Consider the following 54,299-nt stretch of genomic DNA (forward strand, 5'->3'; position numbering starts at 1 on the left):
CATGGGGAAGCCGCTTCCGATAAAGGCCAAAGCCGCCCTGGGCCGGAAGCCCTGGGAAAGGAGGAGGTGGGCCACGAAGGCCCCTAAGCTTCCCCCCGCCAGGTACAGGGGGAGGCCGAAACGCCTTTCCGCCTCCTCCGCCACCCTTAGGGCCTCTTCCTTGAACCCCAGGGCCGCCTGGTACACCTCCTCCACGTAGCGGGGGCTTTTGGCGGAAGGGGGCGGCCCCTCCCGTTCCCCGTGCCTGGGGGCGTCAAAGGCGAGAAGGGCGAAGCCCCTTTCCGCGTAGCCCGGAAGGAGACCCAGGATATGCTCCTTAGACCCCTGGAGGCCGTGGAGGACGAGGAGGAGGCCCTTGGGGTTTTCCGGCCGCTTGAGGAGGGCGGGAAGCCCTGCGAGGCGGAGGCGTTCTTCCCTCATGTGAAGAGGCTGGAGACCGACTCTCCCCGGTGGATGCGCCAGATGGCCTCGGCGAAGAGGGGGGCCACGGTGAGGGTCTTGAGCTTGGGGCCCTCCTTGGGGAGGCAGGTGTCGGTGGCCGCCACCTCCTTCACGGGGCTCTTGGCGATGCGCTCCAGGGCCGGACCCACGTAGACCCCGTGGGTGGCGGCGGCGTAGACCTCCTTGGCCCCCGCCTGGAGGAGGGCCTCCACCGCCTCCACCAGGCTGCCTGCGGTGGAGATCTCGTCGTCCACGATCAAGGCGGTTTTCCCCCTCACCTCCCCCACCAGCATCCGCACCCGCACCTCGGTGTCGGATACCCGCTCCTTGTCGATGAAGGCCAGGGGAAGGCGGAGGCGCCGGGCCAGGGAGCTGGCCCTTTTCAGGTCGCCGGCATCCGGAGCCACCACCACGGCATTTTCCAGGTCCACCCGGGTGGCGAAGTGGTTGGCGATGACGGGCTCGGCGGAGAGGTGGTCCACGGGCACCTTGAAGAAGCCGTGGACCTGGGGGGAGTGTAGGGTCATGGTGAGGACCCGGTCGGCCCCGGCGGTCTGGAGGAGGTCGGCGATGAGCCGGGCGGCGATGGAGATGCGGGGGGCGTCCTTCTTGTCGCTACGGGCGTAGGAGAAGTAGGGGATGACCGCCGTGACCCTGGCGGCGCTGGCCCCCTTGGCCGCGTCCACCATCATGAGGAGCTCCATGAGGTGGTCCTGCACCGGGGGGGTGAGGGACTGGACGATGAAGACGTCGCCTTCCCTCAGGCTTTCCTCAAAGCGCACGAAGAGGTTGTCGTTGGCGAAACGCTGGGTGGTGCTTTTGCCCAAGGGCAGGCCTAGGGCCTCGGCGATGGCTTGGGCCAGGGGTTTGTTGGACTGGCCGGAGAAGATCAGGAGGGGGCGGTCCATGCCGTTCCCCAAGATACCACGGGAGAGGGGTATGCCCAAGTTGGCCCCGAAGGGGGCTACCTAGGTCAGCCCCGAAGGGGCTACTTAAAGGAGGGTAAGGGCTTCCTGCAAGGGAGTGGTGACCTCCGGACCCGTGGGGTGCAGGTAGACGTTCACCTCGGTGCGCACCCCGAAGCCAGGCAGGTAAAGCCCGGGCTCCACGGTGAAGGCGAGCCCCGGCACCAAGGGGCGGAAGTCGTGGGTTTCCAGGTCATCCAGGTGAGGACCTGAGCCGTGGACCTCCTCCCCCAGGTTGTGCCCCGTGCGGTGGCGGAGGTAGGCCCCATACCCCGCCTCCTCCAGGACCTTGCGGCTCACCCGGTCCACCTCAAACCCCCTGGGGTACCGGCCCTCCCTATAGGCCTCCGCCACGAAGCGGATGGCCTCATCCCGGGCCCGCGCCACCGCGGCGAAGGCCTGGTGGGCGGCCTCGCCCACCCTAAGCCCCGCCATCCAGGTGAGGTCCGCGTAGACCCCCCCGGGCTCCTTGGCCCAAAGGTCCAGAAGGACCACCTCGCCCTCTTCTAGCCGCGCCTCCCCCGGCTCGTGGTGGGGGTTGGCGGCGTTCTTCCCGAAGGCCACCATGGGGGGGTGGTCAAAGACGAGCCCCAGGGCGAGGAGGGTTTCGGCCATGGCCCCCTGGACCTCCTTTTCCGTGGCCTTGGGGTTCTCCTTGAGGAGGCCTAGGGCCCGGTCCCGCGCCCTTAGGAGCCCTTCCACCGCCCGGCGGTGGCTCTTTAGGGCCTCCTCCCCCCAGGTCTGGAAGAGGAGGAGGAGGGGCCAGGAGGAGACCGCCTCCACCCCAAGGGCCCGCAGGAGGTCCAGGGTGCCCCCGTCCACCCGGGAGAGGTAGGGGATGGCCCCCCCGGGCACGTACTCCAGGGCCACCCGCCTTTTCCCCTCCAAAAGCCGGGAGAGCTCTTCCCATAAGCCCCTCCAGGTGTGGTAGGTCCTCCGCGCTCCGGGAAGGGGGGGGAAGAGGCTTTCCTCTATGGCGTGGCAGAGAAGGGTGGGCGCCCCTTCCCGGGGGATGAGGTAGGCGAAGCGGCGGGTGAGGTGGAGGTGGGCTAGACCCAGGGCCTCGAGGGCCAAGGGGTTCCCCCGGCCGAAGCTATAGAGGAGCCACCCGTCCAGGCGCTCTTCCTTCAAGACCTCCTGCACCTTGGCGATGTCCACGCCCCCATCCTAATCCCTTTCCGTGAGCCACTTCACCCTTGCTTACCCTTCCCCTGATAATGTGGGGGGTAGGGAGGCGGGTATGGTCCAAGAGACGGTGCTGAGCATCACCCCCCAGGCGGCACAAAAGGCCAAGGAGATCCTGGCCCGCTACGGCAAGGAGCACGCGGCCATCCGCGTCTACATCAAGTCCGGGGGGTGCTCGGGCTTCCAGTACGGCATGGCGGTGGACGAAAGGGAACTGGAGGGGGACACCTTCGTGGAGATGCACGGGGTGCGCCTGGTGGTGGACCCCATGTCCTTGCCCTACCTGGTGGGCTCAGAGATTGACTGGGTGGAGAGCCTCATGGGGGGCGGCTTCACCGTGCACAACCCCAACGCCGCCAGCACCTGCGGGTGCGGCCACTCCTTCCGCACCAAGGACCAGGAGGGGGAGGCCCGCACCTGCGGCCACTGAAGATTTTTTGGGTGCCTGGGGGGCCTGGGTCAAGGCCCCCTTAACCTTCTTCCCATCCCCCTTAGCGTTTTCCCATTGACCTATCGGGAAGGGGCCTTATAATACCCTTGGCCACTAAGGTAGTGCCGCAACCACGAAAGGAGGCCGTATGAGAAAAGTAGGCAAGCTGGCTGTACTCGGTTTAACCGCCCTGGGCCTGGCCCTGGCGGGGCCTCAGGACAACAGCCTGGTGATCGGGGCTTCCCAGGAGCCCAGGGTGCTGGCAGGGGACTTCCTCAACATCATCTCCAACCAGTCCATCAAGAGCGAGATTGAGCAGTACCTCTTCGCTCCCCTGATCGGCTTCAACGCCAACAGCCAGAACTTCCCCGTTCTGGCCACCGAGGTGCCCACCCAGCAGAACGGGCGCCTGCGGGTCCGGGACATCGGCGGCGGCAAGAAGCGCCTGGAGATGGACCTCACCATCCGCCCAGACGCCCGCTGGTCCGACGGCCGCCCTATCACCACCGAGGACGTGGCCTTCTACTACGAGGTGGGCAAGGCCAAGGGCATGCCCGTCCTTAACCCCGACTACTGGGAGCGCGTGCAGCTCCAGGTGAAGGACGCCCGCAACTTCACCGTGATCTTTGAACCCGCCTACTACTACGACACCTACGGCTCCCCCATCGGCTACGCCCCCAAGCACATCATGGGGCCCGAGTGGGAGAAGGTGAAGGCGGCGGCCCGAAGCCTGGATCCTGATAAGGATGCCCAGCGCCTCAACGAGCTCTACCGCAACTTCTTCCTGAAGTTTTCCACCCCGGCGCAGCTCAATAAGGGCGCCATGGTCTACTCCGGTGCCTTCAAGCTGAAGCGCTGGGTGCCGGGGAACTCCATTGAGATGGAGCGGAACCCCAACTTCCCCATCAAGCCCGAGGGCGGGGAGAGCAAGTACGTGCAGAAGGTGGTCTACCGCTTCATCCAGAACACCAACTCCCTCCTGGTGGCGGTGATCGGCGGGTCCATTGACGCCACCTCCAGCGTGGCCCTCACCTTTGACCAGGGCCGCAGCCGCCAGCTCACCTCCCGTGCCCCCGGCCGCTTTGACATCTGGTTCGTCCCCGGGGCCATCTGGGAGCACATCGACATCAACAAGTTTGAGAGCTGCCAGACCGTGCGGGACCTGGGCCTGAACGACAAGCGCACCCGTCAGGCCCTCCTGCACGCCATGAACCGCGAGGGCTTGGTCAAGGCCTTCTTCGATGGCCTCCAGCCCGTGGCCCACACCTGGATCGCCCCCGTCAACCCCCTCTTCAACCCCAACGTGAAGAAGTACGAGTTTGACCTGAAGAAGGCCGAGGCCCTCTTGGCGGAGATGGGCTGGAGGAAGGGCCCGGATGGGATCCTCCAGCGCACCGTGGGCGGGCGCACCGTGCGCTTTGAGATCGAGTTCGTGACCACCGCCGGCAACGCCATCCGCGAGCGCACCCAGCAGTTCTTCGCCGAGGACCTGAAGAAGATCGGCATCGCGGTCAAGATCAACAACGCCCCCTCCGCCGTGGTCTTCGCCGACGAGTTCATCCAGCGGGCCAGCGAGTGCAAGTGGACGGGGATGCTTGAGTTCGCCTGGGTCTCCAACCTGCAGGAGGACGGTGGCCTCTTCCAGTACAAGAACCTGAACACCGGGGCCATCCTGGTGCCCACCAAGGAGAACAACTACCAGGGCCAGAACATCGGCGGCTGGCGCAACGACGAGTTTGACCGCCTGACCAGCCAGGGCGTCCTGGAGTTTGACGAGAACCGCAGGAAGCAGCTCTTCGCCCGGGCCCAGGAGATCTGGGCCGAGGAGCTCCCCGCCCTGCCCCTCTACTTCCGCGCCAACCCCTACGTGGTGCGCCAGGGCCTCGTGAACTACGTGGCCAGCGCCTACTCCGGCGGCTACGGCTACCCCGGCTGGAACGCCTGGGAGATCGGCTGGGCCAGCCGCGGCGCCGTGAAGAAGTGGGACCAGGCGAAGTACGCCCTTTCCACCAAGTAGCCTGGGTGGTATAGTGGGGCCCGCTGGGGTTTTCCCAGCGGGCTTTTTCACGCCCAAGAAGGGCTTTGAGGTCCAAAACCAGGAGGTAAAACGGTGTTTGCCTACACGGTGCGAAGGCTTTTACAGATGATTCCCCTGCTGTTTGCGGCCAGCGTGGTCATCTACGCCCTCCTCGCCCTGCAGCCGGGGGACCCTTTGGAGGAGCTCAAGCGGCAGAACCCGCGCATGACCGCGGAGCAGTTTGAGGCCCTGAAGCGGGCCTACGGCCTGGACCAGCCCCTGCACATCCGCTACTTCAAGTGGCTCTCCCGGGCGGTGCGGGGCGATTTGGGCTACAGCCGCACCTACGGGATCCCCGCCGCGGAGTACATCTTCGTCCAGCGCCTGCCCAAGACCCTGGTCCTTTCGGGGCTCGCCCTCACCCTGGCCCTTTTGGTGGCCATTCCCGTGGGGGTCTTTTCCGCGGTGCGCCAGTACTCCCTGGCGGACTACGCCATCACCTTCCTCTCCTTTGTGGGCTTTTCCATGCCCGTGTTTTTCCTGGGGATCCTCCTCCTCTACCTTTTCGCCATCGTCCTGCCGGAGCGCATTCCCGGCTTCCCCCAGTTCCCCACCGGGGGCGTGCCCCCCATCCTTTGGGAGGACGTGCGCTCCGGGGCGGTGAGCTTTGGGGCCTTCCTGGGCCAGTGGGCCTGGCACCTGATCCTGCCCGTCCTCACCCTTTCCGCCCTGCAGATGGCCGAGTGGACCCGGTTCATGCGGGCCTCCCTTTTGGAGGTGCTTTCCCAGGACTACATCCGCACCGCCCGGGCCAAGGGGCTTTCCGAACGGGTGGTGCTCTACAAGCATGCCCTCCGGAACGCCCTCATCCCCATCGTGACCCTGGTGGGCCTGGCCATCCCCGGGGTCTTGGGCGGGGCCACCATCACCGAGACCATCTTCAGCTACCCCGGGATGGGCCGGGCCATCTTTGACGCCTTGGTGGAGAAGGACTACAACGTGGCCATGGCGGCCCTGGCCTTCCTGGCCTTGATGACCGCGCTTTTTAACCTGTTGGCGGACCTGGCCTATGCGGTGGTGGACCCCCGCATCCGCTACAGCTAGAGGTGGAGCATGGCGACACAAGCGCACCCAACTAAAGCCAAGCCCCGCACCTTTTTCAGCCTCTTCTGGCGCCGCTTAAGGCGGCACAAGATGGCCATGGCGGGGTTGGTGGTTATCATTTTCCTGATTCTGATGGCCATTTTTGCCCCTTGGATTGCCCCTTACGATCCCACGGCCCAGCCTACGGGGGAGGACGTAGGCCAGTACTATTTCAACCCTCCTTCCCGGGAGCACCTTCTGGGCACCGATGACCTGGGGCGCGATGTGCTTTCCCGCATCATCTATGGCTCCCGCATCTCCCTCTTGGTGGGCTTTGCCGTGGCCTTTTCCAGCGTGATCCTGGGTACCATCATGGGTACCCTGGCGGGGTACTTCTCGGGCCGGCCCTTGCGATTCTACCTGGGGCCTTTAAGGCGGGAGCGGGAAGGGTTTTATCCCTGGAGCTTTGCCCTGTGGCGGGTGTTTTCCTGGTTCCTCTATTACGGCGCTTTGTACATGGCGCTTTCCATCGCCTGGGCCTTGGCCAAGGACGGCTTGCAGGCGGGAAGCCTGGTGAGCTACCTGGGCTTCGGTTTGACCTTGGCCCTGGTGCTCTGGGCGGCATGGTATGGGCTTAAGGGGGAGATCCGCCTGGATTTGGACGTGGCCATAAGCCGTCTTATCGACTTCATGCTCACCATCCCCACCCTTCCCCTTCTTCTTGTGCTTTCCGCCTTGTTGCGCGACCCCGGGGTGAAGGTGGGGCAGTGGGCCCAGGGAGTCTTCGGCGATGCGGCCAGCGTTTTCATCATCATCGCCATCCTGGTGCTCTTCGGCTGGTTGGGCACGGCCCGGCTGGTGCGGGGGAATATCCTTTCCTTAAGGGAGCAGGATTACGCCACGGCCGCCCAGGCCTTGGGGGCCAGGGACGCCCGCATCATGTTCCGCCACCTGGTGCCCAACACCCTGGCCCCCCTGATCGTCCAGGCCACCTTGCAGATCGGCGGGGCCATCCTGGTGGAGGCGGCCCTTTCCTTCCTGGGCTTTGGCATCCAGCCCCCCGTGGCCACCTGGGGTAACATGCTCACCAACGCCCAGGAGTACATCTTCACCGCCCCCTGGCTGGCCCTGCCTCCGGGGTTCATGATCTTCATCACCGTCCTGGCCTTTAACTACCTGGGGGATGGGCTTAGGGACGCCTTGGACCCCAGGAGCCGGCTCTGAGTCCAAAGCTTCGGTGGGTCTCCTTCACTTTCCGCCGCAGGGGGTTCTATCGGGGTTATAGCTCGTAAGTGGCCTCCACGAAGTAAAGCCCTTGGGGAGGGGCGCTTGGCCCGGCCAGGCGCCTCTCGCCCGTTTCCAGGATGGCCTTTAGGCTCTCCTTGGGCCTCTTTCCCCGGCCGACCTCCACCAGGGTCCCCACCATGCCCCTGACCTGGCCCCTTAGGAAGCTATTCCCCCGGAAGTAGAGGCGCACCTCGAGGCCGACCTCCCCCTCCAGGGCCTCGAGGCGGGCCTCGTAGAGCTCCCTTTCCCCCTGGCGCACCTCCTCCTTGGCGAAGCCCAGGAAGTTGTGCCGGCCGAGGAGGAGGGGAAGGGCTTCCTCCATGGCCCTTAGGTCCAAGGGCCCCTTAAGCCACCAGGCCCGCTGGCGCAGGAGGGGGGAGGGGTGGGGCCTGAGGAGGAGGCGGTAGAGGTAGGTGCGGCTTTTGGCGTCCCGCCGGGCGTGGAAGGTGGGGGGCACCTCCCGGGCGGAAAGGGCCTTTAGGTCCTCGGGGAGGAGGCGGTTTAGGGCCTCGGGGATCTTTTCCGTGGGGATGCGCCCTGGGAGGTCAAAGTGGAAGGGCATGGCCAGGGCGTGGACCCCTGCGTCCGTCCGCCCCGCGGCCACCGCCTTGGGGAGGGCCCCGATGGCGGAAAGGGCCTTCTCCAGCTCCCCTTGCACCGTGCGCAGGCCCGCCCGCTGCCTTTGAAGCCCCGCAAAGCCGCTTCCGTCGTACTCCAGAAGGAGGAGGATCCGCCGCACGCCCTCCAATCTACGCCTTTTGCGTGCGCACCGCCTTGGGGGCCTCCCCTTCCAGGACCACCCCGAAGCCCTCCACCCTGACCCCCACCGCTTCCCCTTCCCGGTAGGGGCAGCCCGGGGCTTCCTGCACCAGGACCTCCCGGTCGGGGAGGCGCACCCGGTAGGTGAGGTCGTGGCCCTTGAAGGCTCGGGCCACCACCACCCCCCCCACCCCCTCCCCGGGAGGGCTGAGGCGCAGGGCCTCAGGGCGCAAGGAGAGGAGGACGGGCCCGTGGGCGGGCTCCAGGAGGGGCACCTTCCCCAGGCAGGTTTCCGCGTACCGCCCCCGGGCCTCCCCCGGAAGAAGGTTGGTCCGCCCCAGGAACTGGGCCACGAAGGGGGTCTTTGGGCGCAGGTAGACCTCCTCCGGGGTGCCCACCTGCTCCAGCCTCCCCCCCCGCATCACCCCGATCCGGTCGGCGAAGGAAAGGGCCTCCTCCTGGTCGTGGGTGACGAGGAGGGCGGCGGTGCCCGTTTCTTTGAGGATCCGGCGCACCTCCTCCCGGGTGCTCTCCCTCAGCCCCGCGTCCAGGCTGGAGAAGGGCTCGTCCAGGAGGACCAGCTTAGGGCCAGGGGCCAGGGCCCGGGCCAGGGCCACCCGCTGCTGCTGGCCGCCGGAGAGTTCGTGGGGCCTCCGGTCCTTGAAAAGGGTCATCCCCACCCGGTCCAGGGCCTTTAAGGCCTTTTCCAGGCGGTCTTTCCCCTTAAGGCCGAAGGCCACGTTGCCGAGGGCGGTGAGGTGGGGGAAGAGGGCGTAGTCCTGGAAGACGAAGCCGATGCCCCTTTTCTCCGGGGGGAGGTGGGTGATGTCCTTCCTCTCCAGGAGGACCCGTCCCCCCTCGGGGACCTCGAGGCCCGCCACCACCCGGAGAAGGGTGGTCTTCCCGCACCCCGAGGGCCCCAGGAGGGCCAGGATCTCCCCCGGGTAGAGGGCCAGGTTCACCCCCTTCAGGACCTCTAGCCCCCCGAAGCGCTTTTGAATGCCCTCCAGTTCTAGTAGCGGCGCTCGCTCCAAAGCAACACCCCCACGAAGGCCGCGGAGAGGAGGAGGATGAAGAGGGCGAAGGGCGCGGCCTCGGCGAACATGGCTTCCTGAGTGTAGCTGAAAACCCGGGTGGAAAGGGTGCTGTAGCCCATGGGGGCCAGGAGAAGGGTGATGGGGAGCTCCTTCACCGCCCCGATGAAGGCCAGGGCCCCCGCGGCCACCGCCCCCCGCCAGAGGAGGGGGAAGGTGACCCGGAAGAAGGCCCCCGTGGGGGTTTCCCCTAGGGTCCTGGCGGCCTCCTCCAGCCTCCTTGGCACCTGGTAAAGCGCCCCCCGCACGGGGCCTAAGGCCTCTGCCAGGAAGTGGAAGGCCAGGACGAGGACGAGAAGGGGCAGGGTGCCGTAGAGGAAGGGGACCCCGCGCAGGCTGAAGAAGATCCAGGCCAGGGCGAAGGCCAGGGGGGGGATGGTGTACCCCAGGTAGGCCAGGCGCTCCAGGGTCTGGGAGGCCGGGGAGGGCTGGCGCACCCTCAGGTAGGCGATGGGGAGGGCCATCCCCACCGCCAGGAGGGCGGCGGGCAGGGCCACCAGGGCGGAGTGCCAGAAGGCCTCCTGCAGGCCCACCAGGCCCCCAGCGGGGAAGCGGCTCGCCAGGTGGAAAAGGGCGAAGAGGGGGAAAAGAAGGGCCAGGAGGAGGGGCAGGAGGAGGAGGGCGTAGGCCAGGGGCCGGAAGGCCCCTAAGGAGAGGGGCCTTCCCTTGCTCCCCAGGCCCTTCCCCGAGCGGGCCAGGTGGAGCCGCCTCAAAAGAAGCCCCTCCAGGAGGAGGAGCCCTCCCGTGAGGAGGAGGAGGAAGAGGGCCAGCCAGGCGGCGTAGGTCCGGTCAAAGGCCGCGTTGTACTGGAGGTAGATGGCGTAGGAGAAGGTCTCGTAGCGGAGGAGGCTCACCGTGCCGAAGTCCCCCACCACGTGCAGGGCCACCACCAGGGCCCCGGAGAGGAAGGCGGGAAAGAGCTGGGGCAGGGTCACCTGGAAGAAGGCCCGCAACGGGGTTTTGCCCAGGGTTCTCGCCGCCTCCTCCAGGCCCGGGTCCAGGCCCAAAAAGGCCGCCCTGAGGGCCAGGAAGAGGTAGGGGTAGGTGGTGAAGCCCAGGACCAGGACCGCCCCCCAGTACCCCTCGAGGCGGGGCAGGGGGAGCACCCCCCCGGGCCCCGTGGCCGCCAGGAGGACGTAGGCCCCCACGTACCCCGGCACCGCCAGGGGCAGGGCCAGGAGGGTGGCCCAGAGGCGCTTCCCCCTAAGGTCCGTGCGGGTGGTGAGGAAGGCCAGGGGCAGGGCCAGGAGGGTGGCGAGGAGGAGGACCCCCAGGAGGAGGGCCAGGGTGTTGAGGAGGAGCTCCAGGTTCTTGGGCCGAAGGAGGATCTCAAAAAAGGCCTTGGGCTCGGCCTCCAGGGCCCTTAAGAGGAGGTAGAGGAGGGGGAGCACCACCCCGCCCCCCGTGAGGAGGGCGGGGAGGAGGAAGGGGAGGAGCCCCGGGAGCTGATGGCGGACGCGAACCAGGGTCATCCCGGGGCCACCTCCCTTAGAGAACCCCGAGCTCCCGGAGGAGCCTCAGGGCCCGGTCCAGGTCCAGCTTCTCAAAGTCCAGCCTGGGCGTCTTCCTGAGGGCCTCCTCCAGGGAAAGGAGCCTGGGGTCCGGCACCACCCCCTTCACCAGGGGGTACTCCCCCACGTTGCCCACGAAGTACTGCTGGGCCTTGGGGGAGAGGAGGTAGGTGAGGAAGCGGGTGGCCGCGGAAAGGTTTTTGCCCGTCTTCAGGATCCCCGCCCCCGTCACCAGGGCCAGGTTGCCCGCGTCCCCATCCTTGAAGTGGTGGACCCCAAAGGTGTAGCCCGCCCGCTGGAAGCGGAGGACGTAGTAGTGGTTGGTGGAGCCGAGGTCCACCTCCCCCGCGCGGATGGCGTCCAGCATGGCGGGGTTGGAGGCGTAGCTCTTGGGGGAGAGGGCCTTCATCTCCTGGAGCCACCGGCGGGTGGCCTCTTCCCCATGGAGCAGGATCATCCCTGCCACCATGTCCTGGAAGCTGGAGTAGGTGGGGGTCCAGCCCACCTTGAGCCCCTTCTCCCGGGCGAAGCGGGGGAGGTCCAGGATGCTTTGGGGCAGCTCCTCCGCCTTGACCTTGGCGGGGTTATAGGCCAGGACCCGCAGGCGCAGGGTGACGGGCACCCAGGTCTTGGAAGCCGGCACAAAGCCCACGGGCACCTTCAGGAGGCTTTCCCCCAAAGGCCTTAGGAGGCCCCGCTCCGCCGCCTGGCCTAAGGCGCCCGAGGTGTTGGCCCAGAAGATGTCCGCGGGGGAGCGGCTCCCCTCCTCCTGGAGGGTGGCCAGGATCTGGGCGTCGGTGCCGTAGCGCACCTGGACTCGGATGCCCGTGTCCTGCTCAAACTGCTTCACCAGGGGCTCCACCAGGCTCTGCCCCCGCCCGCTGTAGACCGTAAGGGTTTGCTGGGCCATCCCGAGGCCCAGGGCCATTAGACCGATAAGGGGTAGGACTCGCTTCACCGGTTCACCTCCAGAAGGAGGGCGCCCTCCGCCCCCAAGTCTAGGGGGGTGGGGGGATAATGTCAAGTATTCCGCTCGGATTTCTTGTATTTAGAAGTGATAATCGTTTGCAACCAGGGGAGGAAGCCGGTGAGGTCCCGGGGTGGGGGCGGGGCGGGCGCGGTGGAGACCAGGGGCACGGGGTTCAGGGTGTGGTGGGGGTGCCAGGGCTCCTCGGCGTTGCCGTGGTCGGATACGAGGAGGAGTTCCCCGCCTGCTTCCAGAAAGCTTTCCATAAAAAGCCCCAGTTCTTGGAAGCACCGGGGCAGGGTTTCCGGGGCCCGGTGGGCGGCCAGGTCCAGGGCCCAGTACTCCAGCACCACCAGGGGGAAGTCCCGGGCCAGGCGGGCCGCTTTCTTCCCCCAGGCCCCGGGGTCTTCCAGAAGGGGGGAGAGGGCCAGGGGGTGGCCCAGGGGGAGGAGGGGGAGGCCCGCCAGGTGGGCGGAGAGGGCGAAGGCGGAAAGGCGGAGCCGCTTGGGGTCTAGGGCCCGTTTTAGGTACTCCTCCCGGTAGCCGTTGGCGTGGAGGACGGGAAGACCCTCTTCTTTGGCCCAGGCGTAGAGGCTCCGCTTTAGGAGGGGCCTGAGGCTCGGGGCGGGGTAGGGCCCCTGGTGGCGCCCGAGGAGGCGGGGGGCGTTCACGCCCGTAAGGAGGGCCGTCTGCCCCGTGCCCGACTGGGGCAGGCCCTCCACCCCCAAGGTGGCGTCCAGAGGCTGGGGCTTGAGGGCGAGGAGGAGGGGGAAAAGCTCTTCCAAGGCCCCGCCCAGCCCCAGGCCGTCCACGAAGAGGAGGAGCACCCCTCCATCCTAAGGCTAGACTGGGGGTGTGCGCGGGTACGGCTTCCTGGTGGCCCTTCCCCTCTTCCTCCTGTGGGGGGTGGCCCTTTGGCTCTACCCCAGGCTTCCCGAGCCCCTGCCCGTCCACTGGAACCTCTGGGGGGAGCCCGACCGCTTCGGAAGCCGCCTCGAGGCCCTCTTCCTCTTCCCCTTGGCCATGACGGCCCTTCTTCCCCCCTTGGCCCTCCTTCCCCGGCTGGACCCTAAGGGCAAGGGGCTGGAGGGGCTTATGGTGGGCCTGGCCTGGTTTTTCTTCTTCCTCTACCTGGCCTTCGTGGGGGTTTATGCGGGCTGGTGGGCGGAGCCCCCCCTTTTCCGCGTGGCGGGGCTTTTCTTCCTCTTCCTGGCCCTTTACCTCCCCCGGATTCCCCAGAACCCCTTCGCCGGGGTGCGCACCCCCTGGACCCTGGGAGACCCCAGGGTGTGGCGGCGGGTCCACCGGGCCGCGGCCTGGGGGCTTGGGGCCTTGGGGGGGTGGCCCTTTTCCTGCCCCCGAGGGGCCTGGGGCTTTTGGCCTTCCTGGGGCTTCTCCTTTTGGTTTCCCTCTCCCTGGTCCTCTACTCCTACGCCCTTGGGAAACGTAAGGCGGGGCAGGATTAGAGCGGAAGGCCCTTTTAAAGTGGGAGCCGGAGGTCCTTATGCCGGTACGAAAGGCCAGCGCGGTATGGGAAGGCGGGTTGCGCACGGGCAAGGGCTCCATGCGGCTAGAGAGCCAGGCTTTTGAGGGGCCCTACTCCTTCCCCTCCCGGTTTGAAGAGGGGGCGGGCACCAACCCCGAGGAGCTCATCGCCGCGGCCCACGCGGGCTGCTTCTCCATGGCCCTCTCCGGCGCTTTGGAGCGGGCGGGCTACCCCCCCAAGCGGGTTGCCACCCAGGCCCACGTGCACCTGGAGATGGTGGAGGGCCGGCCCACCATTACCCGCATAGACCTGGTCACGGAGGCCGAGGTGCCGGGGATCGCCCCGGAAGAGTTCTTGCGCATCGCCGAGGAGGCCAAGGCGGGCTGTCCCGTCTCCCGGGCCCTGGCCGGGGTGGGGGAGATCCGCCTTACGGCCCGGCTTGTCTAATCCCCCTTAAGGAGCAGGCGGCCGCAGGTGGGGCAGCGCACCACCTGCCCCTGCACCACCTTCTGGGCCACGTGGGTGGGCAGGACCACGTTGCACCCCTCGCAGCGGAAGGCGTTCCCCTGCCTTTGCATGCGCACGATGCCCATGCCCTTCCGGGCCCGGCGGATGGCCTCGTACTCCTTGAGGAGGGCCTGGGGGATGCCCTGGGCCATGGCCTGCCGCTCCTCCTCCTTGAGGGCGATGACCCCCTTAAGCCCCTCCACCCGTCGGGCGTTCTCCTCCAGGAGGGCTTCCAGGCGGGGCCGGATCTGGGAAAGGGCTTCCTCCACCTGGGCGATCTCCGCCTCGAGGCTCTCCATGGCCTCCATGAGGGGGGTGGAGAGCTCCAAAAGCTCGCGGATGCGGTCCCGGATCTGCTGGATGCGGTTCTCGTACTGGGTCTGCTCCTTGGCGCTTTGGGCCTGGCGCTGCTCGGCCTCGGCCTGCTTCTCCTTGGCGGTGAGGTCCTCCAGGTCCAGGCTGTGGCGGTTGTACTCCTTCTGCAGCTCCGCCTGCCTCTCCAAAAGCTCCGCCAACCGTTCCTCCAGGGCCTCCACCTGGGTTCGCACGGAAAGGAGCTCCTGGGGCAGGGCCTCCGCCTCCTCCTTTAGCCGGTCCAGCTCCAGGTCCTTTTCCTGAAGGCCGTAAAGGGCCTTGAGCGCTTCCAGCTGTCCCTTTTGGGGAGCGTCCGCCCCGTTCACGCTTCCCATTCTAACCCCATCAGGAAGGGGTTCGTCTGGGCCTCGAGGCCCAGGGTGGTCTCCGGCCCGTGCCCCGGCAGGATGCGCGTTTCGGGGGGAAGGGTCAAAAGCCGCTTTAGGGAGCGGAAAAGGGCCTTGGGGTCCGCCCCCGGCAGGTCGTAGCGGCCGATGCTCCCCCGGAAGAGGAGGTCCCCCGAGAGGGCCAGAGGGGGGTCCGGGTGCAGGAAGGCCACGTGCCCCGGGCTATGCCCGGGCAGGTGCCAGACGGTGAACCCGAAAAGCCGCATCCCCTCCTCCAGGGGCTTTACGGGAAGGGGGGGCTTGGGGATGGAAAACCCCCAAAGGGCCGCGGCCTCCTCCGCCCGTTCGTAAAGGGGCAGGTCCAGGGGGTGGAGGTAGACGGGAAGGTCCAGGGCCTCCACCAAAGGGGCCACCGCCCCCAGGTGGTCAAAGTGGGCGTGGGTGAGGAGGATGGCCTTGGGGGTGAGCCCAACCTCCTGGGCGAGGTCCAGGATCCTTTGCGCCTCGTCCCCGGGGTCTATCAGCGCCGCCCCTTCCGGGGTTTCCACCAGGTAGGCGTTTTCCCCCAAGGGGCCCACGGTGAGGCGGTAGACCCTCATGGCTCGGTGGGAAGGCCCTCCTGGAGCCACTCGTGCATGGAGCCCAGGTAGTTTCGCGCCCGCACCCCCAGGCTCCTCAGGATGAAGAAGGCCACCGCGCTCCGGGCCCCGGAGTGGCAGTAGACCCCCACCTCCTCCCCCGGCTTCAGGCCCAGCTTCTCCAGGAGCCCGTCTGGGCTAAGGAAAAGCTCTAAGGGGGCGCTCCGGCTCCCCGGGATCCGCCCCCCCCGGGGGCAGCAGGGGGGGTGGACCAGGCCCCTATGCTCCTCGGGACTCCGCACGTCCAGAAGAAGGGGGTGCCGGGCCGCCTCGTCCGCGGTGAGGAGCCAGTCCCGCCGTAGGCGGGCGGTGGTGTCCGTGCGCTTGGGGCGCACCTCCCCCGTTTCCATGGCCAGGGGCTCCCAGCCCTCCGTCCAAAGCTCCACCTCCAGCCCCCCAAGCCCCAGGAAGAAGGCCGTGCGGCAGAGGCGGCTGGTGAGCCCTTCGTCGTAGAGGACCACGGGGCTTTTGAGCCCCAGACCCTGGAAGAGCTCCGTGAGGCCCTCTTCTAGGGCCTGGAGTTCCGCCTCCTCCCTAAGGCGCAACCGGGGGGCGGAGAGGTCCAGGTGCCGGGCCCCGGGCAGGTGGCCTTGGAGGTAGGCCTCCTTGGGCCGGGTGTCCACCAGCACCCTGTCTTCGGGCAGCTCCATGCCTTGATTATAGGGGGCGCATGGGTAAGCGCATGGGCAGGAGGGTACTTGACAATACTAGGCGCATATGATATAAGCAGGATGGAGGTGATGAGCATGACCCTGGTACGTCGGGACGGCCGCGAACTCACGCCCTTCCGGACCTGGGGTCCTTTCTCCCTTCTCGAGGAGGTGAACCGGCTCTTTGAGGAGACCTTGGGCGACCTGGCCCGGCCCGCGGTGGCCTACGTGGCCCCGGCGGACCTCTACGAGACGGACGAGGCCCTGATCCTGGAGATGGCCGTGCCCGGCCTCTCCCCTGAGGACCTGGAGGTGAGCCTCGAGGGCAACAAGCTCACCGTGCGCGGCCAGGTGCGGCCCAGCACGGACGAGAAGGCCCGGCGCTACTACCTCCAGGAGATGGCCCACGGCTCCTTCGTCCGCACCTTCGCCCTGCCCGTGGAGGTGGACGCCAGCGGGGCCAAGGCCGAGTTCCGCCACGGCATCCTCCGCCTCACCATGCCCAAGGTGGCGGAGGCCCGGGCCAAGCGGATCCCCGTGGAGGTGGTCCAGTAAGGGCCTAGGAAAACCCCCCGCCCGGAGGCGGGGGGTTTAAGCGCTTTTAGCCCTGGTCTAGGGCCTGTTGCAGGCGCCCTAGGGCCTCCTCCAGCACCTCGGGGTAGGTGGCGAAGTTGAGGCGCACGTACGCCCCGTACCCCTCCCCAAAGTTCTCCCCCGGGTTCAGGGCCACCTTGGCCCTTTCCAGGAAGAAGGCCGCGGCCTTGGGGATGGGGGTCTTGAGCCAGGCCAGGTAGGTCCCCTCCGGGGGAAAGTGGCCGAGGCCCACGGCTTTGGCCCAGGCGGCCACCCGGTCGCGGTTGGCCCGGAGTTGCCGCAGGGTTTCCGCAAGCCAGACCCCCCCCTCCAGGAGGGCGGCCTTCCAGGCGGCCATGGCCAGGACGTTGGGGAAGGTGTGGGGTAGGTGGCGTTTTAGGGCTTCCACCAAGGGTTTGGGTCCGATGGCCGCCCCCATGGGCAGGCCCGCCAGGTTGTAGGCCTTGCCCGGGCCCACCAGGGTGAGGGTCCGTTCGGGGAGGAAGCGGGCCAGGGGGGTGTGGGGCCTCTCGTAGGTGAGGGGGGCGTGGAGCTCGTCGGAGACCACGATGAGGTCGTGCTTGCGGGCGATGTGGGCGATGGCCTCCAGCTCCTCCTCGGTGAAGACCCGGCCCGTGGGGTTTTGCGGGTGGCAGAAGAGGAGGAGCCTCGAGGCGTAGGCCAGCCTTTCCAGGCCCTGGAGGTCCAGCCGCCACCCCGCCTCCGTTTCCCTTAGGGGGTTGGCGAGAAGGGTGCGCTTCTGCTCCCGGATGGCGGCGAGGAAGGGGGGGTAGATGGGCACCTGGGTGAGGACCCCCTGCCCGGGGGCGGTGAAGGCGGCCACCGCGGCGTAGAGCCCCACCACCACCCCAGGCATGAAGACGAGCTCCCCTTCCAGCCCCGCCCTTTCCAGGATGAGCCCCCTAAGCTCCCCATCCCCCTCCCTGGGGGGGTAGCCCAAAAACCCCTCCGCCCGCTCCTTCAAGGCCTTCTGGATGGGCTCGGCCACGGGGAAGTCCATGTCCGCCACCCAGAGGGGCAGGACCCCCTCGGGGTAGGCGCTCCACTTCAAGGAGTCCCGGCGCGGGGGAAGCCTCATGGGGTCATCTTACTAGGTGTGGTCCTGGACCACCCTAAGGCCCAAGGCCTTTAGGCGCTCCACCAGGCCCCGCACCGCCCCCTTCACCCCCTCGGTGATGAGGGGGTGGCCGAAGCGGCTCACCCCGGCGTAGACCCCGTGGGCGCTCCTCCTTACCTCCAGAAGGAGGTCCTGGGTGAGGTCCTCCTCCTCCACGTGGGCCAGCACGTAAAACCCCTCCTCGTCCTTAAGGGCCTTTAGGAGCACCGCCACCCCCCCTTCCAGGGGGAGGACGGTCTTGGAAAGGGGCAGGTGTTCCGGTAAGGGGCCTTCCAGAAGGGCGTGGGCCATGGGGTACCTCCTTAGGGGGGGCCAGGGGGCGTGGTCCTCGGCCTCTTTGGTGAAGACCGCGTGGAAGAAGGGGCGGCCTTCTCCCTTCCACTTCTCCGCGTACTTGGTCGTGAGGTGGAGGGGCGGGGGCGGGGGGGTTTCCACCCGGTAAAGCCCCGTGGACAGGGCCTCCTCCAGGGCGAAGCGGAAGTATTCCTCGTGGTCCGTGGTGAGAAGGAGCCTCCCCCCTTCCACCAGCCTGGTGGAAAGCTTACGGAAAAACCCCCTCTGGAGGAGGCGATTTTCCTGGTGGCGCTTCTTGGGCCAGGGGTCCGGGAAGTTGACGATGACCTCTAAGACGCTCCTCGGGGGCACCAGGTTTCTCAGGGCGAAGGCCCCTTCCCCGTGGTAGATGCGGACGTTTTCCACCCCTTCCCGCCGGAAGCGCCTTAGGGCCCTAACCACGCTCCCCGAAGAGACCTCCGCCCCCAGGACGAGCCTTTCCGGGTGAAGCTTGGCGTAGAGGGCGGTGAAGCGCCCGTCCCCAAACCCCACCTCCACCACCAAAGGCCCTGCCCGGCCGAAAAGGCCTTCGGGGGGTGGGGGAAGGTCTTTGAGGAGGGCGGGGCGCACCAACACGAAAGGCCATTCTAGCAAACTTTCAAGGGTTTTTCACAGGACGTGTCTATCCTACATGGTAGGAGGCGGGTTTTATGGCTTTGGTTGGCAACCTCAAGGATTTGCCCTTGGATGAACTCCTGCAGGCCTTGGGCCACAAGGAGGGGGCGCTGGAGATTTGGAACGTGAAGGGGGTACCCGCCACCACCCTTTACCTCAAGCCGGGCTACCTCCGCTCCCTAGACCAGAAGGGGAAACCCCTTCCCCCCTTGGCCGCCAAGGCGGTGCTCCAGGCCCTCCTTAGGGCCCGGGAGGGGAGCTTTGAGTTCATCCCCCAGGCCAGGCCACCTCACAAGCACCGCCTGAACTGGCCTTTGGACCGGGCCCTCCTCAGCCTGGTGACCCTCACGGACGAGCTGGAGCGCGCCCGGGATACGCTTCCCCCCAAAGAGGCCCGCTTCAAGCTTAGCCCGGATGGGCTGACCAAGCTTAGCCCTGACGGGGTGGGCCCCCTTCCCGCCCAGGTCCCCTGCCGGGACCTCCTGAAGGCCGCGGGGGACCTCCTGGCCCGGGGGGCCTCGGTGGGGGAGATCGCCGAAAGGCTCGGCCTTCCCTGGGACTACGTGGCCTTCTGCCTGCACCGCCTGGCCTCCGCGGGGGCGGTGCGCCCCACGGTGGGGAGGTAAGGGATGCGGGTTCTGGTGGTGGACGACGAGCCCACGCAGCGCCTTCTCCTCATGCGGGCCCTGGCCCCCTTGGGGGTGGAGGTGGCGGAGGCCAGGAACGGGAAGGAAGCCCTGGACCTTTTACGGGAAAAGTTCTTCCACCTGGTCCTCACCGACCTCCACATGCCCGTGATGGACGGCCTCGAGCTCATCCGGGCGGTGAAGGCCCAGGACCCCTTCCTGCCCGTCATTCTCCTCACCGCGGATGGGGAGCGGGAGACCCGCCTGAAGGGCCTCGAGGCGGGGGCGGACGACTTCCTAAACCGCCCCCTGGACCTGGCCGAGCTCCGCCTAAGGGTGAAGGGCCAGCTGGAAAGGCGGCGGCTGCAGGAGGAGGTGGAGGAGCTGGAAAAGACCCTTCTCGTCCTCATGCGGGCGGTGGAGGCCAAGGACGCCTACACCGCGGGCCACGGGGAGCGGGTGGCCCGGTATGCCCTCTGGACCGGGGAGGAGCTTGGGGCTTCCCCAGAGGAGCTTAAGGACCTCAAGATGGGGGCCCTGCTTCACGACATCGGCAAGATCGCCATCCCCGACCACATCCTGCGGGGGGACTACCCCCTTACGGAGGCGGAGTGGGCCTTCATCCGCCGGCACCCCGAGGTGGGGGACGAGATCCTAAAGCCCCTCCGGGCCCACCCCCGCCTACGGCCCTACGTGCGCTGGCACCACGAGAAGCCGGACGGCTCCGGCTACCCCGACGGCCTCACCGAGGTGCCCCTTTTGGTGCAGGCCCTCTCCGCGGCGGACATCTACGATGCCCTCACCAGCGTGCGCGCGTACCGGGAGCCCCTACCCCCGGAGGAGGCCTTGGAGGCCTTGGCCAAGGAGGCCGCCCAGGGCCGCCTGGACAAGGAGGTGGTCCGGGCCTTTAGGAGCGCCCTCCTCCGGAACCGCGCTGGGGTGCTTAGGGGTTGACAAAAGGCCCTCTTTCCCCCTAAATGGGGGCGATGCCGGCTAAACGGGGCCAGTCCAGGCGCAGTGAACCCCAGGGGGGCGGGGGGGTTTTGGTGGTGGTGGAGTCCCCCGCCAAGGCGAGGAGCATCGGCAAGATGCTGGGCCCTGGGTACGAGGTTAGGGCCAGCAAGGGCCACGTGGTGGACCTCCCCGAAAGGACCCTGGGGGTGGACGTGGCGAACAACTTCGCCCCCACCTACGAGGTGAAGAAGGAGAAGAAGGGGGTGGTGGAGGAGCTGAAAAAGGCCGCAAAGGGCAGGCGCCTCCTCATCGCCACCGACCCCGACCGGGAGGGGGAGGCCATCGGCTGGCACATCGCCCGCCTCCTGGGCCGGAATCCGGAAGAGCCCATCCGGGTGGAGTTCCACGAGATCACCCCCAAGGTGGTGCGCCAGGCGGTGGAGGCCCCCAGGCCCATAGACCAGAACCTGGTGGACGCCCAGCAGGCCCGTAGGGTCTTAGACCGGCTCCTGGGCTACAACCTCTCCCCCCTCCTCTCCCAGGCCTTCCGCAAGCGGGCCCTCTCCGCAGGCCGCGTCCAGAGCGTGGCCTTGAGGCTCGTGGTGGAGCGGGAGGAGGAGATCGAGGCCTTCAAGAAGGAGGTCTACTGGCTCCTCCACGGCCGCTTCCAGGCGGAGGGGCAGGACCTTTGGGCTTCCCTTTACGAGGTGGAGGGGAAGCGGCTTTGGACGGGGCAGGGGGAGAAGGAGGGGAGGCTCCACCTGAAGGGGGAGGGGGAGGCCAGGCGGCTTGCGCAGGAAGCCCTGCGCTTCCCCTACCGGGTGGAGCGGGTGGAGGTCAAGGAGCGGCGCAAGGCCCCCCCACCCCCCTTCACCACCTCCACCCTGCAGCAGGCGGCCTCCTCGAGGCTCGGCTACACCGCAAGCCGCACCATGCGCATCGCCCAGCGCCTCTACGAGGGGGTGGACCTGCCCGAGGGCACCGTGGGCCTCATCACCTACATGCGCACGGACTCCGTGCGGGTCTCCCCCGAGGCCCTGGCCCTGGCCCGGGGGGTGATCGGGGAGGTCTTCGGACCGGAGTACCTGCCCGAAAGCCCCAGGGTGTACAGAAACCGCAAGGAGGGGGTGCAGGACGCCCACGAGGCCATCCGCCCCACGGACCCTAGGCGCACCCCCGAGTCCGTCCGGCCCCACCTTTCGGAGGAGGAGTACCGCCTCTACGACCTCATCTGGCGCCGCTTCCTGGCGAGCCAGATGCGGGACGCCCTCTACGAGAGCACGGTGGTCTTCCTGAAGGGGGGGCCTTTCCTCTTCCGGGCCTCGGGTTCGGTGCTAAAGTTTGAGGGCTACCTCAAGGTCTGGGGGCGGGAGGAGGACGAGGAGGAGCCCCCGGTGCCCGCCCTGCCCCAAGGGGCCGAGGCCCGGCTTTTGGAAGTGAAGCCGGAGGAGAAGACCACCGAGCCCCCGCCCCGCTACACCGACGCCACCTTGGTGAAGACCCTGGAGGAGCTTGGCATCGGCCGGCCCTCCACCTACGCCCCCACCCTCGAGACCCTGGAGAAGCGGGGGTATGTGGAAAGGAAGGGCCGCACCCTCCTCCCCACCCCCTTAGGCCGGGAGGTCACGGACTACCTGAGGCGCCACTTCCCCCAGGTGGTGGCCTACGAGTTCACCGCCCGTATGGAGGACCGCCTGGACCAGGTGGAGGAGGGGAAGGCCCCCTGGCCCAAGGTGGTCCTGGAGTTCTACGAGCCCTTCCTTCAGGAGCTCGCCCAGGTGCCCAAGAAGACCTGCCCCAAGTGCGGCCGCCCCCTGGAGCTCAAGGTGAGCCGCTACGGGCAGTTCCTAGGCTGCACGGGCTACCCCGAGTGCACCTACACCGAGCCCTTGGAGGTGGACGAGCCCCTGGAGGAGGCCTGCCCCAAGTGCGGCCGCCCCCTGGTGCGCAAGCGGGGCCGCTACGGGCTTTTCATCGCCTGCACGGGCTACCCGGAGTGCGACTACACCCGGGACGACGCCAAGGTGACCTCCTGGACCTGCCCCAAGTGCGGGGGAAGGGTCTTGGAGAAGCGGAGCCAGCGGGGGAAGGCCTACTACCGCTGCGAGAACAAGGCCTGCGACTTCCTCTCCTTCTACCCCCTTCTCCCCACCCCCTGCCCCGGGTGCGGCTGGCCTTTGGTGAAGAAGGGGGAGGGGGCTTGCATCAACCCCGCCTGCTCCCTCCACGACCCCGCCCTTCTCCCCAAGGAAGCCCCCAAAGGCCAAGGGGGGGCCTCGAGGAAAAAGGGGCTTCCCAAGGGTAAGCCCCAGGACTGGGAGGAGCTTCGGCCCTTCCTTTCCGAGCTTTCCCCGGAGGAACGGGGGGCCTTAGAGGCCCTGGCCCAGGGGAAGGCGTTGGGCGAGGCCGAGGCCAGGTTGGCAAAGAAGGCCCTCTTCAAGCTCCGCATGCGAAAGGGCCGGGCCAAGAAGGAAGCCGTGGCGGGCGCCTGATGGAAAGCTTCAAGCTCCACCTCCTGCGCCTCGCCCGCCAGGGTCCTTTGGAGGTCCCCGGGCTTCCCCTAAGGGCCTACCCCCTGGAGGCCCCCGAGGCGCGCCCCGGCCTCCCCAGGCTTTACTTCCTCCTGGAAGGGGAGCTGGTGATTGACCTCCCTGAGGGGCGCTACCTGCACCTGAAACGGGGGGAGGCCGCCCGGGTCACGGAGCCCCACCGCCTCCTGCCGGTGGAGCGGGCGGTGCTCCTGGAGCTCGTGGGCTAGGCCCCACCAGGTACACCGCCCCCCAGGGGCGGTAGCGGCTTAAGAAGCGTTCCTCCACCCCCCGCCCGTCCCCGTAGCGCACGTAGCGCCTTACCTCCACCACCGCCCCTTCTGCGGCGAAGTCCACCTGCTTCCTCGCCCCGGGGGGGAGGGTGGGGTCCGGGATTTCCTTGGGGGGAAGGGGCGGGGTCCTTTCCAGGAAGATGGGCCCTTTCCAGGCCACGGTCCGGTCCTTGGTGCCGAAGAGGTGAAACCGCAGGGTGTACCCCTGGATGGAGGCCTGCACCCAAAGGGCCCCTGGGGTGTCGTTCATCACCTTAAGGTCCTTGTGGGGCTGGAAGACCGCGGCGTCCAGGCCCGTGGGCCGGTAGTAGGCCACCTGGTAGCTGTGGGCGTGGCGCTCGCGGATGGGAAGGCCCGCAAAGAAGAAGGCCCGGAAGAGGGTGGTGGACACCTGGCACACCCCGCCCCCAAGGCCCTGTTCCGTGCGGTCCCCCACGATGACGAAGGCCTCCTTGAAGCCCCTTTCCTCCGTGATGGGGCCTAGGGCCTGGTTAAAGGAGAAAAGCCCCTTGGGGATCAGGATCCCGTCCAAAAGCGAGGTGGCGGTCCGGATGTTGTGGACCCTTTCCGGGCTGGACCCCCTAAAACCCGTCTCCCCCGTGGCCAGGTGCTCCCGTACCCCCTGGGCGTAGAGGTCTCTTAGGCTCGGGCTTGGGAGGGTGTAGCGCACGGGGAGGCGGAAGCTCTTCCTCCCCGCCCTAAGGGCCTCCCGGTAAGCGGCCAGGGCCTCCTCCTCCACGAAGCTCAGGCCCCGCTTCTCCACCCCTTTCCAGCGGTCCTCCTCCAGGATAAAGCGGGGGGGCTTGGGGGGGCGGGCGAGCCGCTTGAGGAGGGTCCTAAGCTCCGCCTCGCTTCCCACGGGGTAGGCCTGGCTCCCCACGTAGGTGCGCAAAGCCCCCTCTTCCAGCACGGTTTCCTCCAGGACCAGGATGGCCGTGAGCGCCCTTTGGGCCCCAGGAGGGTTTTCCTGGGCCAGGGCCAGGGAGAAGAGAAGGAGGAGAAGGTGCATTGCCCTAGCTTAAAGGGGGGCCGGGGTTTGGGGTGTGAGGGATTCCCCAAAGGGGGTTGCGGAGGGAGCGGGGGGGTTTGTTAAGATGGCGCCGCCCTGGGGCTTTCACAGGTTTTTCACACCCTCTTTTTAGCCTCAGGGTGAGGGCGGATGAGCGCCCTGGAAGGAGGCAGAGATGAGGAACAGCAAGGGCTTCACGTTGATAGAGTTGGCCATCGTTATCGTCATCATCGGCATCCTGGTGGCCATCGCGGTGCCGCGGTTTGTGGATATGACCACGGAGGCGCGCAGGTCCCAGCGCCAGGCAACTCTAAGTTCTATCCGCTCGGCCTACGCGATTTACATCGCAAAGAATAGTGGTAACTATCCAAACTGGACTCAACTCCAAGGAGCTCTTCAGGATGCTCCAACGGAGTTGAAGCTTGCTTCCACCGGGGGCGTTGTTTACATGGACTACGACGGTGATGGCACGGCTGACACTGGTGAGGGAGTGGCTACCCTTTACTCCAATGATGCCTGTTCTACTGCTGTAGCTGACGCCACTACTGCCATTCGGTGCATCAAGGGCAACATTGACTAAATAAGGAGATCCATGGAGACAGTGCAAACCCCCGGGCATGGCCCGGGGGTTTGCCCTTATAAGGGGCAGCGAGTGGTGGCTAGAGGGCTGACCCTGGTTGAGTTACCTGTGATCTTACTCATTTTGGGCCTCCTAACCGTGGTGGTCCTTCCCCATTACCTGGACCTCCAGGCGGAGGCCCGGAAAACCCAGAGGCAAGAAACCCTGCGGAACCTCCGCTCGGCCTACGCCATCCATGTGGCCAGCCACCGCACCGCCCCCACCTGGAACCAGCTCAAAGCCCTTATGGGTAGCCCCACCGACCTGCGCCTTTCCTCCTCCTGCCCTTCCGAAAGGAACGCTACCCTGGCCTACTGGGACCATAACGGGAACGCCCGGTGCAACCCGGGGGAGCGCCTAGCCTACCTCTTCGCCGACGAGGCCTGCGCTGTTCCTCTCATCGCCGTGAACTCCAGCACGGTAACTGTGCCCATCCGCTGCCTTAGGGGGCACCCCGACACCGTAAACTGAGGGAGGCACATGCAAAGGGGTAGCGCCCTTCTCTACATCCTGGTGGCGGTGCTGGTCCTCGCCGCCCTAGCCCTTCCGGTTTCCCTGCTCCACTACATGGACGTCCAGCGCTACCGCCACGAGGTGGCCCGGCTCCAGGCCCGCTACCTGGCGGAAAGCGCGGTGTTCCGTGCCGTGGCTGAGGGGGCTACTACCCCCAACACCTGGTTCTCTGTGAGCGTGGACGGCCAGAGCCTGGGGCGCTACCGGTACCTTCCCCCAGAGAGCGTAGCCGGGGGTACCCGGTACGTGGGGGAAGGGGAGACCGCGGGCGGCCCCCTAACCTATGGCCTCACGGTGCGCTGGAGGGTGGCGGCCACGGTGAGCGGGGGGAGCATCGTGGCCTGGGAGGAGAACCCATGAGGCTCTTAGGTGGGCCGAAGCCTGCCGGGTCAGGGAAGACAAGGGGTCTTACCCTGCTGGAAATCGCCTTTGCGCTCCTCGCCCTTTCCATCCTCGCGCTTTTTGTCCTGGAGCCCTTTACCCGGGTTCTCCTGGCCTCTCAGGAGATGGCGGCCCTCGAGGAGGCCCTGACCCAAGCCCAGGCAGTCCTGGAGGGCTACCGGGCCGATCCCACCCCTCCTCTGGAAGGCTGCGATCTGCCGGAAGACCTGAGCGGAGGGTTTTCCTACCAGGTCTGCTCCTTTAGCGAGGGAACCCTAACCCGGTATGAGGTGCGGATCCTCAAAGGGAACCAGCTGGTGACCGCTCTGGTCACCCATCAGAGGTTCTGACCATGAAGCGTGGCCTGACCTTAGTCGAACTGGCGGTGGCCTTGGCCCTCCTGGGGGTTCTCGCCCTGGGGTTGGCTCTCCTTTTGGGGCGGATGGGGGAGGGAAGCCGGCGGGCCCAGGCGGAGGCCCAGCTCCAGGCGGACCTGCAGGAGGTCCGGGCCCGCCTCACGGAGGACGTTCTCCTGAGTGCCGCCCTGACCTGCACCCCCACAGAAGCCAACCTCAGCCTACCTTCTGGTCCTGTGACCTACGCCCTTTCTGAGGGGCAGGTTTTGCGGAACGGGGTCCCCCTTACCCTGCAGGGGGGGTATGGGGGCGGGTTTAGCTGCGATGGGCGCAGCCTTACCTTAGACCTGACCTGGGGGGGGGAACCGGTGGCCACGATAACGGCTACCCGGCGAGTGGGGCTTGCCCTTGGAGGCCAACCGCTACCTGGTTCAGATGACTTTCCGATTGATCTTTCCAGAGCACACTTAGCGCAGGGCGTGGGTAATCGGGAAGTCAGGGATGTTAGGTGGGTTAATCAGAGTGGGCGACCTCTCTATTTGCAGCAAATAGAGGTTCTTAGGCCTTCAGGGTATCGGGTATGGATTGTGGAGCTGGGGTGGGGGAGCTACAACCAGTTCCTTTCGTGTTATTACTACCAAAACTTCTCACCCCCAACTCAAGTCCCGGTTTCCTTTCAGATACCTTCCTGTGAAGTTTCTACATCAGGGCAGAAGCAAACACTAGTGTTGCGACGGCTAAGATTCAACAATCCTGTTTCCAATACACCGATACACCTTGCATTGATTTTCTGCATGACCAACGCTTCTCCTTGTCCTTCCGGGCAAAGGATTCGCTTGGAGTATGGCTTTTCTTGTAGGCCCAACGGACCGTGTAGAGCCCTGTAGGCTATAGCTATGTCCCTCTTCTTTCCTCTCCGCGACCGCGTTCTCCGCCTGAAGGGTGGGGAGGTGGGGGCCTTTTCCGTGGAGGGACTCCTGGACGGGGAAGGCCGCCCTCGGTACGAAAGGCTCCTCCGGGCCCTTAGGGAGGCGGGGGCGGGCCGGGGGTACGTCGGGCTTGGCCCCGAGTTCGCCCTTTTGCGTTTCCAGGCCTTTCCCAGCCTCGAGGGCTTCCCCCTGGAGGAGGCGGTCCTGGCCGAGGCCGAGCGGAGCCCCCTCTTTTCGGGGGAGGAGCTCCTTGCCGACTACTTCCTGGTGGGGCCGGAGGACGAAAGGCGGGTGCGGGTCCTCTACGCCGCCCTGCCCCGGAAGGGGGCGGCCCTCCTTTCCCGGCTTCGGCCCTTCCGGGTGGAGCCCCTGCCCCTGGCCCTTTGGCGCTACGCCCTGGCCAAAGGGGAGGGGCATAGCCTCTTGGTGGTGGAGAACCTGGCCCACAGCGTGGCCCTCTTTGAAGGGGGGGTCCTGAAGGGCTTCCGCTACCTTACCCTCCCCGCGGACGAGGGCACCCCGGAGCTTGCGGAGGAGATCCGCCGCTCCCTGGCCCTTTTCGGGCGGCCGGACCCGGTGGACGAGGCCTGGCTTTTGGGCCTACCCGAACCCCCCCGCCTCCCAGCGGAGCTTCCGGCTCGGCGGGTGGAGCAAAAGGTACCTCTGGACCTGGAGGACTTCATTACCGCTTCCGGGCCCCTTTTGGACCTCCGCTACCGCCGGAGGGCCCTGGGGGAGGGCCTTCCCCGGGAGGCGCAGCTTGCGGCCTTCTTGGCCGCCCTTTTCTTTGTCTTTGGGCTTCTTGGGCAGAGCTTTCTGGGCCAGAGGGCGGAAAGGGAACGGGCCCAGGCCGAGGCTCTAAGGCGCCAGGTGGCCCTTCTCCGGGAGCAGGCTTTTCAGCCCGCAAGGCCCCAGGGGTTGGGCCTCGAGGCCATCCTGAAGGTGGCGGGGGAGCGGCCGGGGACCCTCTGGCTCACCCGCCTGGAGGCCCGGGAGGACCGCCTGCACCTAAAGGGCCTGGCCCTGGACCCCTACGCCCCCCTGACCCTGGCCATGAGGCTTGGGGGGCGGGTGGGCCCCTTGCAGCAGAGCGCCCTCGGGGCGAGGACCGTCTACGCCTGGGAGGTGGAGGTTGCTCCGGCCCAAGCTCGGTGAGTTTCTCCTAAGGCTCGGCTACCTGAGAGAGGACCAGCTCCAGGCCGCTTTGGAGGAGCAGGCCCGCACGGGGGAGCTTCTGGGCCAGATCCTCCTCAAGCGGGGGTACGTGAAGGAGGAGGACCTCCTCCGGGCCCTGGCCGACCAGCAACGGGCCCCCCTGGTCCACCTGGCGGAGGTCCAGGCGGACCCCCAGGCCCTGCGCCTCCTGGACCCCCGCCTGGCCCGGGAAAAGCGGGTCTTCCCCTTCAAGGTGGAGGGGAACCGCCTGCACGCGGCCATGGCCCACCCTTCGGACCTCGCCCTTCTGGACGAGCTTCGTTTCCTCACGGGCAAGGAGATCGTGCCCTACCTGGCCGCGGACCGGGAGATCCTGGAGGCCTTGGACCGCCTCCTAGCGGAGGAGGCCCGCCCCAAGGGCGAACCGGTTCGGAGGGGCCAGGAGGGGGCCGCCCAGGTGGACCTCACCCTCGAGGCCATGCCCGCGGTGCGCCTGGCCCAGGCCCTCCTGGAGCGGGCCATCGCCCTTTCCGCCAGCGACCTCCACCTGGACCCCGAGGAGACCCACCTCCGGGTGCGGGCCCGGGTGGACGGGGTGATGCAGGAACTGGAGCGCCTGCCCAAGGACCTGGAGGGGCCCCTGGCTGCCCGCTACAAGGTCCTGGCGGGCATGGACATCGCCGAGAAGCGCCGTCCCCAGGACGGGCACTTCACCTTTACCTTTGAGGGGGGGCGCTACGAGGTGCGGGTGGCCTCCGTGGGCACCCTCCACGGGGAGAAGCTCACCCTGCGCATCATCTACCCCACCGGGGTCCGCCTGGGGCTTTCGGAACTCGGTATGCTCCCAGAGGAGCTCGCCCTCTTCCAGCGCCTCTTGAAGCGCCCTTACGGCATCCTTTTCGTTACCGGGCCCACGGGAAGCGGCAAGACCACCACCCTTTACGCCGCCCTGGAACAGCTCTACACCCGGGAGAAGACCTTCATCACCATAGAAGACCCAGTGGAGTTCCCCCTGGAAGGGGTGGTGCAGATTCCCATCCAGCCCAAGGTGGGCCTGACCTTCGCCGAGGCCTTGAGGAGCGTGCTCCGGCTGGACCCGGACGTGATCCTGGTGGGGGAGGTGCGGGACGCCGACACCCTAGACACCGCCTTGAGGGCCGCCCTCACCGGCCACCTGGTCCTGGCCACCCTGCACGCCAACGACGCCCTCGCCGCCGTGACCCGGCTTTTGGAGATGGGGGCGGAGCGCCACCTCCTGGCCTCCACCCTCATCGGCACCGTGGCCCAGCGCCTGGTGCGCCGGGTCTGCCCCCAGTGCGCCAGGCCCGCGCCCCTTTCCGAGGAGGCCCGCCTCTTCTTCGGGGAGGAGGCCCCAGAAGGGGAGATGCGGGGGGAGGGGTGCCCGTTCTGCCGGGGCACGGGGTACCGTGGGCGGGTTGGGCTTTACGAGGTGTACGCCCCCGACCGGGAGGACCTTTACCTCCTGGGCCAAGGGGCAGGGGAGGGGGAGCTCAGGGCCCGGGCCCGGGCCAAAGGGCACCGGGGTCTTCCCCAGGTGGGGCTCTTCCAGGTGCGGGCCGGGGTGACCACGGGAAGCGAGCTCCTCCGGGTGCTCGGGCTTTGGGAGTAAGGCATGCGCTTCCTCTACGAGGCCACGGACGAACGGGGCGAGCGGGTCTTCCGGGGGGTGGTGGAGGCGGAAAGCCCCCAAGGGGCCAGGCGGCGCCTAAGGGAGATGGGCCTTTACCCCCTGCGCTTGGAGCGGGTCCGGCGCCCCCCTCGAGGCGGGGTGCCTTTGCCGGAGCTGGTCCTCTTCATGGAGGAGTTCGCCACCCTGGTGGGGGCGGGGGTGCCCGTGGCCCAGGCCCTGCACACCCTCTCCCTGGAAAGCCGCCACCCCCTCCTAAAGGAGGCCGCCCGGGGGGTGCGGGAGCGGGTGGAGGGCGGGGAGGGGCTGGCCCAGGCCATGGAGAGCTATCCCGCCGTCTTTCCCCCTTTGGTGCGGGCCCTGGTGGGGGCGGCGGAGGTGGGGGGGGCCTTGGAGGTGGTCCTCCGGCGCATCGCGGAGTACCTGGACCGGAGCCACGACCTCAGGGAAAAGGTGAGAACCGCCCTGCTTTACCCCACCTTCGTGGTGGCGGTGATGGGGCTTGCGGTGGCGGTGCTCCTCCTCTTCGTCATCCCCGTCTTCGCCCGGCTTTACGGGGCGGCGGGGGCGGAGCTCCCCCTGCCCACGCGCCTCCTCATCGGGGCTTCCCTGTTCGCCCGCGCTAACCTGCCCTGGATCCTCCTGGCCCTGGTGGCGGGGCTCTACCTCCTCCGGGCCTACCGCCGCACCCCCGTGGGGGCCAGGGTCCTGGACGGGCTCCTCCTGCGGCTTCCCTTGGTGGGGCCGGTGCTCCACAAGGCGGCCATCGCCCGCTTCGCCCGCACCCTGGCCACCCTCTACGAGGGGGGGGTCCTCATCACCCAGGCCCTCGAGGCCACCCGGGACACCCTGGGGAACGCCGCCTTGGCGGAGGCCTTGGACCGGGTCCTGGAGCGGGTGGTGCGGGGGGAGTCCTTAAGCGTGGCCCTGGCCCGGGAACCCCTCTTCCCCCCCATCCTGGTGCGCCTTACCTTGGTGGGGGAGGAGGCGGGCAGCCTGGAAAGGATGCTCTACCAGGCGGCCTTCCACCTGGAAAGGGAGGTGGACCACGGGGTGAAGCGCCTCTCCTCCAGCATAGAACCTGCCCTTACGGTCTTTTTAGGAGGTATAATGCTCCTCGTCGCCTTGGCCCTGTATCTGCCCCTCTTTGACCTCTCCCGCATACTTCGCCGATGAAGCTACCCGCCTGGCTATGGTTCCTCCTGCCCCTCTTGGTGCTCCTCTGGAGCGCCCGGGGAGTGGTGTCCGCCTACGCGTGGTACGAGGAGGCGCGGCGGGAGGTTAGGGCCTTGGAGCGGGAGGCGGAGGCCCTGGCCCAGAGGCTCCCCCAGGCCCTGGCCGAGGCCCCGGTGGGGCCGGGGGAGCTCCCTTCCGTCTACGAAACCCTTCTCCGGCTGGCGGAGGAGGAGGGCTTGGAGCTTCTGGCCCTGCGTCCGGGGGAAGCGGAGGCCGTGGGGGAGGTGCGGGCCTGGCGCCTGGCCCTGGAGTTTCGGGGACCCTACGCCGGGGTCCTGGGCTACCTCGAGGCCCTCTCCGCCCTCAAGGCCCCCCTTTGGGTGGAAAGCTACGCCCTGGAGCCGGCGGAAGCCGGGGGGGAGCCCTTGGAGCTGAGCCTCAGCCTACGGGTGCTCGCCCCCTAGCCCCACCGCCCGGTAGAGCGCCCTTTCCTCTTCCCCTTCCAAGACCCGGGCCGCCCCCAAGGGGAGGTTCCCCAGCTCCAGGGGCCCGAAGGCGAGCCGCTTGAGGTAGAGGACCCGGTTGCCCCGTTGGGCGAACATGCGCTTCACCTGGTGGTAGCGCCCCTCCCTTAGGACGAGCTCCACCCGGGTGGGGTCCTCCCCTATGAGGAGCTCCGCAGGGAGAAGCCTTTCCCCATCCAGGAAGAGCCCTTCCCGGAAGGCCCTCTGGTCTTCTGCCGTGGCGGGGCGCTCCAGGTGGACCAGGTAGCGCTTCGCCACCTTGAAGCGGGGGTGGGTGAGGCGGTGGAGGAGCTCCCCGTCGGTGGTGAAGAGGAGGAGCCCCTCCGTGTCCTTGTCCAGCCGGCCCACGGGGGAGAGGTCCCGGGTGGGGAAGCCCTGAAGGAGGGCGTAGACGGAGGGCCCTTCCGTGCGGCTCGTCACGTAGCCTTTGGGCTTGTGGAGGAGGACGTGGAGGTGGCGGAAGACCCGCACCGGCCTCCCCTCCACCTCCAAAAGGGCCCCTTCCCCCACCTTGAAGCCGGGGTCCAGGACCACCTCCCCCCCCACCCGCACCCCTCCTGCGCGGATGAGCCGGCCCACCTCCTTGCGGCTTCCTAGGCCCAGGCGGGCAAGGAGCCGGTCCAGGCGCTCCACCCCTTTAGGATAAGGGGATGAGGCTCTACCTCGAGGACAGCTACGCCACCCGCTTCCAGGCCAAAGTCCAGCGGGCCTGGAGCGACGCCGAAGGGCACCGCGCGGTCCTTTCCCAGACCCTCTTCTACCCCGAGGCGGGGGGGCAGCCCGCGGACCACGGGGTCCTAAGGGGGGAGTTCGGCGAGGTGCGGGTCCTCCACGTCTACGAGGAGGAAAAGGCCTTTGGGGACGTGGTGCACGTGCTTTCCGCCCCCATCCCTGAGGGGGCGGAGGTGGAGGGGGAGATCGACTGGAAAAGGCGCTTCCGCCACATGCAGCGCCACACCGCCCAGCACATCCTCTCCCAGGCCCTCCTCCGGGCCGGGGGGTACCGCACGGTGGCCGTGAGCCTGGACGGGCCCGTGTGCACGGTGGACCTGGGGGAGGAGGTGGAGGAGGAAAGGGTGCGGGAGGCGGAGGCCCTGGCCAACTACGCGGTGTACGCGGACTACCCGGTGAGGGCCTTCTATGTGGAGGAGTCCGAGCTTGCCCGCTACCCCCTGAGGCGCCCCCCCAAGGTGAGGGGCCAGGTCCGCCTGGTGGAGATCGGGGACTTTGACCTGGCGGCCTGCGGGGGGACCCACCTGAAGACCAGCGCCCAGGCGGGGCCCATCAAGGTCCTCAGGTGGGAGCGGTACAAGGGGGGAACGCGGGTCCACTTCATGGCGGGGTGGGAGGCCCTGGAGGACTACCACGCCAAGCACGCCCTCCTCCAGCGCCTCGCCCTTTCCTTCTCCACCCAGCCTTTAGATCTGGAAAAGCCCTTAAGGAAGCTCCAGGAGGAGCTTTACGCCCTCAAGGGGGAGAACCTGGCCCTGAAGGAGGCCCTGGTGGAGGCCCTCCTCCCCAGGGCCCTGGAGGAAAAGGCCCTCCTGGTGCCCGCTCCCGTTCTCGGGGAGCTCGCCAAAAGGCTCCTCGCCTGGGATGGGACCTTCCTCCTCCTTTCCCCCGAGGGGCGCTTCGCCCTCCTCGGGCCTGGGCGGGAAGGGGTCTTCCAGCGCCTGAAGGCCCTCGGGGCCAAGGGGGGCGGAAAGGAGATCTACCAGGGGGCGCTTCCCCGGGAGCGGGTGATGGAGGCCCTGGAGGAGGTGCGGGATGGGGCTCTTTGAGGGCAAGGGGGTTCTGGTCACGGGGGCGGCCCGGGGCATCGGCCGGGCCATCGCCCAGGCCTTCGCCCGGGAGGGGGCCTTCTTGGCCCTTTTGGACCTCCGCCCCGAGGGGCGGGAGGTGGCCGAGGCCTTGGGGGGGTTTTTCGTCCAGGGGGATCTGGCCGACGAACGGGACCGAGTGCGCTTCGTGGAGGAGGCGGAGCACGCCTTGGGGCGGATTGACGTCCTGGTGAACAACGCGGCCATCTCCGCCCCGGGCTCGGCCCTTACCGTGGGCTTGGGGGAGTGGCGGAAGGTCCTGGAGGTGAACCTCACCGCCCCCATGCACCTTTCCGCCCTGGCCGCCCGCAGGATGATGCGGGTGGGGGGTGGGGCCATCGTGAACGTGGCCAGCGTCCAGGGGCTTTTCGCCGAGCAGGAGAACGCCGCCTACAACGCCTCCAAGGGGGGTTTGGTGAACCTCACCCGCTCCCTGGCCCTGGACCTCGCCCCCCTGAACATCCGGGTGAACGCGGTGGCCCCCGGGGCCATCGCCACGGAGGCGGTCCTCGAGGCCATCGCCCTTTCCGAGGACCCCGAAAGGACCCGGAGGGACTGGGAGGACCTCCACGCCCTAAGGCGCCTGGGCCGCCCCGAGGAGGTGGCGGAGGCGGTGCTCTTTTTGGCCTCGGAGAAGGCGAGCTTCATCACCGGGGCCATCCTCCCCGTGGACGGGGGGATGACCGCGAGCTTCATGATGGCGGGAAGGCCCGTCTAGGTACCCCACCGAAGCGAAAGCTTCGGTGGGGGCCCCAGGAAAAATGCCCAGCGCGCCTTTCCTGCGAGCGCCATGAGGGTTTTTCAACCCCAGGGCGCTTAGGTCGTGTGGTCCTTGTAGGGCTCCCCCCGCAGGTCGGAGACCAGGGCCACGGCCACATAGGCCCCGTCCCCCGCGCTCACGATGGCGTGGCCGGGCACCTTCCCCCGGGCCACCCCCGCGGCGTAGACCCGGGGGTAGCGGGTGCGCCCCTTCTCGTCGGTGTGGATGAAATCCCCCTGGCGCTCGAGGCCCAAGAGGCTCGGCAGGGTGGGGTCCTTATGGGTGCAGAGGAGGAGCCTTTCCGCCTCCACCGCCCCTTCCTCCGTCTCCACCTCAAAGACCCCGCCCAGGTCGCGGATGCCCTTCACCGTGCCCGGCCTTACCTCGGCCCCGTAGCGCTCCGCGTGGGCCTTTAGCCGGTCCAAAAGCTCTTCCCCAGAGGGTTCCTCTAAGAGGCCCGGGAAGTTCGGCACCCGGCTCACCCCCTTGAGTTTGGAGCGGCCCCCATCCAGCACCAGCACCTTCAGCCCGGCCCGGGCTAGGAAAAGGGCCGCGGAAAGCCCAGCAGGTCCTCCACCCACCACCAAAACGTCCCACATACCGCCCGTAGTATAATCGCCCCCGCATGGTGATCGACGAGCGCTACCCGGTGCTGGAGACCCTGGAGGCCAGGGACGGGGTCACCCTGTACCGGGTGGAGGGGGGGGTCCTCTTCCTCTTTGACGTCCGCACCCCCGAGGACAAGGAGCGCTTCTACCGCTACCGGGCCGCCCTCCGCCGCCTGGAGGAGATGGGGCTTTTGGAGGCCACGGTGTCGGCCAAGCCCGGGCGCTACTACGCCTTTTTCCCGGAAAAACCCCTCTCCCGCAAGGCCCCACCCAAGGCGGCCCTGGAGGCCCTCGTGCCCTTGGGCTTCGGCCCCCAACACCTGGCCATGGCCGAGGGGGGGGTGGCCTACCTGGCCCCCTGGCCCCTCCTCCGCCGTCCCCCGGGGGGAAAGCCCGGGGGCTTCTGGGTGCGGGTGGCCCCGGGGCTTCTTCTGGCCCTCCTGGGCCTGCTCCTCCTCCTCCAGGGGCTTTACCGCTACTTCAACCCTCCGGAGTACGCGGTCCCCGACCTGGTGGGCCGCTCCGCCCGGGAGGCCTTCGCCCTCCTTAAGGACACGGGGCTGGAGCTTTTGGTGGAGGAGGGGAACGACCCCACCAAGCCCAAGGAGGCGGTCCTGGCCCAGGACCCCCCTCCGGGGACCCGGCTCAGGGCGGGGCGGACGGTGCGCATCACCCTGAACCAGGCCCGCCTCACCCCCCTGCCCGACCTGAAGGGCCTCCGCCGGGAGGAGGCGGAGGAGCGCCTTAGGGCCATGGGGTTTCTCCTCGGCCGGGTGGCGGAGGTGGAGGGGGAGGCCCCCCTGGGCACGGTCCTTTCCAGCTTCCCCCCCGCGGGCACCCCCCTCGCCCCAGGGGCTTCTGTGGACCTCCTGGTCTCCCGGGGGCAGGGGGTGGGGGAGGCGGTGCCCCTGCCCGACCTCCGGGGTTTGGGGCGGGAGGAGGCCCTCTTCCTCCTGAACGCCGCAGGGTTCTTGGCCCAGGTGGAGGAGGAGCCCTCGGGGAGGCCCCAGGGGGAGGTTCTGGACCAGGCCCCCGCCCCCGGCACCCCCCTTCCCCCTGGGAGCGGGGTCAGGCTTCGGGTGGCGGTCCAGGGCCGGGTGGAGGTGCCCGACCTTCCCCCCGAGCCTCCGGCTCCCCAGACCCGGACGGTGGAGCTCAGCCTGACCCTGCCCCCGGAGGCCGAGGGGCAAGGGGTGCGGGTCACCCTCCTGGACGCCCGGGGGGAGCGGGTGGTCTACGAGGGGGAGGGCCAGGCGGGCCTCCTCCTTCAGGGGAGCTACGAGGCCCTGGGCGAGGCCCGCTTCCGGCTCTACCTGGACGGGGTTCCGGTGCAGGAATGGGCGCCTTAAGGGGGCGCTGGGCGGAGGAGGTGGCCTGCCGGTACCTCCTGGAGCGGGGCTACCGCCTTTTGGGGCGGAACCGGCGCACGCCTTTTGGGGAGGTGGACCTCCTTATGGAAAAGGACGGGGTGTACGTGGTGGTGGAGGTGAAGCAGCGCGCCACCCCGGCCTTCGGGACCCCCCTCGAGGCCCTAACCCCAAAGAAGGTACGCCGCCTTCTAAAAAGCGCCCTCTTCCTCCTCGGGCGGGACGACCTCCCGGTGCGCCTCGAGGCCGTCTTGGTCCACGGCTCCCCCAAGGCCTTCCGGCTGGAGCACCGGGTGCTGGAAGTGTAGCCCCTCGGGTTTCCGGACCCCGGGGGAAAGGGTAAGCTTCTCCCTGTGTTTAGGAACCTCGGGGCCTACCTGGAGGCGCTGGAGCGGCGGGGGGAGCTTAGGCGGGTGAGGGTCCCCGTCACGAGCGAGCTGGAGATCACCGAGATCGCAGACCGCCTGGTGAAGCGGGGCGGCCCCGCCCTACTCTTTGAAAAGGTGGTGGGGAAGGACTTCCCCCTGGCCATCGGCCTTTTCGGCACCCGGGCACGCACGGCCTTTGCCCTGGGGGTGGAGGACCTGGACGAGCTCGCCCGCAAGGTGGAAACCCTCCTGGCCCTAAACCCAGGGAAGGGAGGGCTTTCCGCCCTCCTGGGCCTCCTCCCCAAGCTGCCCCTCCTCAAGGGGTTCTTCCCGAAGAGGGTGGCCCGGGCCCCGGTGCAGGAGGTGGTCCTAAGGGGCGAGGCGGTGGACCTCTTCCGCCTTCCCGTCCTCAAGTGCTGGCCCCTGGACGGGGGGCCCTTCATCACCCTGCCCCTCGTCATCACCCGGGACCCGGAGACGGGGGAGCTCAACCTCGGCATGTACCGCATGCAGGTGCTGGATCAAAGGTCCACCGCCATGCACTGGCAGCTCCACAAGGTGGGCCGCCGCCACCTGGAAAAGGCCAAGCGGCTTGGGCAAAAGCTTCCGGTGGCCGTGGCCCTGGGGGGGGACCCCGTCCTCACCTACGCGGCCACCGCCCCCCTGCCCCCCCTCCCCGGCGTGAGCGAGTTCCACCTGGCGGGCTTCCTCCGGGGGGCCCCCATGGAGCTCGCCCGGGGGGTCATGGTGGACCTCCCGGTGCCCGCGGAGGCGGAGTTCGTCCTCGAGGGCTACATTGACCCGGAAGAGCCCCTGGTGGAGGAGGGCCCCTTCGGGGACCACACCGGCTTCTACACCCCGGTGGACCTCTACCCCCGCTTCCACGTGACGGCCATCACCCACCGAAAGGGTGCGGTCTACCCCGCCACCATCGTGGGCGTGCCCCCCATGGAGGACGCCTACCTGATTGAGGCCACCGAAAGGCTCTTCCTCCCCGCCCTCCGCCTGGTCCTGCCCGAGGTGGCGGACTACCACCTGCCCCCGGAGGGGGTGGCCCACAACTGGGTGAACGTGGCCCTGAGGAAGGAGTACCCGGGGCAGGCCTACAAGGTGGCCTACGGCCTTTTGGGCCTCGGGCAGATGATGTTCGCCAAGGTCCTGGTGGTGGTGGACGAGGGCGTGCCCCTAAAGCCCGGTTTTGAGACCCTCCTCCGCGCCCTACGGCACGCCCTCCCCGGGCGGGACACCCTTTTCCTTAGGGGGCCTATGGATGTCCTGGACCACAGCGCCCGGGCCTTCGCCTATGGGGGAAAGCTGGTCATAGACGGCACGCGCAAGCTCCCCGAGGAGGGGGAGGAGGTGCCCTTCACCCCGAAGGCGCATTCCCACCTTCCCGAGGACCCGGAGGCCCTGGCCCAGCGCCAGTGGCCGGGGGTCTGGGGCGTGACCCTAAGGAAGGAGGCCCCGGGCCAGGCCTTCCGCCTGGCGGAGAGGCTCCTTAGGACCCCGGAAAGCGCGGGGATCCGCCTCCTCCTCCTGGCGGACCACGACACCGCCCTGAGCCCGGAGGAGCTCCTCTGGGCGGTGCTCAACAACATAGACCCCGAGCGGGACGCGCGGGTGATGGACGGGGTGGAGGGGCCGGTTCTGGTCCTGGACGGAACCAAGAAGCTCCCCGAGGAGGGCTTCACCCGGGTCTGGCCGGAAAGGATCCGCATGGACGAGCGGATAAAGGCCCTGGTGGACGCCCGCTGGGCGGAGTACGGGATTTAAGTACCCCACCGAAGCTCCCCAGGAAGGGGGTTCGGCGCGCTTTTACCCGGAGGTGGGGATTTTTCGCTAGAAAAGGTGCTTCGGCGCTCCGCCAAGGAGCCCCACCGAAAGCCCTCAGCGTTCGCTCCCTTCCTCCCGCCTCCCGCGGAAGACCAGGCGGAAGGGAACCTCCTTTAGGCCTAGGTCCTCCCCGATGCGGTTTTTCAGGTAGTTTTCAAAGGCCCGGGTTACGAACTCCGGATGGTTCACGAAGAAGACGAAGGTGGGGGGGGCCACCTCGGGCTGGGTGGCGTAGAGGATCTTCAGGGGCTTGCCCTTGAAGTTGGGCATCTGCACCCGGCTGGTCCAGACGCCCACCCAGCGGTTGAGCTCCGAGGTGGGGATGCGGGTGTGGTTGAGCTCGTGGAGGCGCACCGCCTCCTGGAAGATCCTCTCCAGGTTCTGCCGGGTGAGGGCGGAGGTGTAGACCCGGGGCAGATGGTCCAGGTGGGCGAGCTTCTCCTTTAGGAGGCGGCGCATCCTTTGGGCCTCCTCCTTGGGCACCAGGTCCCACTTGGTGATGACCAGCACCACCGGCTTTCCCTTCTCCAAGGCCTCGTTGGCGAGCTTCAGTTCCCGGTCCCCCACCTGGAAGGGGTCCACCACCAGGAGGACCACGTCCGCTTCCCCTATGGCCCTGAGGCTCCGCCGTATGGCCAGCTCCTCCACAAAGGTCTCGGGGCGCTTGCGGATGCCCGCGGTGTCCAGCAGGATAAAGCGCTGGCCCCCGATGTCCACGGGGACGTCAATGGTGTCCCGGGTGGTGCCGGGCTCCTCGGAGACGATGACCCGCTCCTCCCCCAGGATGGCGTTTAAGAGGCTACTTTTCCCGGCGTTGGGCCGCCCCACGATGGCCAGGCGGATGGCGGCCACCTCGGGCTCGGACTCCTCCTGGCGCACGGGAAGCCGCTGCCAGATGGCCTCAATGAGGTCCTCGAGGCCCCGCGCGTGCTCGCTGGAGGTGGGGATGGGGTCCCCGAAGCCCAGGGCGTAGAGGGGGCCCAGGTAGTGCTCGTGGGTGGGGTGGTCCACCTTGGTGGCCACCAGGAGCACGGGCTTGCCCTTCCGGCGCAGGTACTCGGCCACCTCGTGGTCCGCCGGGGTGAGGTCCGCGCGGCCGTCCACGGCGAAGAGGACCAGGTCCGCCTCCTCCAGGGCCCGGTCCACCTTCTCCTGGATCTTCTTCTCCCACCGGTCCCCGGACCAAAGCCCCCCGGTGTCCACCAGGAGGAAGCGGCCGGTGTCCGTCTCCACCACCTCCTCCTTGAGGTCCCGGGTCACCCCGGGGGTGTCGGCCACCACCGCGCTTTTCCTCCCCACGAGGCGGTTAAAAAGGCTGGATTTGCCCACGTTGGGCCGGCCTACGATGACAACCCTGTACATGCTCCCCCACGAAAAGGGGTGGGCTAACCCCACCCATCCCCTAAGTGTACCACGGGCTGGTATACTTGGCGTTATGCGGTTTTTGGCCAGGCTTCTCCTTCGCCTCCTGGGGTGGCGGCTGGTGGAACACCTACCCCCGGGGAAGCGCTACGTCCTCATCGGCGCGCCCCACACCTCCAACTGGGACTTCCTCTTCGCCCTTCTCGGCCTTTGGGCCTTGGGGATCCGGGGGCGGTGGCTGGGGAAGAAGGAGCTTTTCCGCTCCCCTCCCTTGGGCTTCCTCTTAAGGGCCTTGGGGGGGATCTCCGTGGACCGGAGCCGGAGGACGGGGCTGGTGGAGGAGGTGGCCGAGCTTTTGAAGAAGGAAGATCTGGTCATCCTCATCACCCCCGAGGGCACCCGCGCCCAGGCCCCCTACTGGCGGAGCGGCTTCTACCACATGGCGAGGGCGGCGGGGGTCCCCATCGCCTTCGGTTACCTGGACGCGAAGCGCAAGGAGCTCGGGGTGGGGGGGTACCTCCAGCCCAGCGGGAACCTCCTCCAGGACTTCGCCCAGATCCGGGCCTTCTACCAGGACAAGGTGGGCCTAAAACCCCACAAGCAAGGCCCCATCCGCCTGAGGGAGGAAGCGGAGATGGGGTAAGCTTGGGCCATGAACCCCAAGCCCTTTGAGGAAACGGAGCGCACCTGGGCGGTGGTGGCCCACCTGGCCCCTTTGGTGGGGTACTTTCTCCTCATCGGCCAGATCCTCCTTCCCCTGGCCATCCTCCTTTGGGGGCCTAAAAGCGCTTTCGTGCAGGCCCACGCCAAGGAGTCCCTAAACGGCCAGGTGAGCTACACCCTCTACGGCCTCGCCCTTTTGCTCCTGGCCCTCACGGTGGTGGGCCTGGTGGTGGCGGTGCCCCTGGGCCTTTTCCTCCTTTTCCTCATGCTCTGGAACATGGTCCAGGGGGCTTTGGCCGCGGGTCGGGGGGAGGTTTACCGCTACGCCCTCATCCTGAGGCTTCTCTGACCAGGAGGACCACCGCCAGGGCGTGGGTCCGTTCGTGGCTTAGGGTGAGGAGGGCCTTCAGGCCCTTTTCCCGCAGGGCCGCTTCCAGCTCGGGAGCGAAGCGGAGGGTGGGCTTCCGCCCCTCCATCCCCACCCAGACCGCCTTCCAGGAGAGGCTTTCCGGCCAGCACTTCTGAAAGGCCTCCTTGGCCGCCAGGCGGGCGGCGAGGCTGGGGGCGGGGTCTTGGTGCCTTAGGGCGTAAAGGCGTTCCTCCTCGTGGAAAAGCCGCCTTAGGGCCCGCTCCCCATGCCGTTCCAGGAGGGCCCGCACGCGGGCGATCTCCACCAGGTCGGCCCCCAGGGCGAGGATCATCCAGAAGAGTCTACCCTGTGCTAGGGTGCGTAGCGTGTGGCCCAAGGCCTTTCTCGCCCGCATGGCCGAGCTTTTGGGGGAGGAGTACCCCGCCTTTTGGAAGGCCCTCACCGGCCCCCGGACCTATGGCCTGCGCACCAACACCCTGAAGCTCTCCCCGGAGGACCTAAAGGCCCTCGCCCCCTGGCCCTTAAGGCCCATCCCCTGGTGCCCCGAGGGGTTTTACTACCCGGAGGAGGCCCGGCCCGGCCCCCACCCCTTCTTCTACGCCGGGCTCTACTACATCCAGGAGCCCAGCGCCCAGGCCGTGGGGGTGCTCCTGGACCCCAAGCCTGGGGAAAGGGTCTTGGACCTGGCCGCGGCCCCCGGGGGGAAGACCACCCACCTCCTCGCCCGCATGGAGGGGAAGGGCCTCCTCCTCGCCAACGAGGTGGACGGGAAGCGGGTGCGGGGGCTTTTGGAGAACGTGGAGCGCTGGGGGGCTTCTCCCCTCGTGACCCAGGTGCCCCCGAAGGCCCTTCTGGAGCGCTTTGCCGGGTACTTCCACCGGGTGCTCCTGGACGCCCCCTGCTCGGGGGAGGGGATGTTCCGCAAGGACGAGGAGGCGAGGCGGCGCTGGGGCCCCTCCGCCCCCAGGCGCATGGCGGAGCTCCAGGCGGGGCTCCTTTCCCTTTCCGTCCGCCTCCTCGCCCCCGGGGGGGTTCTGGTCTACTCCACCTGCACCTTCGCCCCGGAGGAGAACGAGGGGGTGGTGGCCCGGGTGCTGAAGGCCCACCCCGAGCTCCACCTGGAGGAGGCCCGCTTCCACCCCCTCTTCGCCCCCGGGGTGCCGGAGTGGGGGGATGGGAACCCAGAGCTTGCCAAGACCGCCCGGCTCTGGCCCCACCGCCTCGAGGGCGAGGGGCACTTCCTGGCCCGTTTCCGGAAAGGGGAGGGCCCCGCGGGCACCCCCCCAAAGGAGCGCCTCGGCCCCCTCCCCAAGGAGCTGGAGCGCCCTTTTAGGGCCTTTTTGGAGGCCCTGGGCCTGGAGCTAGAAGGCCCCTTCCTTCCCCGGGAGGGGCACCTCTACCTCCCCCCGGAGGAGCTCCCCCTCCTTGCGGGCCTCCGGGTGCCCGCCCCGGGGCTTTACCTGGGCAAGGTCCAAAAGGGGCGCTTCCTCCCGGCCAAGGCTCTGGCCCTAGCCTTCGGGGCGAGCCTTCCCTGGCCTCATCTGCCCCTCTTCTCCCTCGCCCCGGAAGACCCCCGGGCCCTGAGGCTCGCCCTGGGGGAGGGGGTGGGGTGGGAGGGGAAGGACGAGCCTTTGGGCCTCATCGTCCTGGAAACGGAAAGAGGGCGCTTCCCCCTGGACTTCGGCAAGGCCAAAGGGGGGGTGCTCCGCCCCACCGGCCTTGGGCTATAGCCGGGCCCGCCAGAGGGCGTAGGCCTCCTTCAGGAGCCCCTCGGGTAGGGGGCGGACCACCAGGTGGCCTGGGGCCAGGGGGACCACCCAGAGGAGGCTTTCCGAGACCTTCTTCTTGTCCCGGAGGAGGTAGGGGAGGAGGTCCTCCCAGGGGGGGGTGGGCGGGGGNGGGGGGGAGAGCCAATGGAGGAGCCCCTCCACCCGCCCCACCAGGTCCTCCCCCCCCAGGGCCCGGCCCAAAAGGGCGGCGAAGAGGAGGCCGTAGGCCACCGCCGCCCCGTGGGGGAGGGCGTGGCGGCTATGGGCCTCCAGGGCGTGGCCCAGGGTGTGGCCGAGGTTTAAGAGCCTCCGCTTGCCTTTTTCCAGCGGGTCTTCCTCCGTCACGGCCACCTTCACCGCCACCGCCCGGGCCAGGTAGGCCTCGAGGCGGGGGCTTTCCGGCGTGAGGTCCTCCACCTGCATAAGGGCCTCGTCCCCCGCGATGAGGCCGTGCTTGAAGGCCTCCACCAGCCCCTCCTTGAAGGTGAAGGGGGGGAGGGTCTTGAGGGCCCTAAGCTCCGCGTACACCCCTATAGGGAAGTGGAAGGCCCCCACCAGGTTCTTCCCCTCGGGGAGGTTGATCCCCGTCTTCCCCCCCACGCTCGCGTCCACCACCGCCAGGGTGGTGGTGGGGAAGGAGAGGTAGGAAAGGCCCCGCAGGTAGGTGGCGGCCACGAACCCCCCGAGGTCCGTCAAGGTCCCGCCCCCCATCACCAGCAGGGTGGCGTTCCGGGGAAGGCCCTTCCCCGCCAGCCAAGAGAGCACGCGCCCGTAGGTCCCTAGGGTCTTGGCCCCCTCCCCCCCTTCCAGGCCCAGGCGGTGCTCCACCCCCCAGGCCTCCGCCAGGCTCTCGGCCAGGGGGGCCACCTTGGTGTCGTAGAGGAGGGCCAGGGGGCCTTCCGGCCTCCTCGCCTCCTGCAAAACCCCCTCCCCGATGAGGATGGGGTAGGGCCTGGGTTCACGCACCTCGAGCCTTTGCATACCGCCAAAGGGCCTCCACGATCTCCTCCACCACCTCCTCCACCCGCCGCCCCTCCGTGGTCACGTGGATGTGGGCCTCCTGGTAGATGGGGGCTCGGGCCTGGAGGAGGGCCTCGATCCGCCCCAAGGGGTCTTCCCCCTGGAGGAGGGGCCTTTCCCCGGGCTTGCGGGCCACCCGCTCCAGGATGGTCCTGGGGCTTGCCCAAAGGGCCACCACCGGCCCCCGGGCGAGGAGGCGGGCCCGGTTTTCCGGGTCCACGAAGGTGCCTCCCCCTAAGGAGAGCACCAGGTGGTCCTTCTCCGAAAGCTCCGCCACCGCCTCCTTCTCCAGGCGGCGGAAGGCCTCCTCCCCCAGGTAGCGGAAGATGTCGGGGATGGAGAGGCCGGTGCGCCGTTCAATGAAGCGGTCCAGGTCTATGAAGTGGAGCATGAGGGCCCGGGCCAGCTCCCGCCCCACGCGGCTTTTCCCCACCCCCATGAACCCCGTGAGGCTCACGAAGGTGGCGGGGCGGGGCACCTCTATGCGCCGCATCAGTAGGCCTTCACCCTTTTCCGGTACCGCTCCACCCGTTCCTGGACCTCCTCCATGGTGTCCCCACCGAACTTCTCTAGGTAGGCCTGGGCCAGGACGATGGCTGTGAGGGCGCAGAGGATGACGCTGGCCGCGGGGACGGCGGTGGTGTCGGAGCGCTCCCGGGCCGCGTCCTTGGGCTCGTGGGTCACCACGTCCACCGTGGGGAGGGGCTTCATCAGGGTGGCGATGGGCTTGAGGGCGGCCCGCAGGATGAGCTCCTCCCCCGTGGTCATCCCGCCCTCGAGGCCCCCCGCCCGGTTGGTCTTGCGGTAAAACCCCCGCTCGGGGTCCCAGTAGATGGGGTCGTGCACCTCCGAGCCCCGCTTCATGGCGTTCTCAAAGGCGGGGCCGATCTCCACCCCCTTCACCGCGGGGATGGAGAGGGCCATCTGGGCGAGACGGCCGTCCAGCTTCCGGTCCCAGTGCACGTGGCTCCCCAGGCCCGGCACCAGGCCCCGGAACCGGGCCTCGATGATCCCCCCCAGGGTGTCCCCCTCGGCCTTGGCCTGGTCCACCCGGCGGATGACCTCCTCCTCGGCGGCGGGGTCCGTCATGCGCACTGGGCTTTCCTCTATCCGGGGAAGGAGGTCCCAGCGGAAGGGCACCCCGCTCCACACCCCCGCCATCCCCACCACGTACCCCACCCCCTCCACCCCGAGGAGGCGGAGGAGCTTCAGGGCCACCGCCCCCACGGCCACCCGCATGGCCGTCTCCCGGGCGCTGGCCCGTTCCAGAACGTCCCGCAGGTCCTTGTGCCCGTACTTCATCCCCCCCGCCAGGTCCGCGTGGCCGGGCCGGGCGGCGGTGAGGGCCTTCTTCCGGGGTTCGTTCCCCGGGGCGGGGTCCATGATCTCCACCCAGTTGCGGAAGTCGGCGTTTCGGATGGCCAGGGCCACCGGGGCCCCGGTGGTGCGCCCGGCCCTGACCCCAGCGCGGAACTCCACCTGGTCCTTCTCGATGACCATCCGCCTGCCCCGGCCGTACCCCCCCTGCCGCTTTTCCAGCCAGGGGTTGATGTCCTCCTCCGTGAGGGGGAGCCCCGCGGGGAGGCCCTCGATGATGGCGAGGAGTTCGGGCCCGTGGGATTCGCCGGCGGTGAGGAACCTCATGGGCCCATTCTAGGGCCTTTTCGCGGGAAAGGAAAAACCCCCCCGCTAGGGCGGGGGGGGTCGGGAGGGAGGCTTTAGGGCCTGCTCGCCGTTTCCTTCAGCACGTCCGCGGTGATGACCACCAGGAGCTCCCGGTCGGTGGTTTCCCCCGTCCGTTGCTTGAAGAGCTCCCCGATGAGGGGGATGTCCATCAGGAAGGGCACCCCCTGGACGGTTTCGTTGTTCTCCTGGGAGGTGAGGCCCCCCAGGACCACGGTCTGGCCGTCCCGGACCCTGAGGGTGGTGGTCACCACCTGCTTGGTGAAGCGGTCCACGTCCCCGTCCACGGGGTTCCGCTGCACGTTCCCCGAGACCTCCGCCTTGATGTTGAGGAGGATCTGGCCGTCCGCGGTGATCTGGGGCGTGACCTCCACGATGATGCCGATGTCAAAGGGCACCCGCTCCACCTGGTCCCCCACCACCCGGCGGATGAGGAAGGTCTCCCCAGACTGGAGGCGGGCGGTCTGGTTGTTGAGCACCGTCTGGTTCACGTCCCTTAGGGCCCGGGAAAGCCCCTGCCGCTGCAGGGCGTCCAGGGTGGCCATGATGTTGAGGGCGGCGAGGCTCCTGGTGGAGTCAAAGATGAGGGAAAGCCCGGCGTCCACGATGCTGGCGGCCACGTTCCCCCCGGCGATGGTGTTCCACTTGAGGCCCAGGGCGCGGCTGAAGTTGCTCTGCACCTCCTGGATGCGCACCCTCAGGTTCACCTGGGGCACCGCCTGGTCCAGCCGGGGGATGAGGCCTTCCACCAGGGCCAGGTCCTCCGCGGTCCCCGTGACGATGAGGGTGTTGGTGCGCTCGTCGGCCACCACGGTGGCGGTGGGGGTGGCCGTGGCCTCCTGGCCTTGGGCCTGGGGCTGGGGGCCGGTCTTGGCCTTCAGGGCCTCCTGCAGAACGGCGGCCAGGTCCTTGGCCTTGGCGTTGGAGAGCTGGTAGGTGCGCTGGAAGAGGGCGGGGCCTTGCTCCGGGGCCCGGTCAATCTGCAAAAGGAGGGCCTCCACCTCCTTTAGGGCCGCTTCCGTGCCCCGCACGGAGAGGATCCGCTGCCCGGGCACGGTCTGGACCACCACGCCTGGCACCTCCCGGGCCAGGAAGGGGGCCACCTTCTCCGCGTCGGCGAAGCGCAGGGGGAAGAGCCTGCGCACCGTGGCCTCCTGGGGAGGGGGGGGCGGGGCCTCGGCCACGTCCACGGCTTTGAGGAGTTCGGCGAAGAGGGCCTGTTCGCTTTCGGGGGCTTCCAGGAGGAGGGCTTTGGGGTTGCCGGGGATGGCCTCCAGGCGGGCGGCCGGAAGCTCCTTGGAGAGGAGGGCCCTTAGCCTTTCCCCTACGGCCTCGAGGGTGGTGTTCTGCAGGGTGTAGACCCGGCGGACCGCCTTGGGCAGGTCGGCGGCCTGGAGGAGCCCGGCAAGCTTGGCGTGGTCGGCTTCCGTGGCCAGGACCACGGCCCGCTTGGGGTCGGTGGGGAGGGGGGTGATCTGGGCCCCCGGCACCTGGGCCTGGAGGAAGGCCAGGAGCTCGGGGAAGGTGGCGTGCTTCAGGGCGTAGCTCTTCTCCACCCGGGGCTCGGGCCGGGCCAGGGGGGGGAGGGGACGGAAGTCAATCCCCGAGCGCTGGAGGAGGTCGGCAAAGCGGGTGTGCTGCTCGGGGGTGGCCAGGACGGAGAGGATGGCCTTAAGCCGCCCGGCCTCCTCCACCACGATCCAGTTCACCCCGATCCCCGCGGCCTCCCGGGTGAGGAAGGGGAGGAGGTCGTTTTGCACCCAGGCCTTGGCCCCGTCTATGTTCACCACCGTCCGGGTCTGGCCCTGGGCGTCCACCTCCGTGCGCCGGTAGGCGATCTCGGGAACCGCCAGGATGTAGGGCCTTCGTTCCGCGGCCCCGGTCCGGCTTGGCGCATCCACCAAGGCGGTGATCACCTGGCTGGGGGCCACCACCACCACATCGGGGGGGAGGAAGAGGTAGTCCAGGTTGTACTGGGTTCCGTAGGTGGCGAAGAGGAGGTCCCACACCTCCCGGAAGGGCTTGCCCTGGAAGTCCAGCTTCACGTTGGGCAGGGCCGGGGCGGCCTTGGCGGGGTCCCCTGTGGGGTCGTAGGCCCGGTAGATGAGGGGCTGGAGGCCCGCGCTTTTGGCCAGGGCCTCGAGGACCACGTCCAGGGGCAGGGTGAGCCGGGTTTGAACTGGACTGCTTTCCACCTTCAAATTCACCGGGACCCGGAAGCGGGGCTCATCGGGGAAGCTCCCGGCCATGGCCAAAAGGCCGAAGCCCACGCCGAGGGCCAGTCCAACGGCTTTGGAAAACCTCATTCGCCACCTCCCGATAGGGTCAGGTCCATACGTTCCTCCTTCAGGGCCAGCGTAACCCGGCCTTCCTCAATACCCTTCACAATGGCTTCGCTACCCGGGATGGGGCTGCCTGCGGGCAGCACCAGGTACCCGTCCTTGCTCTCCAGGATGGCCACGCTCACCGGGCCCAGGAGGGTGCCCGAAAGCTTCAAGCCCTTTTCCTCCACCAGGGCCTCGAGGGGGGTTTTGGGGGCAGGGGTTGGGGTTGGGGGAACCCCCTCCTGTGCGGAAGGGCCCGCCTCTTGGGGTAAAGGCGCTTCCACCAGGGTGAGGGGGGCCTGGGGGGCCACCCGTTCTTGGGGTAGGGCCGGGGTTTCCACCCGGGCCGTGGGCGTCAGGACCTTAGGGGCGGGCAAGGCCCCCGCGGTCCCCGGCAAGGGGGTACGGCCGGTGGTAGCGGTGGGCAGAGGGGCCTGCGGGCGGACCTCCACCCGGGGTGGGGGGGCCACCACCACGGGCTCGCCCCTGGGGATGGGGCTTACGGGCTGGGGCTGGATGGGTGGGGCGGGGGCTTCCACCACCAGGGGCACGAAGGGGTTGGGCGGCGGGGTGGTGGCCTGAACGGCCCGTGGGGGCGCCACGGTCCTGGGGGGTTCCTCGACTTTTGGGGGTTCGGCCTGAGGGGCTTGGGTCTGGGTCTGGGGCTCCGTCTTGGCTTCCTCGCTGGGGGTGAGGGGCGGGATAGGGGGGGCCTCGATGGGGCCGGGGGNGGGGGCGGCCTGGGGGGGTTCCGCCGCCGCCGGCCCCCCCTGGGCCGGCAGGTAGAGCCCCACGTACCACAGGGCTACCCCTCCCACCAGGAGGAGGGCTACCAGGAGAATTTTCGTGGATTGGGGCAGGTTGCGCAGGCCCGAGAGGAAGCGGGCCAGGGTCGTTTGGGTGCCCCGCTCTGGTTCCTTCACTGTCCACCTCCCCCGCCCGGGGTTCCGGACGCCTGCTCCAGTTCTTCCACGTCCTTGGCCAACATGTAGAGGGTTAGGGTCAGGCTGGTGTTCAGGGTGGGGTTCAGGCTAGGTTCCCCGGCCACCGCCAGGGAAAGCCCAGAGATGGAACTGAAGCGGGAAAGCCCCTCCAGGCGCCCGAGGTAGGCGTAGGTTTCCGGGAAGGGGCCCTCCAGGGATAGGGCCAGGTTCACCGCCCGCACCTCCGGGACAGGGGCGGAGGTGGGGGAGCGGTTTAGGGCCCGCACGGTCACCCCGCTCCGGGCCGCCTCCGAGAGGAGGGCGTTCAGCACCTCCCCAAGCCGCTCCTCCCGGGGAAGGGCCCTTAGGAAGGCTTGGCGCTCCGCCTGAAGCTCGGCAATGGCCGCCCGGAGTTCCGGCAGGGCCCTTTGGGCCTGGCGCCCCCGGTCCCGCTCGGGGATGAGGGTGGCGATCTCGTTCCGCACCGCCTCCGTTTCCTGGCGGATGGGGGCGATGAGGAGGAAGTACCAGAGGAGGGCCAGGATCACGGTGAGGGCCATGACGAGAAGGGCCCACTCCCGCTGGCCCAGCCGGCTTAGGCTAAGGTTGAGCACTGCGCTCACCTCCCATGGCCCCTATGCGGGCGGAAAAGGTCCAAAGCCCCCGGTCCCGATCCAGCGTGGCCCCTTGGAACTCGATCCCGAACCGGGGGGAGGACTCGAAGGCCCGGACGAAGCCCACCAGGGCTTCCCGGTTCAGGGCCTCCCCCTGGACGGTGAACTCCACCCGCACCGTCTTGCCGTCGTAGGCCCCGTTCTGGGCGGCCTGCTTGGCTTCCTCTTCCGAGAGGGCGCGGGTGTTCACCGAGCGGAGGGCCACGGGGAACCGGCCTCCTGTGCGCGGGATCTGCCCGATGAAGGCCGCCAGGTACTCCGACCAGGGCACGAACCCCTTCCTCAGGCCCTCCCGGATGGCGAGGAGGGCCTCGAGGGTCTTCCTTTCCCGCTGGAGCCGGTTCTGCTCGGCGATGAAGGGCCTTAGGGCCTCCACCTCGGCCTTCAGGGCATCCCGCTCCGAGCGGGCCAGATTGAGCTCCGTAAGGGCGGTGTAGTGGAGGAAACCCATGGTGAGGAGGACGAAAAGGGCGAGGAGGGAGGCCGCAAGCCGCCACCAGCCGGGCTCCACCCGGCGCCTAAGGTCCTTGGGGAGGAGGTTCAGCCTAATCAAGCGGACTCACCCCCCTTAAGGCCAGGCCCACGGGCACCATAAACTCCGGGGCCAGGCCCTTGAGCTCTTCCAGGTCAAAGCGCTTGGGGTCCACGGCGATGCCCTCCCAGGGGTTGGGCACCTCAAAGCTCACCCCCAGGGTGTCCGTGAGGAGGGTGGGGAGGCCCCGGAGCTTGCTCCCGCCCCCCGTGAGGTAGCCCACCTCGGGCTGGAGGTCCCCCATCTGCACCCGGAAGAACTCCAGGCTCCGCCGGATCTCCTGGGTGAGCTCCACCAGCACGGGGCGGATGGCGTCATAGATGCGGGCCGGGCTGTACCGTTCCCTCTCCGCGTCAAAGTCCAGGAGGAGTTCCTCGTCCTCCGTGGGGATGGTGGCCAGGCCATAGGTGCGCTTGACCTCCTCCGCGCTGAGGAGGTCCAGGCCGAAGGCCTTGCCGATGGCCTCGGTGAAGTCCTTGCCGGAGAGGGTGAGGATGCGCACGTAAAGGGGCCGGTCCCCCTGGGTGAGGACCAGGCTGGTGCTCTCCGCTCCGATGTCCACGGAAAGGGTCACCGGACCTTCCGTGAGCTTTTCTTCCAGGGGGTAGAGCCCCGCGAAGGGCTTCACGTCCACCACCACCGGGATGAGCCCTGCCCCCCTCAGGGCCTCGATGAGCCCCGCCACGCTCTCCTTCCGGGCGGCCCCCACCATGACCTCCACCTGCTCCCCCTCCTCGGCCTCCTCCAGGGGGGTGAGGGGGGCGTAGTCCAGGACCACCTCGTCTATGGGGAAGGGGATGTAGCGCTCCGCCTCCCAGCGCACCGCCTCCTCCATCTCCTTGGCGGGCATCTTGGGCACCTGGACCGTGCGCAGGATGACCGAGAGGTTGGGGGCCGCGGTGACCACGTAGCGCTTCTTGGTCCTGGCCTCGGCGAGGAGCTCCCGGAGTTCTTGAGCTAAGGCGCTGGGCTCGGCGATGAGCCCGTCCACGAGGGTGCCCGGGGGGGTGGGCCGCATGGCCCAAGCCTTGAGGGCCGGGGGGTTGCCGGAAAGCTCCACCAGCTTGAGGTGCGCCGCCCCGATCTCCAGGCCCAGGGCCTCAACCCGGGGTTTGAATAGACGGCTCAGTGCGCCCTGACGAAAGAGCCTTTGAACCACGTGCCCTCCTTCCTGAACCTTAATCCTCTATTAGAAAATAGCATAGCGCAAACTCCTTAACGAAGCCCTTCCACCCCCCTGTGGGCTGCTGCCCTTGGCCCTGCCCTCCAGGTTGGCCCCTACATAGGGCTACTATACCACGAAACCCCCGGGGCGCCCCGGGGGTTTCCGGAACCCCTACGCCCTACACCCGCCCCAGGGCCCGGATCACCGCTTCCGTGAAGGCCTTGGTGGTGGCGTTTCCCCCGAGGTCGGGGGTAAGGGGGCCCTCTTCCAGGGCCAGGTCCACCGCCCGTTCCACCTTCCGGGCCATCTCCTTTTCCCCCAGGTAGTCCAGCATCATGGCCGCGGAGAGGATGGCCGCCGTGGGGTTGGCGATCCCCTGGCCGGCGATATCCGGAGCCGACCCGTGCACGGGCTCAAAGACCGCGGTGGTGTCCCCGATGTTGGCCGAAGGGGCGAGGCCCAAGCCCCCCACGAGCCCCGCGGTGAGGTCGGAGAGGATGTCCCCCAGGAGGTTGGTGGTGACGATCACGTCAAAGCGTTCGGGGCGCATGACGAGCTGCATGGCGCAGTTGTCCACGATGATGTCCTGGACGTTCACCAGGGGGAAGTCCTTGGCCGCCTCGCGCACGGTGTCCAGGAAGAGCCCCTGGGTGAGGGGGAGGACGTTGGCCTTGTGGGCGATGTGGAGGGTCTTACGGGTCCGGCCCTCGGCGATCCTTAGGGCCACGCGCCCGATGCGTTCGCTGGCCTTTTTGGAGATGACGGCGTCCGCGATGGCCACGTCCAGGTAGCGGCGTTCCTGCTCCACGTAAAGCCCTTCCGTGTTCTCCCGCACGATGATGAGGTCCACCCCCGGGCGGCTATTCGGGATGGGGCGGCTCTTGGCCGGGCGCACGTTGGCGTAGAGGTCCAGCCGCCGCCTTAAGTAGCGGATGGCCCCGAAGAACCCCGGCACCTTGCGGGTGGGGCTGGTGGCGGCCCCGAAGAGGGTGGCGTGGCAGGAGAGGATCTTCTCTACGGTTTCCTCGGGGACGGAGGTCCCTCTTCGCTCAAAGGTTTCCCAACCCGCCTCGGCCTCCACGAACTCCAGGGGAAGCCCGGTGGCCTCCAGCACGGCCCGGGCCGCCGGAACCACCTCGTGGCCGATGCCGTCGCCCTCAATCAAGCAGATGCGGTACCCCATGAACTGGCCTCCTTACGGGGTTCATACCCCTTAGCGAACTATACACTACACCAGGCCCAAGGCCCAGAGGGTGGCGAAGAGGAGGAGGCCCAGGGCGAACCCCAGGCGGAAGGGGCTGGGCTTGAGGCTCCGGGGCCTGAGGGCCCCCTCCACCACCACCCCCATAAGGCCCAGGAGGATGAAGAGGTCCCCCAGGCTCACCGCCTTACGCAGGGGAGGCAGGGCGATGGTGTCCCCCAGGAAGGGGAGGCGGGTGGAGCTGTCCAGGAGGGTGTGCACCGCGTCCTTGCGCTCCTTTAGGATCTCCTCCCACCCCTCCACCCCGGCCCGTTCCAGGGCCCCTAAGCTCACCGGCATGTGCCCCCCGTTGGCGAAGATGACCAGGGCGTTCAGAAAAAGCCCGAGGAGGACCAGGTAAAGGCTCTTCAGGTGCCGGTTTTGGTAAAGGCCGTAGCCCACGAGGAGGAGGACCAGGGCCTTGGCCAAAGGTCCTGCCCACTCTGGGGCGAAGAGGCCCCGGTAGGTGCCGTAGGCCAGCCCCCCCTCGACCAAGGCGGCCAGGAGGAAGGCCCAGGGCGCCCGGAGGTCTAGCTCTCCGAGGTCCTTGAGCCGGGCTCCGAGGACGAGGGCAAGGACGATTCCGAAGAGGGCTGCGGCAAGGTAGAGGGTGATACCGATCCCCCCTTTGCGGCCAGGTAGGCCTCGCGGTCGCGCCAGATGGGGTTCTGGTTCCAGAGAACCGTAAAGAGCCGGACCAGCTTGGGGTCAAACTGGACGCCCGAAAAGTCCTGCACCTCCTTTAGGGCTTCCTCGGGGGACTTGGCCTCCCGGTAAGGTCGGCCTGCGGTCATGGCCTCGTAGGCGTCCGCCAGGCCCACGATGCGGGCCTCCTCGGGGATGTCCTGCCCCGCAAGGCCCTCGGGGTAGCCCCGGCCGTCCCAGCGCTCGTGGTGGTAGAGGATGACGTTGTAGACCAGCTGATCAAAGGCCACCTTCCTGGCGGGGGAGAGGAGTTCGGCCCCCAGTTTGGTGTGGCTTTTGATGAGGTCAAACTCCGCTTCCGTGAGCTTTCCCGGCTTGAGGAGGACCGCTTCCGGGATGGCGATCTTGCCGATGTCGTGAAGCCTGGCCGCCCGGTAGATTTCCTGAGCTTTGGCCTCGTCGTTATAGAAGGCCTTGGCGAGGTCGCGGGCGATGTCCGCCACGCGTTCGGAGTGCATGCGGGTTTGCCTCTCCTTGGCCTCCAGGGCGTTCATGAGGACTTCCAGGGTGGTGTCAAAGGCCTGCTCCAGGCGCACCTTCTCGTCCCAGTAGTAGCGGCTGTAGTAGAGGGGCACCAGGAAGAGGAGGACCGTCCACCCCCCCCAGTTGCCGATGAGGGGGGTTTCGTAGGCGCGGGCCAGGAGGAGGGCTATTGGCGAAAGAAAAAAATAGCTTATGGCAAGCCACTTGAAATTTTTGCGCCAAATCTCGCCCCAAGGTGTATTTGAGGATAAATAAATTGCTGTGGTAACTAAAGATGTGTTGGTTGCGAAAAAAGCAAGAGCGGCTGTAGATATCCCCACACCTGTGCTTAAATTCCAGGATCCAAGATAGAGAGAGTTGTTTGTAAAAAAGTTCCATACTAAGCCGGCTATTGCTGTAGATAAAGCGTCCTGAGAACGATTGAAGACTTGTTTATACCAACTACTCCCACTGCCTTGAAGAAAAACTAGAAGAGGAACGATCCATGGAGGAAACAAGACTAGCATAGCTAAAGCGAAGAGGAACAGCTGACTCATACTGGCTTGAAAGGGAAGGCGTATTCTGACTCGAACACTCCAGTGAAGCAATAAACCCCAAAAGAAAACCCCCCAAAGGTCGTATTTAAGAGGTTCGCTCCTAAAAGCTAAGATGAGGTAGCCTTCAGCAAGCAGAAAGAACAAAAAAGTCCCTACGATGAACACAAGCACCCTAAGAGGGGGCACTTCCTGTTTTCTCAAAAAGGGTGACATTCTGCTAAAAGCATAACACAAAAGAAGGAAGAGTGCTTATGTGCGTAAAAGAAAAAAGGCCAGAAACCTGGCCTTTTTTCTTTATTCCCAGCGAGCAGAAGCCCCAGCCGCGAGCCCGAGAGCGATCAAGCTACCGAGAAGAACCAACACACGCGCGATCAGCTTCTTCATCTTCATCCCTCCTTTTCCTGCGCCCGGGGGGTCGTCCCCGTTTGCTTGTCTTTCACTGTAGAGGGGTCTGTCAATACTGTCAAGAGGGGAAGAATAAGTATCAGCACGGTGAAAACTGTCACTCCCTACGCAATTGTTTGGACTGAAGAGAATATATGCTCCCAGCCTAGCACACCCTGCGCCAGCTGGGAAGGGGGGTAAGCCGTGCTTGGTTGTGGGCGGGAATCTTAAACGGGAATAAGAAAACCCGGGGGGAAAAGGGCTTCCCCTCGAGGTCCCCAATACGCCTGGTTGAACATCCCTTGCGAATACACGGGTCCAATCTGCGCTGAAAATCTACCGCCCAAATGCGCCTTTAAATGCACCCCCAGAAGCTTCGCGCTTCCTTCCTGGCTTTCACCCCCCAAGGGGAAGTTTAGCAGAAAATCCCGGAGAAAGCCAAAGCCCCCCGAAAAGGGGGGCTTTTGGTGCCGAGGGGCGGAATCGAACCGCCGACACTGCGATTTTCAGTCGCATGCTCTACCAACTGAGCTACCTCGGCGTGGCGGCCCCGACGGGACTCGAACCCGCGATCTCCCACGTGACAGGCGGGTGTGTTAACCAACTACACCACGGGGCC

At 67.7% G+C, this 54,299-nt stretch carries 56 protein-coding genes and 2 tRNA genes (1 of these 58 cut by a window edge); 28 read left to right on the forward strand and 30 right to left on the reverse strand.

The features are described 5' to 3' along the window. The 3 genes from B043_RS0100645 to B043_RS0100655 form a co-directional block, all read right to left on the reverse strand. On the reverse strand, positions 1–420 hold the 5' portion of the coding sequence (locus B043_RS0100645) for an alpha/beta hydrolase (protein ID WP_018460559.1). It extends 291 nt beyond the left edge of the window; 420 of the gene's 711 nt are visible here — the first part of the coding sequence; it begins with the start codon at positions 418–420; its stop codon lies beyond the left edge, outside the window. Beyond that, positions 417–1,349, reverse strand: a complete 933-nt coding sequence (locus tag B043_RS0100650; RefSeq protein WP_018460560.1) for a ribose-phosphate diphosphokinase — start codon at positions 1,347–1,349, stop codon at positions 417–419. Before B043_RS0100650 ends, B043_RS0100645 begins: the two co-directional genes overlap by 4 nt. An 84-nt stretch (positions 1,350–1,433) precedes the next feature. Next, positions 1,434–2,564, reverse strand: coding sequence for a M24 family metallopeptidase (locus B043_RS0100655; RefSeq protein WP_018460561.1), 1,131 nt, complete (start codon positions 2,562–2,564; stop codon positions 1,434–1,436). An 82-nt stretch (positions 2,565–2,646) separates the two neighbouring features. Here B043_RS0100655 and erpA point away from each other — a divergent pair, with 82 nt between their 5' ends. The 4 genes from erpA (at position 2,647) to B043_RS0100675 (ending at position 7,345) form a co-directional block, all read left to right on the forward strand. Beyond that, complete coding sequence (gene erpA, locus B043_RS0100660) at positions 2,647–3,021, forward strand: iron-sulfur cluster insertion protein ErpA (RefSeq protein ID WP_016328669.1); 375 nt, start codon at positions 2,647–2,649, stop codon at positions 3,019–3,021. Between the two features lie 148 nt (positions 3,022–3,169). Next, entirely contained in the window at positions 3,170–5,038 is a 1,869-nt protein-coding gene (locus tag B043_RS0100665) for a peptide ABC transporter substrate-binding protein (RefSeq protein WP_018460562.1), read from the forward strand. A gap of 93 nt (positions 5,039–5,131) precedes the next feature. Continuing rightward, entirely contained in the window at positions 5,132–6,142 is a 1,011-nt protein-coding gene (locus B043_RS0100670; protein WP_018460563.1) for an ABC transporter permease, read from the forward strand. 9 nt (positions 6,143–6,151) lie between these two features. Beyond that, positions 6,152–7,345: an ABC transporter permease gene (locus tag B043_RS0100675; RefSeq protein ID WP_026234056.1), complete on the forward strand. Its 1,194-nt coding sequence runs from the start codon at positions 6,152–6,154 to the stop codon at positions 7,343–7,345. A gap of 55 nt (positions 7,346–7,400) precedes the next feature. Here B043_RS0100675 and truA read toward each other — a convergent pair whose 3' ends face one another. From truA to B043_RS0100700, 5 genes are all read right to left on the reverse strand, one after another. Next, a complete protein-coding gene (truA, locus tag B043_RS0100680; protein ID WP_026234057.1) occupies positions 7,401–8,147 on the reverse strand; it encodes a tRNA pseudouridine(38-40) synthase TruA in 747 nt (248 codons plus the stop codon). 10 nt (positions 8,148–8,157) lie between these two features. Then, on the reverse strand, positions 8,158–9,201 hold the full coding sequence (locus B043_RS0100685) for an ABC transporter ATP-binding protein (protein ID WP_026234058.1): 1,044 nt from the start codon (positions 9,199–9,201) through the stop codon (positions 8,158–8,160). Further along, complete coding sequence (locus tag B043_RS0100690) at positions 9,180–10,733, reverse strand: ABC transporter permease (protein WP_018460567.1); 1,554 nt, start codon at positions 10,731–10,733, stop codon at positions 9,180–9,182. Before B043_RS0100690 ends, B043_RS0100685 begins: the two co-directional genes overlap by 22 nt. Before the next feature lie 16 nt (positions 10,734–10,749). Beyond that, the gene (locus B043_RS0100695) at positions 10,750–11,700 is read right to left on the reverse strand and encodes an iron ABC transporter substrate-binding protein (RefSeq protein ID WP_018460568.1); all 951 of its coding nucleotides are present in this window, start codon (positions 11,698–11,700) and stop codon (positions 10,750–10,752) included. Positions 11,701–11,792: 92 nt separating this feature from the next. After that, positions 11,793–12,566, reverse strand: coding sequence for a hypothetical protein (locus B043_RS0100700; RefSeq protein ID WP_018460569.1), 774 nt, complete (start codon positions 12,564–12,566; stop codon positions 11,793–11,795). Positions 12,567–12,594: 28 nt separating this feature from the next. Here B043_RS0100700 and B043_RS12495 point away from each other — a divergent pair, with 28 nt between their 5' ends. Together B043_RS12495 and B043_RS0100710 are read left to right on the forward strand one after the other, a co-directional pair. Then, positions 12,595–13,329, forward strand: a complete 735-nt coding sequence (locus B043_RS12495; RefSeq protein ID WP_051073583.1) for a DUF1648 domain-containing protein — start codon at positions 12,595–12,597, stop codon at positions 13,327–13,329. Beyond that, on the forward strand, positions 13,244–13,672 hold the full coding sequence (locus tag B043_RS0100710; RefSeq protein ID WP_016328678.1) for an OsmC family protein: 429 nt from the start codon (positions 13,244–13,246) through the stop codon (positions 13,670–13,672). Before B043_RS12495 ends, B043_RS0100710 begins: the two co-directional genes overlap by 86 nt. Here B043_RS0100710 and B043_RS0100715 read toward each other — a convergent pair. Genes B043_RS0100715 through B043_RS0100725 form a run of 3 tightly spaced genes read right to left on the reverse strand, consistent with a single transcriptional unit; the run spans position 13,669 to position 15,721 of the window. Then, complete coding sequence (locus B043_RS0100715) at positions 13,669–14,421, reverse strand: zinc ribbon domain-containing protein (protein WP_016328679.1); 753 nt, start codon at positions 14,419–14,421, stop codon at positions 13,669–13,671. The genes B043_RS0100710 and B043_RS0100715 overlap by 4 nt on opposite strands. After that, on the reverse strand, positions 14,409–15,032 hold the full coding sequence (locus B043_RS0100720) for an MBL fold metallo-hydrolase (RefSeq protein WP_018460571.1): 624 nt from the start codon (positions 15,030–15,032) through the stop codon (positions 14,409–14,411). Before B043_RS0100720 ends, B043_RS0100715 begins: the two co-directional genes overlap by 13 nt. Then, positions 15,029–15,721 carry a sulfurtransferase gene (locus B043_RS0100725; RefSeq protein ID WP_018460572.1) on the reverse strand — a complete coding sequence of 231 codons (693 nt, stop codon included), beginning with the start codon at positions 15,719–15,721 and terminating at the stop codon, positions 15,029–15,031. Before B043_RS0100725 ends, B043_RS0100720 begins: the two co-directional genes overlap by 4 nt. A gap of 96 nt (positions 15,722–15,817) precedes the next feature. On the opposite strand from B043_RS0100725, the gene B043_RS0100730 reads away from it, so the two are divergent. Next, entirely contained in the window at positions 15,818–16,276 is a 459-nt protein-coding gene (locus B043_RS0100730; RefSeq protein WP_026234059.1) for an Hsp20/alpha crystallin family protein, read from the forward strand. Between the two features lie 46 nt (positions 16,277–16,322). Here the strand turns inward: B043_RS0100730 and B043_RS0100735 are convergent, their stop codons facing one another. Both B043_RS0100735 and trmB read right to left on the reverse strand, forming a co-directional pair. Further along, complete coding sequence (locus B043_RS0100735) at positions 16,323–17,393, reverse strand: cystathionine beta-lyase (RefSeq protein WP_016328683.1); 1,071 nt, start codon at positions 17,391–17,393, stop codon at positions 16,323–16,325. Between the two features lie 12 nt (positions 17,394–17,405). Then, a complete protein-coding gene (gene trmB, locus B043_RS0100740) occupies positions 17,406–18,341 on the reverse strand; it encodes a tRNA (guanosine(46)-N7)-methyltransferase TrmB (protein ID WP_018460574.1) in 936 nt (311 codons plus the stop codon). Between the two features lie 74 nt (positions 18,342–18,415). Here trmB and B043_RS0100745 point away from each other — a divergent pair, with 74 nt between their 5' ends. The 4 genes from B043_RS0100745 to B043_RS0100760 are packed head-to-tail and all read left to right on the forward strand — an operon-like array spanning position 18,416 to position 22,718. After that, positions 18,416–19,006, forward strand: coding sequence for a DUF4388 domain-containing protein (locus tag B043_RS0100745; RefSeq protein ID WP_018460575.1), 591 nt, complete (start codon positions 18,416–18,418; stop codon positions 19,004–19,006). A 3-nt stretch (positions 19,007–19,009) separates the two neighbouring features. Then, positions 19,010–19,960: an HD-GYP domain-containing protein gene (locus tag B043_RS0100750; RefSeq protein ID WP_018460576.1), complete on the forward strand. Its 951-nt coding sequence runs from the start codon at positions 19,010–19,012 to the stop codon at positions 19,958–19,960. Between the two features lie 32 nt (positions 19,961–19,992). Beyond that, positions 19,993–22,452, forward strand: coding sequence for a type I DNA topoisomerase (topA, locus tag B043_RS0100755; protein WP_026234060.1), 2,460 nt, complete (start codon positions 19,993–19,995; stop codon positions 22,450–22,452). Then, on the forward strand, positions 22,452–22,718 hold the full coding sequence (locus B043_RS0100760) for a hypothetical protein (RefSeq protein ID WP_016328688.1): 267 nt from the start codon (positions 22,452–22,454) through the stop codon (positions 22,716–22,718). The genes topA and B043_RS0100760 overlap by 1 nt, the downstream gene beginning before the upstream one ends. On the opposite strand, the gene B043_RS0100765 is transcribed toward B043_RS0100760, so the two are convergent. After that, positions 22,657–23,790 (reverse strand): VanW family protein, encoded by a 1,134-nt coding sequence (locus tag B043_RS0100765; RefSeq protein WP_018460578.1) that lies wholly within the window; start codon positions 23,788–23,790, stop codon positions 22,657–22,659. The two genes, B043_RS0100760 and B043_RS0100765, sit on opposite strands and share 62 nt — an antisense overlap. Positions 23,791–23,965: 175 nt before the next feature. Here B043_RS0100765 and B043_RS0100770 point away from each other — a divergent pair, with 175 nt between their 5' ends. The 9 genes from B043_RS0100770 (at position 23,966) to B043_RS0100805 (ending at position 31,031) form a co-directional block, all read left to right on the forward strand. Beyond that, complete coding sequence (locus B043_RS0100770) at positions 23,966–24,370, forward strand: type II secretion system protein (protein ID WP_018460579.1); 405 nt, start codon at positions 23,966–23,968, stop codon at positions 24,368–24,370. A gap of 108 nt (positions 24,371–24,478) precedes the next feature. Further along, positions 24,479–24,880 carry a hypothetical protein gene (locus B043_RS0100775; protein WP_018460580.1) on the forward strand — a complete coding sequence of 134 codons (402 nt, stop codon included), beginning with the start codon at positions 24,479–24,481 and terminating at the stop codon, positions 24,878–24,880. Positions 24,881–24,889: 9 nt separating this feature from the next. Next, positions 24,890–25,282 (forward strand): hypothetical protein, encoded by a 393-nt coding sequence (locus tag B043_RS0100780; RefSeq protein ID WP_018460581.1) that lies wholly within the window; start codon positions 24,890–24,892, stop codon positions 25,280–25,282. Then, positions 25,279–25,653, forward strand: a complete 375-nt coding sequence (locus B043_RS12175) for a hypothetical protein (protein ID WP_018460582.1) — start codon at positions 25,279–25,281, stop codon at positions 25,651–25,653. The genes B043_RS0100780 and B043_RS12175 overlap by 4 nt, the downstream gene beginning before the upstream one ends. Positions 25,654–25,655: 2 nt before the next feature. Continuing rightward, positions 25,656–26,546: a prepilin-type N-terminal cleavage/methylation domain-containing protein gene (locus B043_RS13445; RefSeq protein WP_081623124.1), complete on the forward strand. Its 891-nt coding sequence runs from the start codon at positions 25,656–25,658 to the stop codon at positions 26,544–26,546. A gap of 9 nt (positions 26,547–26,555) precedes the next feature. Next, on the forward strand, positions 26,556–27,743 hold the full coding sequence (locus B043_RS0100790; RefSeq protein WP_018460583.1) for a type IV pilus biogenesis protein PilM: 1,188 nt from the start codon (positions 26,556–26,558) through the stop codon (positions 27,741–27,743). Continuing rightward, positions 27,721–29,373: a GspE/PulE family protein gene (locus B043_RS0100795; RefSeq protein WP_018460584.1), complete on the forward strand. Its 1,653-nt coding sequence runs from the start codon at positions 27,721–27,723 to the stop codon at positions 29,371–29,373. The genes B043_RS0100790 and B043_RS0100795 overlap by 23 nt, the downstream gene beginning before the upstream one ends. A 3-nt stretch (positions 29,374–29,376) precedes the next feature. Further along, the gene (locus B043_RS0100800; protein ID WP_018460585.1) at positions 29,377–30,567 is read left to right on the forward strand and encodes a type II secretion system F family protein; all 1,191 of its coding nucleotides are present in this window, start codon (positions 29,377–29,379) and stop codon (positions 30,565–30,567) included. Beyond that, a complete protein-coding gene (locus B043_RS0100805) occupies positions 30,564–31,031 on the forward strand; it encodes a hypothetical protein (RefSeq protein WP_018460586.1) in 468 nt (155 codons plus the stop codon). Before B043_RS0100800 ends, B043_RS0100805 begins: the two co-directional genes overlap by 4 nt. Here the strand turns inward: B043_RS0100805 and B043_RS0100810 are convergent. Next, on the reverse strand, positions 31,011–31,724 hold the full coding sequence (locus B043_RS0100810) for a pseudouridine synthase (protein WP_018460587.1): 714 nt from the start codon (positions 31,722–31,724) through the stop codon (positions 31,011–31,013). The two genes, B043_RS0100805 and B043_RS0100810, sit on opposite strands and share 21 nt — an antisense overlap. 17 nt (positions 31,725–31,741) lie before the next feature. On the opposite strand from B043_RS0100810, the gene B043_RS0100815 reads away from it, so the two are divergent. Continuing rightward, positions 31,742–32,872 (forward strand): alanyl-tRNA editing protein, encoded by a 1,131-nt coding sequence (locus B043_RS0100815; protein WP_018460588.1) that lies wholly within the window; start codon positions 31,742–31,744, stop codon positions 32,870–32,872. Next, on the forward strand, positions 32,859–33,629 hold the full coding sequence (locus B043_RS0100820; RefSeq protein WP_018460589.1) for an SDR family NAD(P)-dependent oxidoreductase: 771 nt from the start codon (positions 32,859–32,861) through the stop codon (positions 33,627–33,629). Before B043_RS0100815 ends, B043_RS0100820 begins: the two co-directional genes overlap by 14 nt. A 98-nt stretch (positions 33,630–33,727) precedes the next feature. On the opposite strand, the gene B043_RS0100825 is transcribed toward B043_RS0100820, so the two are convergent. Then, positions 33,728–34,270 (reverse strand): NAD(P)/FAD-dependent oxidoreductase, encoded by a 543-nt coding sequence (locus B043_RS0100825; RefSeq protein WP_018460590.1) that lies wholly within the window; start codon positions 34,268–34,270, stop codon positions 33,728–33,730. 26 nt (positions 34,271–34,296) lie between these two features. Between B043_RS0100825 and B043_RS0100830 the strand changes: the two genes are divergently transcribed. The 3 genes from B043_RS0100830 to B043_RS0100840 are packed head-to-tail and all read left to right on the forward strand — an operon-like array spanning position 34,297 to position 37,787. Then, complete coding sequence (locus B043_RS0100830) at positions 34,297–35,628, forward strand: PASTA domain-containing protein (protein ID WP_018460591.1); 1,332 nt, start codon at positions 34,297–34,299, stop codon at positions 35,626–35,628. Continuing rightward, complete coding sequence (locus B043_RS0100835; protein ID WP_016328695.1) at positions 35,616–35,954, forward strand: YraN family protein; 339 nt, start codon at positions 35,616–35,618, stop codon at positions 35,952–35,954. The genes B043_RS0100830 and B043_RS0100835 overlap by 13 nt, the downstream gene beginning before the upstream one ends. 45 nt (positions 35,955–35,999) lie before the next feature. Continuing rightward, positions 36,000–37,787, forward strand: coding sequence for a menaquinone biosynthesis decarboxylase (locus B043_RS0100840; protein ID WP_018460592.1), 1,788 nt, complete (start codon positions 36,000–36,002; stop codon positions 37,785–37,787). A 114-nt stretch (positions 37,788–37,901) separates the two neighbouring features. On the opposite strand, the gene der is transcribed toward B043_RS0100840, so the two are convergent. Then, entirely contained in the window at positions 37,902–39,209 is a 1,308-nt protein-coding gene (gene der, locus B043_RS0100845; protein WP_018460593.1) for a ribosome biogenesis GTPase Der, read from the reverse strand. A 73-nt stretch (positions 39,210–39,282) separates the two neighbouring features. On the opposite strand from der, the gene B043_RS0100850 reads away from it, so the two are divergent. Further along, a complete protein-coding gene (locus B043_RS0100850; protein WP_018460594.1) occupies positions 39,283–39,852 on the forward strand; it encodes a 1-acyl-sn-glycerol-3-phosphate acyltransferase in 570 nt (189 codons plus the stop codon). Positions 39,853–39,861: 9 nt separating this feature from the next. Next, positions 39,862–40,221: a DUF4870 domain-containing protein gene (locus B043_RS0100855; protein WP_016328699.1), complete on the forward strand. Its 360-nt coding sequence runs from the start codon at positions 39,862–39,864 to the stop codon at positions 40,219–40,221. Here the strand turns inward: B043_RS0100855 and B043_RS0100860 are convergent. Beyond that, on the reverse strand, positions 40,202–40,573 hold the full coding sequence (locus tag B043_RS0100860) for a 4'-phosphopantetheinyl transferase superfamily protein (RefSeq protein ID WP_018460595.1): 372 nt from the start codon (positions 40,571–40,573) through the stop codon (positions 40,202–40,204). The genes B043_RS0100855 and B043_RS0100860 overlap by 20 nt on opposite strands. A 34-nt stretch (positions 40,574–40,607) precedes the next feature. On the opposite strand from B043_RS0100860, the gene rsmF reads away from it, so the two are divergent. Then, entirely contained in the window at positions 40,608–41,972 is a 1,365-nt protein-coding gene (gene rsmF / locus B043_RS0100865) for a 16S rRNA (cytosine(1407)-C(5))-methyltransferase RsmF (RefSeq protein WP_018460596.1), read from the forward strand. On the opposite strand, the gene B043_RS0100870 is transcribed toward rsmF, so the two are convergent. From B043_RS0100870 to B043_RS0100935, 12 genes are all read right to left on the reverse strand, one after another. Continuing rightward, entirely contained in the window at positions 41,967–42,992 is a 1,026-nt protein-coding gene (locus B043_RS0100870; RefSeq protein WP_018460597.1) for a 3-dehydroquinate synthase, read from the reverse strand. The two genes, rsmF and B043_RS0100870, sit on opposite strands and share 6 nt — an antisense overlap. Further along, positions 42,970–43,524 (reverse strand): shikimate kinase, encoded by a 555-nt coding sequence (locus B043_RS0100875; protein ID WP_016328703.1) that lies wholly within the window; start codon positions 43,522–43,524, stop codon positions 42,970–42,972. Before B043_RS0100875 ends, B043_RS0100870 begins: the two co-directional genes overlap by 23 nt. Further along, positions 43,524–44,675 carry a chorismate synthase gene (gene aroC, locus B043_RS0100880; RefSeq protein WP_018460598.1) on the reverse strand — a complete coding sequence of 384 codons (1,152 nt, stop codon included), beginning with the start codon at positions 44,673–44,675 and terminating at the stop codon, positions 43,524–43,526. The genes B043_RS0100875 and aroC overlap by 1 nt, the downstream gene beginning before the upstream one ends. A 74-nt stretch (positions 44,676–44,749) precedes the next feature. Further along, positions 44,750–47,020, reverse strand: a complete 2,271-nt coding sequence (locus B043_RS0100885; protein ID WP_018460599.1) for a secretin N-terminal domain-containing protein — start codon at positions 47,018–47,020, stop codon at positions 44,750–44,752. Between the two features lie 937 nt (positions 47,021–47,957). Beyond that, positions 47,958–48,521, reverse strand: a complete 564-nt coding sequence (locus B043_RS0100895; RefSeq protein WP_211207610.1) for a type IV pilus inner membrane component PilO — start codon at positions 48,519–48,521, stop codon at positions 47,958–47,960. 40 nt (positions 48,522–48,561) lie between these two features. Continuing rightward, positions 48,562–49,188 (reverse strand): hypothetical protein, encoded by a 627-nt coding sequence (locus B043_RS0100900; RefSeq protein WP_016328708.1) that lies wholly within the window; start codon positions 49,186–49,188, stop codon positions 48,562–48,564. After that, positions 49,181–50,326, reverse strand: a complete 1,146-nt coding sequence (pilM, locus tag B043_RS0100905) for a type IV pilus assembly protein PilM (RefSeq protein ID WP_018460601.1) — start codon at positions 50,324–50,326, stop codon at positions 49,181–49,183. The genes B043_RS0100900 and pilM overlap by 8 nt, the downstream gene beginning before the upstream one ends. 184 nt (positions 50,327–50,510) lie before the next feature. Then, on the reverse strand, positions 50,511–51,515 hold the full coding sequence (locus B043_RS0100910) for a homoisocitrate dehydrogenase (RefSeq protein WP_018460602.1): 1,005 nt from the start codon (positions 51,513–51,515) through the stop codon (positions 50,511–50,513). 45 nt (positions 51,516–51,560) lie between these two features. Next, positions 51,561–52,067, reverse strand: coding sequence for a DUF5317 domain-containing protein (locus B043_RS0100915; protein ID WP_018460603.1), 507 nt, complete (start codon positions 52,065–52,067; stop codon positions 51,561–51,563). 35 nt (positions 52,068–52,102) lie between these two features. Next, entirely contained in the window at positions 52,103–53,509 is a 1,407-nt protein-coding gene (locus tag B043_RS0100920; RefSeq protein WP_026234064.1) for an HD-GYP domain-containing protein, read from the reverse strand. 636 nt (positions 53,510–54,145) lie between these two features. Next, positions 54,146–54,221: transfer RNA gene (locus B043_RS0100930), tRNA-Phe, on the reverse strand. Between the two features lies 1 nt (position 54,222). Further along, positions 54,223–54,299, reverse strand: a tRNA-Asp gene (locus tag B043_RS0100935).

It is taken from the genome of Thermus oshimai DSM 12092 (assembly GCF_000373145.1).
GTDB lineage: Bacteria > Deinococcota > Deinococci > Deinococcales > Thermaceae > Thermus > Thermus oshimai.

Coding starts and splice junctions, on each gene's coding strand:
- B043_RS0100850 (WP_018460594.1), top strand. CDS start 39,283: ATGCGGTTTTTGGCCAGGCTTCTCCTTCGCCTCCTGGGGTGGCGGCTG.
- B043_RS0100805 (WP_018460586.1), top strand. CDS start 30,564: ATGAAGCTACCCGCCTGGCTATGGTTCCTCCTGCCCCTCTTGGTGCTC.
- B043_RS0100855 (WP_016328699.1), top strand. CDS start 39,862: ATGAACCCCAAGCCCTTTGAGGAAACGGAGCGCACCTGGGCGGTGGTG.
- B043_RS0100730 (WP_026234059.1), top strand. CDS start 15,818: ATGACCCTGGTACGTCGGGACGGCCGCGAACTCACGCCCTTCCGGACC.
- aroC (WP_018460598.1), bottom strand. CDS start 44,675: ATGAGGTTCCTCACCGCCGGCGAATCCCACGGGCCCGAACTCCTCGCC.
- B043_RS0100675 (WP_026234056.1), top strand. CDS start 6,152: ATGGCGACACAAGCGCACCCAACTAAAGCCAAGCCCCGCACCTTTTTC.
- B043_RS0100765 (WP_018460578.1), bottom strand. CDS start 23,790: ATGCACCTTCTCCTCCTTCTCTTCTCCCTGGCCCTGGCCCAGGAAAAC.
- topA (WP_026234060.1), top strand. CDS start 19,993: ATGCCGGCTAAACGGGGCCAGTCCAGGCGCAGTGAACCCCAGGGGGGC.
- B043_RS0100780 (WP_018460581.1), top strand. CDS start 24,890: ATGCAAAGGGGTAGCGCCCTTCTCTACATCCTGGTGGCGGTGCTGGTC.
- der (WP_018460593.1), bottom strand. CDS start 39,209: ATGTACAGGGTTGTCATCGTAGGCCGGCCCAACGTGGGCAAATCCAGC.
- B043_RS0100770 (WP_018460579.1), top strand. CDS start 23,966: ATGAGGAACAGCAAGGGCTTCACGTTGATAGAGTTGGCCATCGTTATC.
- B043_RS0100820 (WP_018460589.1), top strand. CDS start 32,859: ATGGGGCTCTTTGAGGGCAAGGGGGTTCTGGTCACGGGGGCGGCCCGG.
- B043_RS12175 (WP_018460582.1), top strand. CDS start 25,279: ATGAGGCTCTTAGGTGGGCCGAAGCCTGCCGGGTCAGGGAAGACAAGG.
- B043_RS0100710 (WP_016328678.1), top strand. CDS start 13,244: ATGCCGGTACGAAAGGCCAGCGCGGTATGGGAAGGCGGGTTGCGCACG.
- B043_RS0100830 (WP_018460591.1), top strand. CDS start 34,297: ATGGTGATCGACGAGCGCTACCCGGTGCTGGAGACCCTGGAGGCCAGG.
- B043_RS0100750 (WP_018460576.1), top strand. CDS start 19,010: ATGCGGGTTCTGGTGGTGGACGACGAGCCCACGCAGCGCCTTCTCCTC.
- B043_RS0100895 (WP_211207610.1), bottom strand. CDS start 48,521: ATGGCCCTCACCGTGATCCTGGCCCTCCTCTGGTACTTCCTCCTCATC.
- B043_RS0100860 (WP_018460595.1), bottom strand. CDS start 40,573: ATGATCCTCGCCCTGGGGGCCGACCTGGTGGAGATCGCCCGCGTGCGG.
- B043_RS0100725 (WP_018460572.1), bottom strand. CDS start 15,721: ATGGAGCTGCCCGAAGACAGGGTGCTGGTGGACACCCGGCCCAAGGAG.
- B043_RS0100825 (WP_018460590.1), bottom strand. CDS start 34,270: ATGTGGGACGTTTTGGTGGTGGGTGGAGGACCTGCTGGGCTTTCCGCG.
- B043_RS0100875 (WP_016328703.1), bottom strand. CDS start 43,524: ATGCGGCGCATAGAGGTGCCCCGCCCCGCCACCTTCGTGAGCCTCACG.
- B043_RS13445 (WP_081623124.1), top strand. CDS start 25,656: ATGAAGCGTGGCCTGACCTTAGTCGAACTGGCGGTGGCCTTGGCCCTC.
- B043_RS0100885 (WP_018460599.1), bottom strand. CDS start 47,020: ATGAGGTTTTCCAAAGCCGTTGGACTGGCCCTCGGCGTGGGCTTCGGC.
- B043_RS0100920 (WP_026234064.1), bottom strand. CDS start 53,509: ATGTCACCCTTTTTGAGAAAACAGGAAGTGCCCCCTCTTAGGGTGCTT.
- B043_RS0100815 (WP_018460588.1), top strand. CDS start 31,742: ATGAGGCTCTACCTCGAGGACAGCTACGCCACCCGCTTCCAGGCCAAA.
- B043_RS0100735 (WP_016328683.1), bottom strand. CDS start 17,393: ATGAGGCTTCCCCCGCGCCGGGACTCCTTGAAGTGGAGCGCCTACCCC.
- B043_RS0100650 (WP_018460560.1), bottom strand. CDS start 1,349: ATGGACCGCCCCCTCCTGATCTTCTCCGGCCAGTCCAACAAACCCCTG.
- B043_RS0100910 (WP_018460602.1), bottom strand. CDS start 51,515: ATGGGGTACCGCATCTGCTTGATTGAGGGCGACGGCATCGGCCACGAG.
- B043_RS0100690 (WP_018460567.1), bottom strand. CDS start 10,733: ATGACCCTGGTTCGCGTCCGCCATCAGCTCCCGGGGCTCCTCCCCTTC.
- B043_RS0100800 (WP_018460585.1), top strand. CDS start 29,377: ATGCGCTTCCTCTACGAGGCCACGGACGAACGGGGCGAGCGGGTCTTC.
- B043_RS0100720 (WP_018460571.1), bottom strand. CDS start 15,032: ATGAGGGTCTACCGCCTCACCGTGGGCCCCTTGGGGGAAAACGCCTAC.
- B043_RS0100745 (WP_018460575.1), top strand. CDS start 18,416: ATGGCTTTGGTTGGCAACCTCAAGGATTTGCCCTTGGATGAACTCCTG.
- B043_RS0100790 (WP_018460583.1), top strand. CDS start 26,556: ATGTCCCTCTTCTTTCCTCTCCGCGACCGCGTTCTCCGCCTGAAGGGT.
- B043_RS0100715 (WP_016328679.1), bottom strand. CDS start 14,421: ATGGGAAGCGTGAACGGGGCGGACGCTCCCCAAAAGGGACAGCTGGAA.
- B043_RS0100665 (WP_018460562.1), top strand. CDS start 3,170: ATGAGAAAAGTAGGCAAGCTGGCTGTACTCGGTTTAACCGCCCTGGGC.
- B043_RS0100695 (WP_018460568.1), bottom strand. CDS start 11,700: ATGGCCCTGGGCCTCGGGATGGCCCAGCAAACCCTTACGGTCTACAGC.
- erpA (WP_016328669.1), top strand. CDS start 2,647: ATGGTCCAAGAGACGGTGCTGAGCATCACCCCCCAGGCGGCACAAAAG.
- B043_RS0100835 (WP_016328695.1), top strand. CDS start 35,616: ATGGGCGCCTTAAGGGGGCGCTGGGCGGAGGAGGTGGCCTGCCGGTAC.
- B043_RS0100760 (WP_016328688.1), top strand. CDS start 22,452: ATGGAAAGCTTCAAGCTCCACCTCCTGCGCCTCGCCCGCCAGGGTCCT.